The sequence below is a fragment of the Allohahella marinimesophila genome (assembly GCF_039538005.1).
GTDB lineage: Bacteria > Pseudomonadota > Gammaproteobacteria > Pseudomonadales > Oleiphilaceae > Allohahella > Allohahella marinimesophila.
In genome coordinates this window covers 399,667-457,337 of record NZ_BAABBO010000009.1, presented here as the reverse complement: position 1 = coordinate 457,337, position 57,671 = coordinate 399,667, and the positions used below count along the sequence as shown (strand labels likewise).

44 protein-coding genes (2 of these 44 only partly in view) are annotated in these 57,671 nt (G+C 56.7%); 20 read left to right on the top strand and 24 right to left on the bottom strand.

Annotated features, from left to right (window positions below; all coding sequences use genetic code 11):
• Window positions 1-195, top strand: the 3' portion of a protein-coding gene (locus ABD735_RS10760; protein WP_344806180.1) for a DUF2909 domain-containing protein. It extends 6 nt beyond the left edge of the window; 195 of the gene's 201 nt are visible here — the last part of the coding sequence; its start codon lies beyond the left edge, outside the window; the stop codon is at window positions 193-195.
• Between the two features lie 41 nt (window positions 196-236).
• Here the strand turns inward: ABD735_RS10760 and ABD735_RS10755 are convergent, their stop codons facing one another.
• From ABD735_RS10755 to coxB, 4 genes are all read right to left on the bottom strand, one after another.
• Window positions 237-1,127 carry a cytochrome c oxidase subunit 3 gene (locus ABD735_RS10755; RefSeq protein WP_344806178.1) on the bottom strand — a complete coding sequence of 297 codons (891 nt, stop codon included), beginning with the start codon at window positions 1,125-1,127 and terminating at the stop codon, window positions 237-239.
• 80 nt (window positions 1,128-1,207) lie between these two features.
• Entirely contained in the window at window positions 1,208-1,789 is a 582-nt protein-coding gene (locus tag ABD735_RS10750) for a cytochrome c oxidase assembly protein (RefSeq protein WP_344806176.1), read from the bottom strand.
• A gap of 10 nt (window positions 1,790-1,799) precedes the next feature.
• On the bottom strand, window positions 1,800-3,386 hold the full coding sequence (gene ctaD, locus ABD735_RS10745; protein WP_344806174.1) for a cytochrome c oxidase subunit I: 1,587 nt from the start codon (window positions 3,384-3,386) through the stop codon (window positions 1,800-1,802).
• A gap of 38 nt (window positions 3,387-3,424) precedes the next feature.
• Complete coding sequence (gene coxB, locus ABD735_RS10740; protein ID WP_344806172.1) at window positions 3,425-4,564, bottom strand: cytochrome c oxidase subunit II; 1,140 nt, start codon at window positions 4,562-4,564, stop codon at window positions 3,425-3,427.
• 466 nt (window positions 4,565-5,030) lie between these two features.
• On the opposite strand from coxB, the gene ABD735_RS10735 reads away from it, so the two are divergent.
• Complete coding sequence (locus tag ABD735_RS10735) at window positions 5,031-5,768, top strand: hypothetical protein (protein WP_344806170.1); 738 nt, start codon at window positions 5,031-5,033, stop codon at window positions 5,766-5,768.
• On the opposite strand, the gene ABD735_RS10730 is transcribed toward ABD735_RS10735, so the two are convergent.
• The gene (locus ABD735_RS10730) at window positions 5,729-5,998 is read right to left on the bottom strand and encodes a YheV family putative zinc ribbon protein (RefSeq protein WP_344806168.1); all 270 of its coding nucleotides are present in this window, start codon (window positions 5,996-5,998) and stop codon (window positions 5,729-5,731) included. The two genes, ABD735_RS10735 and ABD735_RS10730, sit on opposite strands and share 40 nt — an antisense overlap.
• A gap of 3 nt (window positions 5,999-6,001) precedes the next feature.
• On the bottom strand, window positions 6,002-8,056 hold the full coding sequence (locus ABD735_RS10725; RefSeq protein ID WP_344806166.1) for a M3 family metallopeptidase: 2,055 nt from the start codon (window positions 8,054-8,056) through the stop codon (window positions 6,002-6,004).
• A gap of 31 nt (window positions 8,057-8,087) precedes the next feature.
• On the opposite strand from ABD735_RS10725, the gene ABD735_RS10720 reads away from it, so the two are divergent.
• The 4 genes from ABD735_RS10720 to ABD735_RS10705 all read left to right on the top strand — a co-directional run bounded on the left by ABD735_RS10720 (window position 8,088) and on the right by ABD735_RS10705 (window position 14,988).
• Window positions 8,088-8,633, top strand: a complete 546-nt coding sequence (locus tag ABD735_RS10720; RefSeq protein WP_344806164.1) for a gamma carbonic anhydrase family protein — start codon at window positions 8,088-8,090, stop codon at window positions 8,631-8,633.
• Window positions 8,626-10,626: a glycosyltransferase family 39 protein gene (locus tag ABD735_RS10715; RefSeq protein WP_344806162.1), complete on the top strand. Its 2,001-nt coding sequence runs from the start codon at window positions 8,626-8,628 to the stop codon at window positions 10,624-10,626. The genes ABD735_RS10720 and ABD735_RS10715 overlap by 8 nt, the downstream gene beginning before the upstream one ends.
• Before the next feature lie 136 nt (window positions 10,627-10,762).
• Window positions 10,763-11,875 (top strand): efflux RND transporter periplasmic adaptor subunit, encoded by a 1,113-nt coding sequence (locus ABD735_RS10710; RefSeq protein ID WP_344806160.1) that lies wholly within the window; start codon window positions 10,763-10,765, stop codon window positions 11,873-11,875.
• Window positions 11,876-11,877: 2 nt separating this feature from the next.
• Window positions 11,878-14,988 (top strand): efflux RND transporter permease subunit, encoded by a 3,111-nt coding sequence (locus ABD735_RS10705; RefSeq protein ID WP_344806158.1) that lies wholly within the window; start codon window positions 11,878-11,880, stop codon window positions 14,986-14,988.
• A gap of 94 nt (window positions 14,989-15,082) precedes the next feature.
• Here the strand turns inward: ABD735_RS10705 and ABD735_RS10700 are convergent, their stop codons facing one another.
• Genes ABD735_RS10700 through ABD735_RS10685 form a run of 4 tightly spaced genes read right to left on the bottom strand, consistent with a single transcriptional unit; the run spans window position 15,083 to window position 20,498 of the window.
• Entirely contained in the window at window positions 15,083-16,315 is a 1,233-nt protein-coding gene (locus ABD735_RS10700; RefSeq protein ID WP_344806156.1) for a DUF1513 domain-containing protein, read from the bottom strand.
• A 1-nt stretch (window position 16,316) separates the two neighbouring features.
• A complete protein-coding gene (locus tag ABD735_RS10695) occupies window positions 16,317-17,453 on the bottom strand; it encodes an imelysin family protein (RefSeq protein WP_344806154.1) in 1,137 nt (378 codons plus the stop codon).
• A gap of 38 nt (window positions 17,454-17,491) precedes the next feature.
• Window positions 17,492-19,096 (bottom strand): di-heme oxidoreductase family protein, encoded by a 1,605-nt coding sequence (locus ABD735_RS10690; protein WP_344806152.1) that lies wholly within the window; start codon window positions 19,094-19,096, stop codon window positions 17,492-17,494.
• Window positions 19,089-20,498 (bottom strand): imelysin family protein, encoded by a 1,410-nt coding sequence (locus tag ABD735_RS10685; RefSeq protein WP_344806150.1) that lies wholly within the window; start codon window positions 20,496-20,498, stop codon window positions 19,089-19,091. The genes ABD735_RS10690 and ABD735_RS10685 overlap by 8 nt, the downstream gene beginning before the upstream one ends.
• 150 nt (window positions 20,499-20,648) lie before the next feature.
• Here ABD735_RS10685 and acs point away from each other — a divergent pair, with 150 nt between their 5' ends.
• The 3 genes from acs (at window position 20,649) to ABD735_RS10670 (ending at window position 24,360) form a co-directional block, all read left to right on the top strand.
• Window positions 20,649-22,616 (top strand): acetate--CoA ligase, encoded by a 1,968-nt coding sequence (gene acs, locus ABD735_RS10680; RefSeq protein ID WP_344806148.1) that lies wholly within the window; start codon window positions 20,649-20,651, stop codon window positions 22,614-22,616.
• Window positions 22,617-22,624: 8 nt separating this feature from the next.
• The gene (locus ABD735_RS10675; protein ID WP_344806146.1) at window positions 22,625-23,281 is read left to right on the top strand and encodes a LuxR C-terminal-related transcriptional regulator; all 657 of its coding nucleotides are present in this window, start codon (window positions 22,625-22,627) and stop codon (window positions 23,279-23,281) included.
• Between the two features lie 125 nt (window positions 23,282-23,406).
• Window positions 23,407-24,360 carry a fasciclin domain-containing protein gene (locus ABD735_RS10670; protein WP_344806144.1) on the top strand — a complete coding sequence of 318 codons (954 nt, stop codon included), beginning with the start codon at window positions 23,407-23,409 and terminating at the stop codon, window positions 24,358-24,360.
• Between the two features lie 88 nt (window positions 24,361-24,448).
• Here the strand turns inward: ABD735_RS10670 and ABD735_RS10665 are convergent, their stop codons facing one another.
• Window positions 24,449-27,943: a PAS domain-containing hybrid sensor histidine kinase/response regulator gene (locus ABD735_RS10665; protein ID WP_344806142.1), complete on the bottom strand. Its 3,495-nt coding sequence runs from the start codon at window positions 27,941-27,943 to the stop codon at window positions 24,449-24,451.
• Between the two features lie 124 nt (window positions 27,944-28,067).
• Between ABD735_RS10665 and ABD735_RS10660 the strand changes: the two genes are divergently transcribed.
• From ABD735_RS10660 to ABD735_RS10650, 3 genes are all read left to right on the top strand, one after another.
• Entirely contained in the window at window positions 28,068-28,349 is a 282-nt protein-coding gene (locus tag ABD735_RS10660) for a DUF4212 domain-containing protein (protein WP_344806140.1), read from the top strand.
• 3 nt (window positions 28,350-28,352) lie between these two features.
• On the top strand, window positions 28,353-30,089 hold the full coding sequence (locus tag ABD735_RS10655) for a sodium:solute symporter family protein (RefSeq protein ID WP_344806138.1): 1,737 nt from the start codon (window positions 28,353-28,355) through the stop codon (window positions 30,087-30,089).
• A 102-nt stretch (window positions 30,090-30,191) separates the two neighbouring features.
• Entirely contained in the window at window positions 30,192-30,701 is a 510-nt protein-coding gene (locus ABD735_RS10650) for a hypothetical protein (protein WP_344806136.1), read from the top strand.
• A gap of 3 nt (window positions 30,702-30,704) precedes the next feature.
• Here the strand turns inward: ABD735_RS10650 and ABD735_RS10645 are convergent, their stop codons facing one another.
• The 9 genes from ABD735_RS10645 to ABD735_RS10605 form a co-directional block, all read right to left on the bottom strand.
• Entirely contained in the window at window positions 30,705-31,049 is a 345-nt protein-coding gene (locus ABD735_RS10645; RefSeq protein ID WP_344806134.1) for a YdbL family probable chaperone protein, read from the bottom strand.
• A 48-nt stretch (window positions 31,050-31,097) separates the two neighbouring features.
• On the bottom strand, window positions 31,098-31,304 hold the full coding sequence (locus ABD735_RS10640; RefSeq protein ID WP_344806132.1) for a YnbE family lipoprotein: 207 nt from the start codon (window positions 31,302-31,304) through the stop codon (window positions 31,098-31,100).
• 21 nt (window positions 31,305-31,325) lie between these two features.
• Entirely contained in the window at window positions 31,326-34,337 is a 3,012-nt protein-coding gene (locus ABD735_RS10635; protein WP_344806130.1) for an intermembrane phospholipid transport protein YdbH family protein, read from the bottom strand.
• A gap of 60 nt (window positions 34,338-34,397) precedes the next feature.
• Window positions 34,398-34,694 carry a PA4642 family protein gene (locus ABD735_RS10630; RefSeq protein ID WP_344806128.1) on the bottom strand — a complete coding sequence of 99 codons (297 nt, stop codon included), beginning with the start codon at window positions 34,692-34,694 and terminating at the stop codon, window positions 34,398-34,400.
• Window positions 34,695-34,755: 61 nt separating this feature from the next.
• Complete coding sequence (locus tag ABD735_RS10625; protein ID WP_344806126.1) at window positions 34,756-35,670, bottom strand: shikimate dehydrogenase; 915 nt, start codon at window positions 35,668-35,670, stop codon at window positions 34,756-34,758.
• 13 nt (window positions 35,671-35,683) lie between these two features.
• The gene (hemF, locus tag ABD735_RS10620; RefSeq protein ID WP_344806124.1) at window positions 35,684-36,589 is read right to left on the bottom strand and encodes an oxygen-dependent coproporphyrinogen oxidase; all 906 of its coding nucleotides are present in this window, start codon (window positions 36,587-36,589) and stop codon (window positions 35,684-35,686) included.
• Window positions 36,590-36,637: 48 nt separating this feature from the next.
• Entirely contained in the window at window positions 36,638-37,222 is a 585-nt protein-coding gene (gene tsaC / locus ABD735_RS10615; RefSeq protein ID WP_344806122.1) for an L-threonylcarbamoyladenylate synthase type 1 TsaC, read from the bottom strand.
• Between the two features lie 29 nt (window positions 37,223-37,251).
• Window positions 37,252-38,520: a DNA-processing protein DprA gene (gene dprA, locus ABD735_RS10610; protein ID WP_344806120.1), complete on the bottom strand. Its 1,269-nt coding sequence runs from the start codon at window positions 38,518-38,520 to the stop codon at window positions 37,252-37,254.
• Between the two features lie 109 nt (window positions 38,521-38,629).
• Entirely contained in the window at window positions 38,630-39,697 is a 1,068-nt protein-coding gene (locus tag ABD735_RS10605) for a LysM peptidoglycan-binding domain-containing protein (RefSeq protein ID WP_344806118.1), read from the bottom strand.
• Window positions 39,698-39,926: 229 nt separating this feature from the next.
• On the opposite strand from ABD735_RS10605, the gene def reads away from it, so the two are divergent.
• The 6 genes from def to ABD735_RS10575 all read left to right on the top strand — a co-directional run bounded on the left by def (window position 39,927) and on the right by ABD735_RS10575 (window position 47,687).
• Complete coding sequence (gene def / locus ABD735_RS10600) at window positions 39,927-40,433, top strand: peptide deformylase (RefSeq protein WP_344806116.1); 507 nt, start codon at window positions 39,927-39,929, stop codon at window positions 40,431-40,433.
• Window positions 40,430-41,428, top strand: coding sequence for a methionyl-tRNA formyltransferase (gene fmt, locus ABD735_RS10595; protein ID WP_344806114.1), 999 nt, complete (start codon window positions 40,430-40,432; stop codon window positions 41,426-41,428). The genes def and fmt overlap by 4 nt, the downstream gene beginning before the upstream one ends.
• On the top strand, window positions 41,428-42,879 hold the full coding sequence (rsmB, locus tag ABD735_RS10590) for a 16S rRNA (cytosine(967)-C(5))-methyltransferase RsmB (RefSeq protein WP_344806112.1): 1,452 nt from the start codon (window positions 41,428-41,430) through the stop codon (window positions 42,877-42,879). The genes fmt and rsmB overlap by 1 nt, the downstream gene beginning before the upstream one ends.
• A gap of 56 nt (window positions 42,880-42,935) precedes the next feature.
• The gene (gene trkA, locus ABD735_RS10585) at window positions 42,936-44,309 is read left to right on the top strand and encodes a Trk system potassium transporter TrkA (RefSeq protein WP_344806110.1); all 1,374 of its coding nucleotides are present in this window, start codon (window positions 42,936-42,938) and stop codon (window positions 44,307-44,309) included.
• A gap of 41 nt (window positions 44,310-44,350) precedes the next feature.
• On the top strand, window positions 44,351-45,799 hold the full coding sequence (locus ABD735_RS10580) for a TrkH family potassium uptake protein (RefSeq protein WP_344806108.1): 1,449 nt from the start codon (window positions 44,351-44,353) through the stop codon (window positions 45,797-45,799).
• Between the two features lie 145 nt (window positions 45,800-45,944).
• On the top strand, window positions 45,945-47,687 hold the full coding sequence (locus ABD735_RS10575; protein WP_344806106.1) for a hypothetical protein: 1,743 nt from the start codon (window positions 45,945-45,947) through the stop codon (window positions 47,685-47,687).
• A gap of 29 nt (window positions 47,688-47,716) precedes the next feature.
• Here ABD735_RS10575 and ABD735_RS10570 read toward each other — a convergent pair whose 3' ends face one another.
• A complete protein-coding gene (locus ABD735_RS10570) occupies window positions 47,717-48,610 on the bottom strand; it encodes a lysophospholipid acyltransferase family protein (protein ID WP_344806104.1) in 894 nt (297 codons plus the stop codon).
• Between the two features lie 181 nt (window positions 48,611-48,791).
• Between ABD735_RS10570 and glyQ the strand changes: the two genes are divergently transcribed.
• Both glyQ and glyS read left to right on the top strand, forming a co-directional pair.
• Window positions 48,792-49,766 (top strand): glycine--tRNA ligase subunit alpha, encoded by a 975-nt coding sequence (gene glyQ, locus ABD735_RS10565; RefSeq protein ID WP_344806102.1) that lies wholly within the window; start codon window positions 48,792-48,794, stop codon window positions 49,764-49,766.
• Between the two features lie 45 nt (window positions 49,767-49,811).
• A complete protein-coding gene (gene glyS, locus ABD735_RS10560) occupies window positions 49,812-51,914 on the top strand; it encodes a glycine--tRNA ligase subunit beta (protein WP_344806100.1) in 2,103 nt (700 codons plus the stop codon).
• 75 nt (window positions 51,915-51,989) lie between these two features.
• On the opposite strand, the gene ABD735_RS10555 is transcribed toward glyS, so the two are convergent.
• The 3 genes from ABD735_RS10555 to recF form a co-directional block, all read right to left on the bottom strand.
• Window positions 51,990-53,336 carry an OmpP1/FadL family transporter gene (locus ABD735_RS10555; protein ID WP_344806098.1) on the bottom strand — a complete coding sequence of 449 codons (1,347 nt, stop codon included), beginning with the start codon at window positions 53,334-53,336 and terminating at the stop codon, window positions 51,990-51,992.
• A 227-nt stretch (window positions 53,337-53,563) separates the two neighbouring features.
• Entirely contained in the window at window positions 53,564-55,981 is a 2,418-nt protein-coding gene (gene gyrB / locus ABD735_RS10550; protein WP_344806096.1) for a DNA topoisomerase (ATP-hydrolyzing) subunit B, read from the bottom strand.
• A 613-nt stretch (window positions 55,982-56,594) separates the two neighbouring features.
• A protein-coding gene (recF, locus tag ABD735_RS10545) for a DNA replication/repair protein RecF (protein ID WP_344806094.1) crosses the window boundary here: on the bottom strand, window positions 56,595-57,671 show its 3' portion. 159 nt of this gene lie beyond the right edge of the window; only the last 1,077 of its 1,236 coding nucleotides appear in the window; its start codon lies beyond the right edge, outside the window; the stop codon is at window positions 56,595-56,597.

Sequence of the window (57,671 nt, the reverse complement as noted above, 5' to 3'; positions counted from 1 at the left end):
TTCATACTAGGTGCGTTAGTGATCGCGGCGATCGTCAGTCTGTTCAGTGGACTGGTCTTCCTCATCAAGGATGCTGGCGAGGGCGATCGTCTTATCAAGGCGCTGTGGTATCGCCTTGGCTTTTCAATTGCGGTATTGGTGCTTATCGTTGTGCTGGTGTACACAGGTCACCTGACTCTGAACCCACAGCCCTGAAACGTCTGTCGCCCGGATGCGGGCGACGGGTGAGCATGGCCTCAGATGACGTAGACGAAGACGAACAAGGCCAGCCACACAACGTCGACGAAGTGCCAGTACCATGATGCCGCTTCAAATCCGAAGTGGCTCTTCGCCGAAAAGTGGCCAAACATGTAGCGAATCAGAATGACCAGCAGAATGATCGCGCCCAGCGTAACGTGCACACCATGGAACCCGGTAAGCAGGTAGAAGGTAGTGCCATAAATGCCGGAATCCATGGTCAGATTCAGCTCGGTATAGGCAAGATAATATTCGTAGACCTGATAGCCAATAAAGACTGCGCCGAGCAGCACGGTCAGCGCCGTCCAGATAATAACCTGTGCGCGCTTGTCCTTCTTGATGGCATGGTGGGCGATTGTCAGTGTGACACTCGAGGCCAGCAGCAGAACAGTGTTGAGCAAGGGGATATGCCAGGGGTCGACCGTCTTGGTCGGACCGGGAAACAGTTCCGGATTCGGGTTGGTCATGAGCGGCCAGGCAGCCTGGAACTCCGGCCAGAGCAACGTATTCATAGCACCATCGCCTGCACCGCCCAGCCACGGCACTGCCAGAAAGCGTGCGTAAAACAAGGCTCCGAAGAAAGCGGAAAAGAACATGACTTCGCTAAAGATGAACCAGGCCATGCCCCAACGGAAGCTACGATCCATCTGAGAACTATACATGCCTGACATGCTCTCTTTTGCCACGGCTCCGAACCAGCCGAAGAACATGAAAACCATGATCGCGGCACCGACACTGAAAACGATCCACGAGGTTTGCGTGTCAGCGCCGCCGGTTTGATCAACGAGCACAGAGCCAAGACCGTACATCAGCAGAAACAAACCGACAGTGGCGATGATCGGCCACTTGCTCTGCTCCGGTACATAATAGGATTCGTAATTGGCGCTCATGCGTGAGTAACTCCCTGATCTCGTTGACAGACGATTGCTGTGATTATTATTGCGTCCACTGTTTCGCTTCCGGTGTTCACCTAGAGGCCCGCATGATCCTGGACCTCAAACATTGTGTATGACAGCGTCAGGGTCTTGATGTCTTCAGGCAGGTCCCTGTCAATGAAGAAACGCAGACCCATCAGGGTGTCGGCGCCGGCTTCGAGTTCCTGTCGCTGGAAACAGAAGCACTCTGTCTTGTGAAAATAGTCGGCACCTTTGGAAGGCGCCACACTCGGAATGGCCTGAGCGACTATAAAGCGATCAGTAGGGTTGCGGGCGAAGAAATCCACCTGCACCGGCTCGCCGACGACCACGTCCATCTGCTTGTTTTCCGGCGGATTGAAGATCCATGGCATGTTGGCGTTGTTACTCGTCGTGAACTGCACCCTGACCACGCGGCGTGACTCACCTTCGCCCGGCACCGCAGTGGAAATTTCACCCTCATAACGGCCGTTGGTTTTGCCATTGATACCGGTGATATCGCAGAACAGATCGTAGAGTGGCACCAGCGCGAAACCAAAACCGAACATGGCGACGACGACGAACAGCAATTTGCGCACCGTGCCTGCGTGGGAGCGCGGTGGGGTGCTGTTGCCTGGCTGTTCGTTATTCTCGCTCACGTTCTTGACCTCAGTTGACCTTCGGTGGCGTTGCAAATGTGTGATAAGGCGCTGGTGACGGAATTGTCCACTCCAGACCTTCTGCGCCCTCCCAGACGGACGCCGTAGCACGCTTGCCACCCTTGACGCACTTCAGCACGATAAAGAGGAACAGCAGCTGCGTGGTACCAAACAGGAAGGCACCGATACTGGCGACCATATTGAAGTCTGCAAACTGCAGCGCGTAATCCGGAATACGACGTGGCATTCCCGCCAGTCCCACGAAGTGCATGGGGAAGAAGGTCAGGTTGACGCCGATAAAGGATAGCCAGAAGTGCAGCTTGCCCAGCGTTTCGTCGTACATGTAGCCAGTCCACTTGGGCAGCCAGTAATAGGCCGCCGCAAATATACTGAAGATCGCACCTGGCACCAGCACGTAATGGAAGTGAGCCACCACGAAGTAGGTATCGTGATACTGGAAGTCAGCCGGCGCCATAGCGAGCATCAGCCCCGAAAAGCCACCGATGGTAAACAGGATCACGAAGGCGACCGAGAACAGCATCGGCGTCTCGAAAGTCAGTGAACCCTTGAACATGGTGCTGACCCAATTGAAGACCTTCACACCAGTCGGCACGGCAATCAGCATCGTTGCGTACATGAAGAACAGCTCGCCTGCCAGCGGCATGCCGACAGTGAACATGTGGTGAGCCCAGACCAGGAAGCTCAGTACCGCGATGGATGCTGTCGCATACACCATCGAGGCGTAGCCGAACAAGGGCTTGCGGCTGAAGGTCGGGATGATCTGCGAGACGATACCGAAGGCAGGCAGAATCATGATGTACACTTCAGGATGACCGAAGAACCAGAACACGTGCTGGAACAGCACCGGATCACCACCACCCTCAGGCTTGAAGAAACTGGTACCGAAGTGGATATCGGTCAACATCATGGTGACGACACCAGCCAGAACCGGCATGACCGCAATCAGCAGGAATGCGGTGATCAACCATGACCAGACGAACATCGGCATCTTCATCATCGTCATGCCAGGCGCACGCATGTTCAGGATGGTTGCGATAACGTTGATGGCACCCATGATCGAAGAGATACCCATCATGTGCACGGCAAAGATGAAGAAAGTCACGCTCGGCGGCGCGTAGGTGGTCGACAACGGTGCGTAGAAGGTCCAGCCGAAGTTGGGGCCACCGCCTTCCATGAACAGGGTCGAGACCATCAGACTGAAAGCGAACGGCAGGATCCAGAAGCTCCAGTTGTTCATTCGTGGCAGCGCCATGTCAGGCGCACCTACCATCATCGGAATCAGCCAGTTGGCCAAACCGACGAAGGCTGGCATGACCGCACCAAACACCATGATGAGACCATGCATGGTCGTCATCTGGTTAAAGAAATTCGGTGCTACGATCTGCAGACCAGGCTCGAAAAGCTCCGCCCTGATAACCAGCGCCATACACCCGCCAAGCAGGAACATGGTGAAGCTGAACCACAGGTACATCGAACCGATATCCTTGTGGTTGGTCGTATACAGCCAGCGCGTGAACCCCTTGGCAGGGCCGTGATGATGATCATCGTGGTGATGGGAATCTATTACCGCACTCATGTCCTGTCTCCTGAGCCTGTTGCAGACCAACCGGCCGCTTATTTAAGTCCGCTGACGTCTTTTGGTTCGAGCATGTCGCCGAGGTCATTGCCCCAGGCATTCCGTTCGTAGGTGACTACTGCGGCAATGTCTACATCGCTGAGCTGGCCACCGAAGGCAGGCATGGATGTACCCGGGCTACCCTTGATCACGATTTCGGCATGCGCTTCGATGGCGCCTACTGCCAGGCCCTGGCCAACAAGCGACGGGAAGGTCGGCGGCAAGCCCTGACCATTGGCCTGATGACAGCCTGCACAATTTTTCGCATACACCGCTTCGCCACGCTCGGTCAGTTCAGCGAGTGTCCACTCCTTGCTCTGCAATTCGAATTCTTCCTTGGCTTTTTCCTGCTTGGCCAGCACCCACTCGTCATATTCTGCCTGCTCGACAGCTTTGACGACCACCGGCATGAAGCCATGGTCCTTGCCACATAATTCAGTGCACTGGCCACGGTAGGTGCCGGGTGTATCGATACGGGTCCAGGATTCGTTGATATAGCCTGGGATGGCGTCACGCTTGACGGCGATATCAGGCACCCACCAGGAGTGGATGACGTCCGCTGCGGTCACGAGGAAGCGAATTTTCTTTCCGACGGGAACGACGACTGGCTCATCGACATCCAGAAGATAGTGCTCGCCTTTCTCGGCGCGATTATAGAGTTCGTCCTGATGCGTCTCCATCACACTGAAGTAGCCGAAATCTTCCTTCAGGTAATCGTAACGCCATTTCCACTGATAGCCGGTGATCTTGATATCGATCTCGGAATCATTTGTATCGTACATTTCGATGAGGGTACCGGTGGCTGGTATGGCCATGCCGATGAGGATAACGAAGGGAATGGCTGTCCAGATAATTTCTACGGTGGTGCTTTCGTGGAACTTGCTGGCCTTGGCGCCCCTGCTCTTGCGGTAGGCGAACATTGACCAGAACATGACGCCGAAGACGACGACACCGATGGCTATACAAACCCAGAGAATAAGCATGTGAAGGTCGAAGACCTTATGGCTGATCTCAGTGACACCCTCCCGCATATTAAGCGTCCATTCGGCGCTGGCAACCAGGGGAACCATACCCAGCACTGCCGCAGCGATGGCAAGCGAGAGCCGACGGGGCCGTCGGAGGTGTGAGAGGACAGTCATGCAAGCTCCACAGTCTATAGCTGAATCCTGGAAACCCGGGCGCAACTAGCTGGCATCGATGATCGACTGCGGATGAGAGAACAAAAATGAAGGGCATGCACCGTCCTCGCGAGCCTGCGCCAGTTTGATGGCGAGAATCACGGGAGCAGACATCGCTGCGCGATCTGTTATTGTTCTTCCAACTCCGCATAGCCGAGAGTATCGACAGCGACAACTTTCGCAAGGCTGCCCTCTATCGACGTCTCTTTGCAAGACAATCAGTTAGGGGGCATCAATACAACTACTGGCACTGACCAATTAGCTACGGGGTTATTTGCGGCCAGTATAAGCATATTCTGAAGCAGGCAGCAATTACCTTTTTATCGGGCTTGAGTCTACACTCAGGAGTGCACATGCTTGAGTCTCAGAAACAGTTCAAATCCTGTTCGGACCCTGTCATGGCTCACCATGAGGTAAGGAACACGGGATGACGCTCGATGTTGTAGACGAGATCATCAATTCCGGTGTACGGAGAGATTTCGAAGCCAGCGGCCTGCAGCTCTGGATCGGTCGAAGACTGGGCCAGTTGCCAGGCAGGATCTCCATCGCCGACAAGGATGCGGGCGCTGCGCTTGGCGCATTCGTGCGCCTGTATATTTCAGTGGTGCCTGCGCTACTCCAGTGCCTTGCTCGCGACGCTGAACCAGACGGACTCCTCAGCGCCATTTGCGCGCAGTGCGTTCGATACTTCACCGAACTTCCCGAAGCCGTCACCGGACAATCCGGTGTGAGTGGTCTGCTGATCAAGGCGTACCGCTGCCACCGCCTGGTCGAGGAGTTCCGCGACACCTATCCTGACCTCGGTCGTAGCGAAGCCTTCCATTTCGTCAATGACGAAGCCAATCTGCTGGTTCATCAGCTGGTCGGAGAACCCTTCGCCAATGAAGTCGATATGGCTTGCGAGAACGATCTCGATCAGTTGATCAACCAGGTGAGTGGGCCCAGTGGCTTCGACAGTCGGGCCTTTGCACAGTCTCTCGCAATCGCGGCGGGCGCATCGCGGAAAGGGTCCGGTGATGACTGCGACTGCCTGTGCAAACGCCGCCATGCCGGAGGCTGCTTTCGCCTGAGGGAAAACGATCTGGTGAACCTGCTCACCGCACACAAGATTGCCCTCAGCCTGGGTTATGAGTCGGGCTTCGGATCCCGCTTCGGCAACTTGTAGAATTTGATCGGCTGTTCTTTCACTGCAGCCTTCGCTGCCTGATCCTGCTGCTTGCGGACCTCCATGCGATTGGCTGGCAACTCCGGTGCCGGTGGATCGTTCAAGGCCTCATTGAAGCCGCAGGCAACACAATCCCGAACCTGCTTGCCCTGCTCGTTGGTCCAGGCGCGGATCTTGTCCATCGCCGCACAACGCGGGCAGACGGCTCCGGCAATGAATCGCTTGACCATGTGCTACTGCAGCCCCGACTGCTTCAAGAGCGCTTCCACACTTGGCTCACGGCCACGGAAACGCTTGAAGAGGATGAGGGCTTCTTCACTACCGCCTTTCGACAGAATGTTTTCGAGGAAGCGCTGCCCTGTCTCCGCATCGAAAATGCCTTTCTCGCTGAACAGGTCGAAGGCGTCTGCGGCCAGAACCTCGGCCCACTTGTAGCTGTAATAGCCTGCTGCATAGCCGCCGGCGAACACGTGCGAAAAGCTGTGCTGGAAGCGGTTGTAATCAGGCACTTTCACCACCGCGACCTTCGACCGTACCTCGTCGAGCAGTTTCTGGACATCAAAGCCCGTTTCGTACTCCTGATGCAAACGGAAATCGAACAACGAGAACTCGATCTGCCTCACCATCATCATGCCGCTGTTGAAGTGCTTGGCGGCCAGCATCTTGTCCAGCAGGTCTACCGGTAGCGGCTCACCGGTTTCGTAGTGCCCGGAAATCAGTTCCAGCGCTTCTGGCTCCCAGCACCAGTTCTCCATGAACTGGCTCGGCAACTCCACTGCATCCCAGGCAACGCCATTGATCCCTGACACATCGTAGCAGTCGATCTGCGTGAGCATGTGGTGCAGGGCATGACCGAACTCGTGAAAGAGTGTAGTGACTTCATCGTGGGTGAGCAGCGAAGGTTGGTTGTCAGTGGCTGGCGTGAAGTTACTGGTCATGAAGGCCACTGGAAGCTGCAGCCGCACCCCATCCTGGTCGTGGCGCTCGTAGCGGACAGCATAATCGGCCATCCAGGCACCGCCCCGCTTCTGCTGGCGCGCGAACAGATCCATGTAGACAGCGGCAATGACTTCGCCGTCGCGCTTCACCTGGTAGAAGGTCACATCCTCGTGATAGCAATCCCCGGCTTCGGCCTGCTCGAACTGTACGCCGAACAGCTTGCTCACCACGCTGAACATGCCCTTGATGACGCGCTCGGCTGGAAAGTAGGGGCGCAGGGCCTCCTGGCTCAGATCATAGCGTGACTTTCGCAGTTTCTCGGAATAGTAGCCGACGTCCCAGGCCTGCAGACCCTGCGCCTGGGTAATTCGCTCGCCATCGCTCTCACGGGCAAATGCCTGCAGCTCGTCAAATTCGCGGCGGGCGAAGGGCCTGCCTTTTTCCGCAAGCTCTTCGAGAAAGCTGGTAACAGCCCGGGGGTCTTCCGCCATCTTCGTGGCGAGACTGTATTCGGCGTAGGTATCGAAACCGAGCAGTCGGGCCATTTCCTGCCTGAGACCCAGTATCTCGTGCATGGTTTCGGTGTTGTCGAACTGCCCGGCATGCGGGCCCTGGTCAGATGCGCGTGTACTGAACGCGATATACATTTCCTCGCGCAATTCACGTGTATCGCAATAGGTCATGATCGCGTGATAGCAGGGGAACTCGAGTGACAGCAGATATTCTGCTTCACAGTCGTCGGCCTTGCTGGCAGCGGACCGGAGCATGTCGAGCGCAGAATCGGGCAGGCCGGCCAGTACGGCCTTGTCGTTCACAGGCTTCTTCCAGGCCTGTGTCGCATCGAGCACGTTGTCGCTGAACTTCGATGTCAACTGGGCGAGTCGCCTTGAAATGTCACCGTAGCGCTTCTGCGCATCGGCTTCGAGCGACACGCCACTCAGTCTGAAGCTCCGCAGGGCGTCCTCGAGGGCCTTGCGCTTGGCCTGTGGCAGCTTTTCGAATTCCGCAGAGTCCTCCAGCGCCTGGTAGGCCTGGTATAGCCCCTTGTTCTGACCGAGCTCGGTGTAATACTCGCTTAACAGTTCCACCGCAGCATTGTAGGCCTCGCGCAGACTCTCACTGTTACGCACGGCGTTGAGATGGCTGACGGGCGCCCAGAACTGGTTCAGCCTGTTGGCCAACTCGTCCATCGGCTGGACGATGTCATCCCAGCTGCTGCGACCGGAGTCGATAACGCGCGCAATTTCAGCCCGGCACTCGTCCAGCAGCGCTCTGAGCTCCTCGACGAGGGTGCTGGCGTCCACTTTCGAGAAGCTTGGTAGATCAAGAATTGGCTGATAGGCTGTCATTATTTCTCCAGACGGATATTGGACGGTCAGTATGAATCTACGTGAATTTCAGGGCAAGCACCCACAAATCGGGGCTGAGACCTTCATCGATCCCAGCGCTGTCGTCATTGGTGACGTTGAACTGGGCCGGGATTGCTCAGTATGGCCCGGCACGATCATACGTGGGGACATGCACCGTATCCGCATTGGTGACCGCTGCAGTATCCAGGACGGCAGCGTGCTGCACATCACCCATGCCGGCCCCTTTACCCGGGACGGGCATCCACTGATCATTGGCAACGATGTCACAGTAGGTCATCGGGCAGTGCTGCATGGCTGCACGCTGGGCGACGAGATACTGGTCGGCATGGGCGCCATCATCATGGATGGTGCCGTGGTCCCGTCACGCGTCGTCATCGGAGCCAACTCACTGGTACCACCTGGCAAGGAGCTGGACAGCGACAGCCTGTACGTTGGCTCGCCTGCGCAGCGCGTGCGAGCGCTCTCGGCAAGCGAAACCGAATACTTCAAGTACACAGCGGCCAACTACGTGCGCCTGAAAGACCAGTATCTTGCGGAGACACCCAGCTTTGGTTGATTCACATTCACAGCAGTCTCCTGCCACGCCTGCCTGGCTAATCCCGCTCGCCTGGCTGATTCTTGGCTTCGCCCTACTGGCAGGTATCTGGAGCCGTTTCGTCGGTCTCGGCGTCTGGAACCTGAGCCTGGATGAATACTACTTCATGAGCTCGGTGCAGTTCATCCTCGACAAGGGTATCCCCGAGTTTCCCTGTGGCGGCTATTATGTACGCGGTTTGCTGCAGCAGTACATTACGGCGCCCCTGCTGTATCTGACCGGAGATCCTGAACTGGCAGGTCGCCTACCCACGGCCGTCGCCAACCTGCTTACGGCGCCGGTTATCTACTTCATTGCACGCCATGTGGTCTCGAAGCCGGTCGCGCTGCTGACTACCGCGCTCTTCCTGATTTCACTCTGGGAAATCGAGTTTGCGCGCTTTGCCCGCATGTACGCCTTCTTCCAGCTGATTTTCGCGCTACAGGTGCTGTGGCTGCTGCAGTGGCGAGCGGGTCGCCCGGAAGCATTCTGGCGCCTGCCGCTGACGGCCCTTGTCGCTGTGCTGGTGCATGAAGGCGCGGTATTCGTGCTGATGCTGTGCTTCATTCCCTTGATCCTGGCTCCGCTGGAAGCGCGAACGCTGCCGCGCACACCCCGATGGTACTGGCCATTTGTTGGCCTGGCGACGGTCGTCACGCTCGCCTTCCAGCTGGTGGATATGCGCAGTTTCGGCGCCCCCTCCCGCACGCCTGAAGATTTCAAGCGCCCACCTTCCGATAGTCGAATCGACCTGCCAGACCTGCAGACTGGCACATTGATGAATAATCTTGATTCACCACTCGCCCTGCTGGGGCTGGCATTGGTCGCAGCAGGAGGCGCCTGGCTGATTTGGAGGCTGATCAGGGACTACCGTGAACGGCTGATCGACTGGCGGGCCGCGGCCGTGATATCAGCGGCGATCCTGCTGTGCCTGCTGCACCTGTTCATGCTGGCGACAGTTACCGTATTTCTCTTCATGCTGCTCGGTTATTTCACCGCCATCAGGCGGGCTTCATTTATAGCCTACGTCGCCGGTGTGGCCGCAATGGCTGTCGGCTGGCTACTGATACTGCAAAGCCCGGTCCCGCTCGTGAACTATCCTTCGTTCTTCTGGGGCTTCGTGAATACTTATCTTACGGCCATTCCGATCGAGACAATCTGGATCGTCGCGGGTATCGGCATAGTGTCGCTGATCGGGCTCATCCACCAACTGAGCATGCCAATGAGGCACTCAGCTGAAGCCGACAGTCACAAAGGGCAAGCGCTGAAAATACTGCTATTCGTATTTCTGGGTTGTCTGACTGTTTTCTGTCTGCTCAACACGCGCTTCACCTTCACCCGCTACAGTTTTCATCTATATCCCCTCATGCTGCTGTTCATCGTGATATCGATCCACTGGCTTGCCCTTCAGATTGGGAAGTTGGCCAGCGATCGAACCGGCACGATCTACGCCTTTGCGTTGTTGACCGGGCTTGGCGGCTACGTCCTCAGCTCTGAGCATTACGGCTGGCGCCACCTCGTATTCGTAGACCATGCCGAGTACAGCCTTCGTTCGGCCTACCCGCTGTTTACGGAATTTCACTACTATCAGCGGGACGACTTCGAGACTGTCGGCCAGAAAGTGGCCGAGTTGGCAGCACCCGAGGATGTCGTGATCTCCAGTTCACCGGCTGCCGATTTCTACATACCGAACATCAGCTATATCTTCCACACCAGGGACGACATTCGTTACCTCGAAACGATCAGCTGCCGTGGTACCGAGCATCTCTGGACCGGCATTCCGATGCTGTCACGCTATGAAGAGGTCGAGGCGCTGGTGGAGAGTGGAACGCGGGTCTGGTTCGTCACCGGCGAAAATTCCAATGGGCGAAAGGACCTGGTAGATGCGGTGGTGAGTGCCTGGCCCGAGTCTCGACTGGTCTATGAGAGCATTGATGGCTCAGACCGGCTTTACGAGATTCGGAGCGCTCGCTGAGGCGTTTCAGTTTCCGGCCGATCTGCGGCCGGTAAACTTTTGTGAAATGTGCCTGCAAACGCTGGCGACAGCGGCACTATACGCTGTACACTCTCGCCCCAATTCAATTCTGATTACTTAGAAGGACGTCTGCAGCATGGGTACTTTTTCTCGGTTTGTTGTGGCGCTGGTGCTGCTGGTCGTCATTCTCGGTGGCATTTTCGGATACAAGTTCTACCAGATCGGGCAGATGCAGGCGCAGTTTTCGCAGCCGCAACCTGCCACTGTCGTGGACGCGGTCGAAGTTGGTACCGTGACCTGGCAGCCGTCCATCAAGTCGGTCGGCAGTACCCGGGCCATCAACGGAATAGAGGTCGCCAACGAACTGCCCGGTGTCGTTGAAAAACTCATGTTCGAATCTGGTCAGCGGGTCGAGGCTGGAGACGAGCTGGTGCGACTGGACAGCGCCATCGATGAAGCCGCGCTGACCACCCGTCGAGCCGAGGCCATGCTGGCCAGCAAGGAATACCAACGAAATGCGGATCTGATTTCCAGGCGCGCCGTGTCACAGTCTGCTGTCGACGAAACCCAGGCCGCCATGGAAACCGCCAAGGCTCGAGTTCAGGAAGCCGAAGCCCAGCTCGGCAAGAAGGTGCTCAAGGCGCCGTTCGATGGTGTCCTTGGCCTTCGGCTCGTCGACCTCGGCGAATATCTTCCGGCTGGAACACCGATCGTCGAGATCAACATGCTGGACCCCATTCTCGTACAGTACACGCTGTCTGAGCGCGAGCTGAGCAATGTCGAAATTGGCGATACGGTGGAAGTAAGTGTCGCTGCGCTGCCAAACGAAAGCTTCAAAGGCAAAGTCAGCGCGATCAACAGTTCAGTCACGGCAGAGAGTCGCACTGTCCAGCTGCGCGCCGAGCTCGCCAATGCTGACCAGCGTCTGAAGCCGGGCATGTTCGCGACGATCGAGACGCTGGCTGAAGACGAGCGATCTATCGTCGCCATCCCCAACACGGCCATCGCCTTCAACACCTATGGCAACTTCGCCTACGTGCTCATCGAAAATGATGAGGGGCAGCTTGTCACCGAGCGCCGCACCATCGAAACCGGCAGCATGCGTGACGGCATGACTGAAGTGACCAAGGGGCTCGAGGTCGGCGAACGCATTGTCTCTACAGGCCTGCTGCGCTTGCGTGCCGGCCAGCCCGTGCAGATCAAGCAGGCCCAGGCTGAAGCGGCGCCAGCCAGCGCTGGAGCACAATAATCATGCGCTTTACCGACATTTTCATACACCGGCCGGTTCTGTCGACGGTCGTCAGCCTGCTGATTCTCCTCATTGGCGCCCGCGCCATGATGGAAATGGAGATCCGGGAGTATCCTGAGCTCGAAAGTACCAAGGTCACTGTGACCACGGCTTACCCCGGGGCGAGTAGTGAACTGATACAGGGCTTCATCACCCAGCCCTTGCAACAGGCCATTGCCGAAGCCAAGGGCATCGATTTCCTGAGTTCTTCGAGCACCCAGGGTATGTCGACCATCGAAGCGCAGATGGAGCTGAACTACGACGCCAATGCCGCCCTGGCCGAGATCCAGTCGAAGGTGGCCAGTCAGCGCAACGTGTTGCCTGCCGAGGCGCAGGATCCAGTCATCAGCTCCACGACCGGTGACGGCAATGCCCTGATGTACATCGCTTTCTTCAGCGACGTGATGGAAGTGCCGCAGATTACGGACTACCTGGCCCGTGAGGTACAACCGCGCCTGCAGGCACTCGCCGGCGTGGGCAAGGCCGAGCTGCTGGGGCGTCGCTTCGCCTTGCGTGTGTGGCTCGATCCGCAGAAGCTGGCAGCTGTCGATCTCACATCGACCGAAGTCTCGCAGGCACTACTTCGAAACAACTACGTATCAGCCGTTGGCCAGACGAAGGCCGAGTTCATCAAGGTCAACCTGACCAGCAACACGGATGTGGCCGACACCTCGCAGTTCGAAAACCTGGTGATCAAGAGTACCGACGATGCCATCGTTCGTCTCAAGGACATTGCCAGAGTCGAGCTCGGCTCCCAGACCTACGAAAACATCGCCCTGTACAAGGGCAAGCCTTCGACTTATGTCGCCATAAACCTGGCGCCAGGCGCCAACCCGCTGGACGTAGCCGCACTGGTCAAGGACCTGCTACCCGATATCGAATCGCAGCTGCCCCAGGGCCTGCTGGTGGAATTGCCCTACGATGCTTCCGCCTTTATCGACGATTCCATCAATGAGGTCATCAAGACCCTGCTCGAAGCCGTGGGCATCGTACTGGTCATCGTTTTCCTCTGTCTCGGATCGCTGCGTGCGGCGATCGTGCCTTCCGTCGCAGTACCGCTGTCATTGATCGGTGGCGCCTTCATCATGCTGGTGCTCGGCTTCTCGCTGAATCTGTTGACACTGCTTTCACTGGTGCTGGCCATCGGACTGGTCGTGGATGACGCCATCATCATTGTCGAAAACGTGCATCGCCACATCGTCGAAGGCAAGTCACGGAAGGAGGCTGCCCTGGCCGGTGCGCGTGAAATGGCCAATCCGGTCATTGCCATGACCATTACGCTGGTCGCCGTTTATGCGCCGATCGGCTTCCTCGGTGGGCTGGTCGGCTCATTGTTTACAGAATTCGCCTTCACCCTGGCAGGTGCTGTCGTCATATCCGGTATTATCGCCCTCACGCTGTCTCCAATGCTCGCCAGCAAGGTGCTCAAGCCTCATGGCGAGTCCTCCCGGTTCGAGAATGCAGTGGAACATGCCTTCGAGAAACTGGCTGCCGGCTACAAGCGTTCACTATCGGCGGTGGTCAAGGTGCTATCGCCTGTGATCATGTTCGCCGTGGTGATCCTGGTCTCCATCTACTTCATGGTGATGTTCAGCCAGAACGAGCTGGCGCCCGCCGAAGACCGTGGCATCGTCCTGTTTCAGGGCAAGGGTCCGCAAACGGCCACACTCGAGTACCTGCAGAAGTACGGCGCAGAAATGCAGACCGCCTTCGAGCAGGTCCCTGGCTACGACGAGACTTTCATGCTCGTGGGTGTGACCAGCCCAGACGCCGTTTTCGGTGGTTTCAAGATGAAACCCTGGAGCGAGCGGGACGTCTCACAGTTCGAAATCATGCCTGAGCTTCAAGCCTCTGTGGCGCAGATTACCGGCCTGAGTTCAGCCGTCTTCCCGATTCCATCATTGCCCGGTGCCAGTGGCGGCCTGCCATTCCAGTTCGTGATCACGACTGGCAGTGATTTCCAGCAGCTCGACCAGGTAGCTGACGAGATGGTGGGTGCGGCCATGCAGAGCGGCAACTTCATGTTCGTACAAAAGTCGATCAACATCGACAAGCCGGTCGTCAAGGTGAAGGTCGATCGGGACCGGGTAGCGGATCTCGGCCTGTCCATGCAGGACATCGGTCAGGCCATGGGCAGCATGCTTGGCGGCGGTTATATCAACCGCTTCAATATGGAAGGCCGCTCCTACGAGGTGATTCCGCAGGTGGAGCGCTACGCGCGCATGACGGAAGAGGCGCTGAACGAGTTCTACATTCGCGCTGACTCCGGCGAGCTCGTGCCGCTCGGTGCTGTGGTCAGCTTCGAGCATGGTGTCGAACCTTCGGCCCGCACACAGTTCAACCAGCTGAATTCGATCACCATCGAGGGTATACCCGCGCCACCGGTACCCATGGGTGACGCTGTAAACTTCATGAAGACGAAGGCTGCCGAGATTTTCCCGCAAGGCTTCAGCTATGACTTCAAGGGCGAGTCCAGACAGTTCGAAAGTTCTGGCAGCGCCCTGATGGTGACCTTCTTCCTGTCCTTGCTGGTCATCTACCTGGTACTGGCTGCGCAGTTCGAAAGCTGGCGTGATCCGCTGATCATCCTGGTGTCGGTACCGATGTCGATCGCCGGGGCGATGGCCTTCATCATGCTGGGCTTTGCATCAATGAATATCTACACCCAGGTGGGGCTGATCACGCTCATCGGCGTAGTGGCGAAAAACGGTATCCTTATCGTGGAGTTTGCCAATACGCTGCAAAAGCGGGGTATGGACAAGCGTGAGGCGGTTATCGAAGCCGCAGCGATTCGTCTGCGACCGATCATCATGACTTCACTGGCGCTGATCTTCGCCATGGTCCCGCTGTTGATCGCTGCCGGTCCGGGTGCGGCATCGCGCTTCGCCATCGGTCTGACGATTGCAACGGGTCTGGGTATTGGCACCTTCTTCACGATCTTCATTCTGCCAGCATTCTATATCTTGCTGGCCAAGAAGCTCGAGCCCACCGAGGTGGTTGAAGAGACGCTGGTGATAGGCAACGGTGACAGGGATGATCTGACAGCCGGGGGGCAGCCTGTTCGGGATCACTGATCAATTGACGCCGGTTCGCGTGTCGCGGACTGGCTGAATCAGGCTCACTCAAACCCGGTGCTCTGGAAGCCAGACACCGGGTTTTTGTTGTCGATCAGATCATGGTCATATGGTTGTCGTAATGCCGTCTGGCGGCGCTTACGATCAACTCGGGGCGAGAACCATTGGCGGGCAGAAGCCAGAGTTCGCCAAAGCCAGTGCTCACGAGAAAGTGTCCTGGCTGGGCTGCGGGGACACAGGCGCCGCAAGCATCGTTGATGCTGTGTAGTATGGGCGCTTCGTGGGGCTTGTCGATGCGCCACATGGCAACCGTGTTGCCTCGAGGTGCAGACGTCAATACGGTTTTCGACTGCACATCATAAGCGACCGAGCCGATATAGCCCGACGCGTCTGGTACCGGGGCAAGCATTTGCATGGCAGCGGCCTGATCCGGTCTGAAGGTCGCCACCCCCACCAGACGATCGGAAAACTCGCTGGTCGATGATTGATCCTGATCCTGACATCCGAAACATACTGTGGCGCTATCGACGGCAGCGAGATGCCGAATGGACAGACTGCTACCTGACTCCGGCAGGCGGTGTCGTCCGAGCACCCGACTGTCGAGGCTTGCGCTTGTATACCCATTCCGGCCGGTGATTTCGATGAAAGCCAGCGAACTCTCGACTTGCCCCTCATTCAGAATCATTCGGGGGAAGTCGGGATCGGTCTCGAGCCCCCCATTGGCCACGCAAACGATGTCGCTGTTCGCGGGCCTTGTCGACGCCGATGCTGGCAGCAGCACAATTTCGTGTGGACCGACACCACCGCTGTCGATTTCACCCACTCTACGGAAGCTCACACTGTCATAAACACCAATGACGCCTCTGGACTGGCCGAAATCATTCTCGGTCGTATAAAGGCGAGCGCCGTCAGCCGAGAACACGCCATGCCCCATGCCATGACGGTCTTCAGGCGTGTTCAGTTCATGGCTCAGGACGTAGTCGCCGGCGTGATTTCTGCGATAAACCTGCATCCAGCGCTCTGGTCTGCGGGCAAAGCTCACTATCATGGACCGGTCGGCATTGATGGCGATCCCGTGCGCACGCCCGGGTAAGGCTTCGCTGGGACGCCCCCCCAGGGTTAGACGGTAGCGCGGCGGATTGCTATCTGCTTCCATGAATGCGGATGCGAGATCAGCGGACGACTCGGTCGCCGACCGCTCTACGTCAACAGGCGCGGCGACCGCACTACGATGCAGCAGGAAGGCGGGAATACAGGCGCTGGCGACAGAAGAGGCCGCGACACTGCCAAGGAAGCGGCGACGGGAGTGCCTTGCAGGAATAGTCATATCAGTCTCCATCCATTGAATTGAAGCCGCGGGCCAGCCCGAGGGCTGGATAGAGTTGCGTCATGAGATCGCGACTAGCCTGGGCCAGCATGCCACTGGCATAGTCGACGGTGTCGATGGCCTCTTCCAGCTCCCCTGCCGTCACAGCACGTCCCTCGAGACCTGCCAGTGTCTTGACGGCCTGCTCGGCCTGAGTCAGCTGGAAGCGTATGGACGCAACATAACCGGCTTCGTTGTCCTGCAGCAAGCCCTTGATTGGTGCACTCTCCAACAGTGTGTCGATACCGTGGATTTCAGCACCCACACTCGCGAGCGCCAGATGTGCCCGGCTGAAGGGCACCTTGCGTGTGAGCTCAAGCCGCTCAGGCGTCGTCGAGCCGCCCAACTGCTCGAGCTGTGTACGCATCGACTGTTCGATAGCCCCGAGCTTCATCTCCCCGGAAATCTGCAAACCGCCGCGAATGACTTCCATCCATTGCGAGAAGGTCAATGCCTTCAAGGCCTCGCTGCCCTCAGACATGTGCTCCGAGAGCTGGGCGGTCGTGGCCACCATGCCATCGGCCAGTGAGCCGAGGTAGTTGCAGTAGAAGGCGGCTTTGCCAGCATCGGGGGACATCGCAGCGGGGCGATTCAACTGCTCCAGAACCGCCTCGAAAGCCGGCAAGCCCTGCAGGGCCACGCTCTGCTGCTGCAAGGAGTCGGCTTGCAGGAGCGTTTCGGGCTGGCTCATGAGGGCCTGTTGGATCTGCCGTTCGCCACTTCCTCGCTTGTCAGGCCAGAACTGAATTCGTTGCCCGACATGGTCTTCGCGATAGGGACCTATCCGGATGAAAGACACCCGCGACCAGTTCATGGCCAGGCTTTCGAATGAACGCTGCAAGGTCTGCTGCGCTGCAGTGGCAGCCTGGCCCGTGCCAGATGCGGCTGAACAGTGCTTCGCGGTGCTCTGCTCGAGCGCTCTGGCCGACTCTTGCACTTGGCCATAGGCCTCGTTGAGATAGCGCTGAATAGACTCAGGCGTAGCCTGCTGGGTAGCAACCTGCGCTGCAGCCACCTTCAGCGAGAGTGGACATAGCAGGATCAAGCTGGCCAAGCGGACCTGACGGCGCCTGAAAGCCGAATGATGAGATGAAGTCATGTAAAGCGACCTATGAATGAGCGATGAAAAGAGCGCCCTTACAGGCTCTCTACGAATCTGACCAGGGCACTGCGCTGCGCCGGCTCCATGGCTGCGACCCTGTCCCTCGCTGCAGCCGCTTCTCCGCCGTGCCAGAGGATGGCCTCGAGCAGATTACGCGCACGTCCATCGTGCAGGTAGCGGGTGTGGCCATTGACCATTTCGGTCAAGCCGATCCCCCAGAGTGGTGCCGTACGCCATTCGCTGCCAGAAGCCGCCCCCACGGGTATGTTGTCCGCCAACTCGGGACCCATGTCATGAAGTAGCAGGTCGGTATAAGGCCAGATCAGCTGAAACTGATAGTCGCCCTGACTGGCATGGCGGCTGGTGACGAATTTCGGCGTATGGCAGCTGGCACAGCCAGCCGCGTGAAACAGCTGCTTGCCTTCCAGCACCACCGGCTCGTCCACATCACGCCGCTGAGGCACTGCCAAATTGGCCGAATAAAACTCGACGAGGTCAAGTGCTTCGTCCGATACCTCATGCAGCTCCTGAATATCGCCATACGAACCGACGCCATGAGGTGCACTCCGGCAGATCACCTGGCCGACCGTACAATCGCCCCAGGGCCCGGGCCGAAGACTGGTCGACAGCCCCATGTCATTGAAAAAGGCGTCAGCGGATTGCTGGCGGATATTGGCGGTAGTAGCCTTCCAGCCGAAGCGTCCCACCAGGGGCCCCGGCGCTTGCTGGTTTTCGACCGTCGGCTGTGGCAGATGGTGAATCCGCCCCGAGATGCCATCACCGTCGGCGTCCTCTTCATCGGCCAGCACTTCCAGATCGCCGACATGAATGGCCTGCAACAAGCCAAGACCGATCATCTGCGGCGCTACGCGGGGGCCAAGTATGCGATCAGGATTCTCCAGTCCGGCCGCCTCATCGTTCTCATGCAGGGCCCGAAGCTGGTAGCTCGGCTTCAGCAGCTCGACCTGTTTGGTCTTGCCGCTCCCGGCGTTGACGGTGACGAAGGTACTGGTATACCTGATGTCGGTCTCTGCCTCTGCAGGAACACCAGCGACAGAAAAATTCTGAATCTGTTCACCAAGATCAGGGTCTGGCCGCACACCGGCGCCATCGCTGATCACGGCCTTCATCAGCATCGACAACATCGGCTCATCGGCCAGCGGTGGCCGACCACGACCATCCTTGACGTGACACTGCTGGCAGGCTCTGGCATTAAAAAGGGGTCCAAGACCATCCGAGGCCTGCGTCGAGGCCGGCGAGGATACCCAGATTTTTCTGAACAGGCCGTTGCCTATCTTGAAACGCTGCTCATCTTCGAATGACAGTGAGGGTGGAAAGTGAGAGAAAGCATTGGTATCGAGGGTGCCGGTAAAGGTGGCCTTGCCGGCAGGCATATTTTCAAAGGGCTCCACCGCGGCGGGATCGCTCTTCAGAATTTTCGCGACACGCTCGCGGTCGCCGGGACTGAGATCATCCCGCCATAACAAAGGCGCCTCATGGCTAGCAGGCGCCTTTGTTGCTTGTCCAGCGGCCGCATAGCCGCTAGCCATCAGGACAGCGGCCACCAGCCAAGTAGCAACCAGCGTAGTTCGGGTCAGCATGCTGACTCGAATATTCGCTGCGGAAATGCTCTTATTCAAACACTGCCTCAGGCTGATCCAGGCTGTCCGACCCTTCGAAGGTCAGCGTACCAAGATCGAGCGCTGCAACAGCCTGTTCGATATATTTCGTCTGATTGACGAGCGTATCCACAGCCTTCTGCACCACGGCGTTGCCTTCAGCATTACCAGCTCCGATCATCTGATCATAGGCTTCGGTCTTCTCAGCGCGCTGCACCAACTGACTCATGGCATCCATGGTCTGGCTAATCGCGTTGTCCAGACCGAGCGCCACCTTGGGCGCGTCTTTCTTCAACAAGGCCTCAAGTGAAGGACCCGAGACCACGGAGCCATCGATCCGGCGATAGCGGCCTTCGAAGATATTCTGAATGCCTGCTGCGTCGTAGTAATGGGAGAAGTGCGTGTTATCAGAGAAGCAGTCATGCTCTTCTTCAGGATCATGCAGCATCAGACCAAGCTGCATACGCTCCCCAGCCAGTTCACCATAAGACAGCGAACCCATGCCAGTCAGCATTGCCGACAGAGTGGCCTTGGTACCCTGAGCCTCGAGCGCCTGACGAATGTCTCCATTCTCGTCCCAGCCGGATACCATCTCCCGCAAGTCGCTGATCAGCAGTTCGCTGGCAGCAATCAGGTATTCACCCCGACGGTCGCAGTTGCCGTTGGTGCACTCGCTGGTGGAGAAGTCTGTGTAGCTTCGATCGCCTGCGCCAGGCCCAGTGCCGTTGAGATCCTGCCCCCAGAGAAGAAACTCAACAGCGTGGTAGCCAGTAGCTACGTTAGCCTCGTTACCTGCTATTTCCTGAAGCTCGTTCTGAAGCAGATTGGGCGTAATGCTCGACGCATCGACCTTTCCAGTACCAATTTGCAGTGACTCATTCGCGATCACATTGGCAGTATAGAAAGGGTTGTCTTCCGAGGCGGTGCCATAGCTGCTGGCGACATAGTCGATCAGGCCTTCGTCCAGCGGCCAGGCGTTCACTCGACCTTCCCACTCATCGACCTGCGGATTGCCAAAGCGGAAGACTTCGCTTTGCTGGTAGGGCACACGGGCGGCCAGCCAGGCTTCACGAGCCGCTTTCAGGGTATTCTCACTCGGATCGGCAATCAGAGCCTGGTTCGCGGACAGCAAGGCTTCGGCTTTTGTCAGTGAATCCGCATAAATGGCCAGCGCGAGATCGGGATAGTGTGCCGCAACGGTGTCTGCAGTCACTTCACGAGTCGCTGAATCTGCGCTGGTAGCCGCCTTTGATTCGGCAGTGCCCGACGAGGACGACTGCTCGAAGGTCTCCGAGGCTTCGCCTGGCACAACCAGCGTCTCTTCAGGCTGGCTCTGGCAAGCCGCCATACTGATACCAATGACGATGGCAAGTAGCGCGTGTTTGCTGCGTCCCTGCCTCTGCTGTGAGCGACTGAAGTACATCTGCATTCTCCCTGACCGGCTGTGGATAATAATAGAGGTGAGAATTATTATCATTTACAGCCACGAAAGCAAGTGCTGTGAGTCGACCAAGGTCTAATTGTTGACGCCATGCTACAGTGGAAAATAGAGTGCCATACAAAGGAGCCGATCATGTCCGATTCAAGAGAACAAGCAGGGAACAGTACAGCGGTCGATGGCCGAAAGGTGAACAAGCGACTCGATGCCGCAGCCTATCAGAAGCTGTACAAGGCCTCGGTCTCGGATAATGAAGGATTCTGGGGCGAACAGGCTGACAGAATCGACTGGATAAAGCCTTTCACGACGGTGAAGGATGTCTCGTTCGCCCGCAAGGATCTGCATATCCGCTGGTACGAAGACGGTGAGCTCAACGTCTGCGTCAACTGCGTCGACCGTCACCTGAAAACCCGATCCGGTCAGGCCGCCATCATCTGGGAAGGCGACAACCCGGACCAGCAGCGCACCATCAGTTACAGTGAGCTGTATGAGGAAGTCTGCCGCTTGGCGAACGCGATGGAGGCTCGTGGCATCACCAAGGGCGACCGCGTCATCCTCTACATGCCAATGGTGCCTCAGGCTGCCTTCGCCATGCTGGCCTGCGCCCGTATCGGTGCCGTTCATAGTGTGGTATTCGGTGGTTTCTCGGCCAACGCCCTTGCCGATAGAATTGTCGACTGCCAGGCGCGAATGGTGATCACGGCCGATGGCTCCCATCGTGGCGGCAAGACCATCCCGCTCAAGCCTAACGTGGATGAAGCACTGAAGATTGCTGAGCAGCAGCCCGAGGGGCATCAGGTCCGGACGGTACTGGTATCAAAAGTCAGCGGTGATAGCGTCGATTGGCTGGATCATGATCTCTGGTACGACGAATTCGTGCCGACCCACGAGGCCGTGCATGAGGCGGTCCCGGTCAATGCCGAAGATCCGCTCTTCATCCTTTACACTTCTGGATCCACTGGCAAGCCGAAGGGTCTGCAGCACAGCTCCGGCGGATACCTCGTCTACACCGCCACCACCTTCAGCTACACCTTCAACTATCAGCCCGGCGAAGTATTCTGGTGCGCGGCGGACGTAGGCTGGGTCACAGGTCACAGCTATATCGTGTACGGTCCGCTCGCGAATGGCGCGACCACGCTGATGTATGAGGGCGTGCCGACTTATCCGAATCTCGGCCGCTGCGGTGAGGTGATCGACAAGCATAAGGTCAATATCTTCTATATTGCGCCAACTGCCATCAGAACCCTGATGACCGATCAGAAAAGGGCTATTGGCAGCAGCCAGCGGGATTCGCTCAGAATTCTTGGCTCGGTGGGGGAGCCCATCAACCCCGGCGTGTGGCAGTGGTTTCACGACGAGTTCGGCAAGGGACAGTGTCAGGTGGTCGATACCTGGTGGCAGACTGAAACCGGCGGCATCATGATGACGCCGTTGCCCTATGTGGTAGAGCCCAAGCCGGGCGCAGCGATGACGCCTTTTTTTGGCATTCAGCCACAGCTGGTCGACAAGCGTAGCGATATCCTCGAAGGCAAGGCTGATGGTCATCTGGTCATTCTGGATTCGTGGCCTGGTCAGGCGCGAACCATCTGGAACAATCACGAGCGTTTTATCGACACCTATTTCAGCACCCACGACGGCATGTACTTTACTGGCGATGGCGCGAAGCGCGACGAAGACGGGCATTTCTGGATCACAGGGCGCGTCGATGATGTACTCAATGTGTCTGGTCATCGTCTCGGAACGGCTGAGGTCGAAAGTGCCGTGGTTTCCCATCCGAAGGTAGCCGAAGCTGCTGTGGTTGGCTTCCCGCACGAGCTCAAGGGTGAGGCCATCTATGTTTACGTTATTCCCAACGACGGCGTGGTGCCCGACGAGCAGCTCACCAAGGAGTTGAGAGACTGGGTGCGCAAGGGACTCGGCCCGGTAGCCTCCCCGGACATGATTCAGTGGACACACGGGCTACCAAAAACCCGCAGTGGCAAGATCATGCGGCGCATACTGCGCAAGATCGCTGCGAATGAGCACGAGACCCTGGGCGATACCTCGACACTGGCCGATCCGCAGGTGGTTGACGAGCTCATCGACAACCGTCTGAACCGCTGAAGAGCCTGATGTACCACTTCCACCTCGCAGACGACCATCCGCTGTTCCGCAACGCACTGGTCAGTATCGTCGAGCAGCATTTCCCGGAAGCGGTCATCACAGAATCGGTCGACCTGGAGTCCACGCTTACAGCCCTGAACGGCAGCGATGATATCGACCTGCTGCTGCTCGACCTCACCATGCCGGGCAGTCAGGATCTGTTTGGACTGGTGACGGTGCGCGAACGATTCGCCACCACGCCGGTCGCGATCGTCTCCGCCCGGGAGGACATCGATACCATCAGCCGTGCCATTGGACATGGTGCGGCCGGGTATATTCCAAAGTCAGCCAGCCCTGCAGTCATACTCGAAGCGATTCAGACCATCACCAATGGCGAATCCTGGATACCGGCTTTCGCCCGAAACCGCCTGAAGCCATTGAACAGTGAAGAAGCGTCGCTGGCTGCCAGGATAGCCAACCTTACACCGCAGCAATATCGTGTGCTCTGCCTGCTGCGTGAGGGCGGTCTCAATAAGCAGATTGCGTATCAACTCGGTGTTACCGAAGCCACAGTAAAAGCTCATATCACATCGATATTCCGCAAGCTGCAGGTGAATAACCGCACCCAGGCGGTCGTCATGCTGTCGAAAATGTCACTCGACCATCTTGATGCAGGCGTAGCCTGACCCCCTCCTCAAGGTCGGAATGGCAGGCCTCTTCACATCTGCTTCACAAGCGCTTCACGAGCACTTCACGGCCGCTCCAGTAGCCTCCATATCTCCAACCAGAACTGTACAGCAGGAGATAGGACATGAAACATTTGATGAGACCATTGAAGCTTGTGGTCGTGCTCACCAGCGCCATGCTGCTCGCCGCCTGTAGCGATGATGATGACGATGACAGGGTACCGCTGGGCTCGATCGTGGACGTCGCGGTTGCCAACGGAAATTTCACCACACTGGTCGCCACGCTCGAAGCTACTGGGCTTGATGCAACGCTCGATGACCCCGACGCGTCGTTCACCGTATTCGCCCCTAGTGACGCCGCGTTCGATAAACTCGGCGAGAGCACGATCAATGCCCTGCTGGCAGACACTGAAATGTTATCCGAGATACTGCAGTATCACGTGGTCAGCGGCCGGGTAGACTCAGCAGCAGCTATTGCGGCAGCCGGCACGACTGTGGATGTCGTGAACGGTGACAAGGTCGCGCTGTCGCTGGATGGGGAGACGCTACTGGTCAATGCAGCGACAGTGACCATCACGGATGTCCAGGCTGACAACGGTATTATTCACGCTATCGATGCCGTGCTGATGCCACCTGCCGTCAAAGGCACGCCTACGGCCAATATTGTCGAGACTGCGGTGGCAGCAGGCGACTTTGGCACACTGGTGACTGCATTGCAGGCCGCCGGTCTGGATAGCGTACTGGCAGATCCGAATCGAACATTTACCGTGTTCGCACCAAGCGATGCAGCCTTCGCCAAGCTTGGCACCGATGCAATCAACGCCCTGCTGGCAGACAGCGCTGCGCTGATGGATGTACTGCTACAACATGTCATTGGCGATGCCGAAGTCAATTCAGTCCAGGCCTTCAGCCTGAACGGTCAACGCGTAGACACCGAAAGCGGCAAGACGGTAGCTGTCGACATCGACCCGGAGACTGACACGCTGAGTGTTGGTGGCGCTACACTCACCACGACGGATATCTATACCACCAATGGCGTCATTCACGTGATCGATACCGTGATCACTAACGGAGAGTAAGGCGCCCCATCAAGAGGCTTGCCTCTTGTAACGGCCCGCTGTCCTTTCGAAGACAGCGGGCTGTTTGCTGTTCCGAGCCAGCGTATGTTCAGCGCTGCACTCGCTCCGCACGTCGGTGATATTGATCCAGTAGGGACCGAAGGCGCGCCGGCTTCACCGGTTTCTTGAGAAAATCGAAGCCACGGACGGACGCCATTTTAGCCAGGTTGTCGTCTGCCGCTCCAGTGATGAGACAGACCATGACCGGCGCATCGCTGCCCGGGCCGTCATGCCACAGCGATAGCAAGGATTCGGCCAGAACAAGACCGTTGTTCTGTTCGGGCAGCTGATCAAAATCCTGCAGTTGATAATCGATGAGCAGCACGTCCGGTCGGCTCTGCGCCGCGATCGCTCGTGCCTCGCTGGCCGTGGTTGCCATAGTCACTTCGCAGTTCCAGCGCTTGAGCAGGCTGCTGAGCGCATCAAGATTCTGCTGCTCATCATCAACACACAGCACACGTAGGCCGAGTGTTCGCTGGCTGCCCTGATTGGCTAGCTCCGGGCCGACGAGGCTCGCCTGAGCCGCAGCGGTGACTTCAGTAGACCCTACCCTTGGCAGCTCGATAGCAAAGAGGCTGCCCCTGCCGGTTTCCGACCGCAGTCGTAGTGGATGATTCAGCAGCTGACTGAAGCGCGTCGCCACCGGCAGGCCAAGGCCAATGCCTTCCAGGTTTCGATGCATGGGTTGGCGATAAAATTCATCGAAGATTTTCGCCTGATCAGCCAGGCCGATACCACTGCCAGAGTCGATGACCTGAACTTCCAGTCGATCCTCGCCACGACGCCTGCAGCCGAGAATGACTCGACCCACGGCGGTATATTTTACCGCATTGGAGACCAGGTTCTGGATGATCCTGCGAAGATAGATGGGGTCCGAACGCACCAGTGCCCGACAAGGATGATAGCGCAGGGTACAGCCTGGCTTGAGCTGTACCGAAAACTCATCGACGATGGCGTGGAGCAGATCATCGATGGCGAAATCGGTAATCTCGGGCTTGAGCGAGCCAGTATCGAGCCGAGCCACCTCGAGCAAAGAATTGATGATGCCCTCAGCGCTTTGCAGCGCACCGTGAATCTTCCTGATTTCGGACAGGTCACGTCGATTTTCACCCGTACTGGTATCCAGCAGACTGCCAGCATAAAGACTGGCCGCGTTGATGGGCTGCAGCAGGTCGTGCGTCGCCAGGGCGAGAAATTTCGATTTGCTCCGGTTGGCCAGCTCGGCCTCGCCCTTGGCCTTCACGAGCTCATCGTTGATATGCTGAATGGTGGCCGTACGCTCGGCCACACGACGCTCGAGTTCGACGTTGGCCTTTTCGAGCGCGGTCTGAACCTGTACGAGGGCGGTCACGTCGTCATACGAAGTGACATACCCACCATTCGGCAGCGGACGCCCTTCGATTTCCAGCACTGTTCCCAGCGGGTAATGCCGCACAAACTTGTAGGGCCGGTTTTCCTGCAGCAGCTTGAGACGCTTGTGAACCAGCTGATCCACAGGCCCTTCCCCCAGCAGATCCTGTTCGGCGTTATGTCTGAACAGTTCCGCGACGGGCACGCCGACCCGAAGCATGCCTTTTGGATAGGGAAACATCTCCTCATAGCGCCGGTTCCAGGCAACGACCTGCAGCTCAGCGTTGACCACGCTGATGGCTGAAGACATGTTATCGAAGGATGCGGACAGGATCTCCTGGTTGAACTGCAGCGCCTTGCTGGTCTGCTCGAAGATGGACACCACATCCTCGATACCGATCGCCGTCTCGCTACGCAGATCTTCGACCAGGCGCTGAGCAGAGGCGACACCGACGACGCCAGACAGCGCATGCTTGGCGTGATCGATGATATCGGAACTCAGACGCGCCTCGGCACCGCCGGTCTGACCCGCAAAGATTCGCCTGAAAGTACCGGCGTCGAGGAACTGCCGAAGCAGCCCGGAGAGATCGCCGTGGAGTATATCAGAGGCCCCCGCCTGGGCCAGTTCACGTCCGCCATCGGCATCGGACGAAGTGAAGCTCCTGGCTTGCACCCTGTCGGTCAGGTTCGGCCGGAACAGCATAGAGCCTACGATCAGACCGGTGACATTGGCGGACAGGGCCAGCAGCGTACTGAGGCTGAAGGCTTCTCCCGCCGTGCCACCTGAGGGTCCGGTACCGGCACCTATGGCCAGTGGCGCCAGCGTATAGCCAAGAATGCATAATCCCGCTGCCAGGCCGGCATAGACTCCATAGGCATTCGCACCTGGCCACAGTAGCCCGCCAATGATCGCCGGCGCCAGTTGTACCACCACTGCAAAGGCCAGCAGGCCCAGACTCGTCAGACCAGCCGTGTCAGGAAAGCTCAGGTGGAAGGCCCAGGCCAGCAACAATACGCTGACTATGGTCGCCCGGCGCATGGTCACGAGTCTCGACAGGACCTTCGACCCCTGGCTGAGACGCTTTCTGTCGCCGACGCCGCGCAGGTATAGCGGCAGAATAACGTCGTTGCTCAGCATCTGGCTCAGCGTGATCGTCGACACGATGATCATGGCTGTAGCTGCAGAAAATCCGCCCAGAAACACGAACAGCGCAAGTCCCGGCCGCTCGTATTGCAAGGGCAGCGCGATCACGAACAGGTCTGCCCCCACGTTCACATCACGGAGCAGCCAGTCGCCTGCCATCGCGATGACCAGCACCGCAAGCCCTATCAGCAGCAGGAACAGGGGAAAGATGATCCGCGCGATACGCAGATGGTTCTCGGAAAGGCACTCGACGAAAGTGACGTGAAACATTCGCGGCAGGCAGAAGACCGCGCAGGCCGACAACAGCGTCTGTGTCAGAAAATTCAACCAGTTGATGCCTTCATCACGTCCAGGCATCGCAAACAGGCTGGCCTGCAATGCAGGGCTTTCGGCCGCCACCTCGGCCAGCTCGGCATTGAGCAGCGCCACCGCGAAGATGGCCACGCTCATAAGTGCGACCAGCTTAACCACCGACTCGAAGGCGATCGTGCCCATGAGCCCGCCGTGATAGCTCGCAACATCGAGACGTCTGGTGCCGAACATCAGGGTAAAAGCCATCATGCTGAGCATGATCAGGAAAGTGCCGTTTTTCAGCAACAATGAATGTTCCGGCAACAGGAAAGCCAGTGTCGCCGACACGGCCTTCAGCTGCAGAGCGATATACGGCACGGTGGCCAGCAACAGGATCAGCGTCGTCAGCATGGCGATACCCTGGCGCTTGCCATAGCGGGAGGCGAGGAAGTCTGCGAGCGAGCGAATGTTTTCTCGCTTGGTAATGCGCAGTGTCCGTCTCAGCAGGCGAAACCCGAAGACGAACAGCAGCACTGGGCCCAGCAGAATGGGGAGGAAGCTGAAGCCTTCCGTGGCCGCCGTACCCACCAGGCCATAGAAAGTCCAGGACGTGCAGTAGACGCCCAGCGCAAGGCTGAACACGAGTGGGTGACTGAAGACCGTGCTGTTGTCGAAATGGGTGTCGTCGCCACGTCGGGCAATGCTGAAGAGCAGCCACAGATAGCCCGCGACCATGAGCATGAGCAGAACAGCAAACATCGTTCAGTGCCTCAGGAGCGCTTCGCCAGCGCAGGAGTTAGACCAAAGTCGTGCAGCGGCTTTACACGGCGCCTGTTATCTTCCGATGCAGAACAATAGCAAAAAAGCATCTCGGAGAAACTCTATGGATCCTAATCATCCCGACAGCCGCATGGCTTACTGGAAGAAGAATACCAGTCTCGTCATCAAGCTACTCATCGTCTGGTTCGTGGTCTCGTTCGGCTGCGGCATCATTCTGGTCGAGCCCCTCAACACGATTCAGATAGGCGGTTACAAACTCGGCTTCTGGTTTGCCCAGCAGGGGTCAATCTACACCTTCGTGGCTCTCATCTTCTATTACGCTCATCGAATGAAGAAAATCGACCGCGAAGCCGGTCTTCATGAACGCGACGAGAACGGGGAGTAGACCATGACAGAGCTGCAGTTACTCAGTTACCTCGTTGTTGGCGCCACATTTGCGCTCTATATCGGCATTGCCTTCTGGGCACGGGCTTCGACGACCTCGGATTTCTACATCGCCGGTGGTGGTGTTCATCCCGTAGCCAACGGTATGGCGACCGCCGCTGACTGGATGTCAGCCGCTTCATTCATCTCCATGGCCGGCCTGATTTCATTCTACGGCTATGGCGGCGCCGTTTTCCTCATGGGCTGGACTGGCGGATTTGTATTATTGGCGATGTGTCTTGCACCCTATCTCAGGAAATTCGGCAAATTCACGGTGCCTGAGTTCATCGGCGAGCGCTACTACTCCAGGACTGCACGAATCGTGGCCGTCATCTGTCTCATTCTGGCCTCAGTGACTTACGTCATCGGTCAGATGAAAGGCGTTGGTGTGGCGTTCTCGCGCTTCCTGGAAGTACGGTACGACATAGGCCTCTACATCGGTATGGGCATCGTGTTCATCTACGCCGTCATGGGCGGGATGAAGGGCATCACCTACACCCAGATTGCCCAGTACGTGGTCTTGATCCTCGCCTATACCATTCCTGCAGTGTTCATATCGCTCAACCTGACCGGCAACCCGATTCCACAACTGGGTCTCGGTTCGACCATCACGGGCACCGACATCTATCTGCTGGATCGTCTCGATCAGGTAGTCACCGAGCTTGGCTTCGCGGAATATTCAACGGATGCACGGCTGAGCCTGACCAACATGTTCTTCTACACCATGTCCCTGATGATCGGAACCGCGGGTCTGCCACACGTCATCATCCGTTTCTTCACCGTACCGAAGGTCAGCGATGCCCGCAGCACCGCCGGCTGGGCACTGGTCTTCATCGCCATTCTCTACACCACGGCTCCTGCCGTAGCGGCGATGGCTCGTCTGAACCTCATCAATACCATCGACCAGCCGCAGCAGGCAGAAAACCTGGAGTATGCAGAACGACCGAACTGGTTCAAGAAGTGGGAAGCCACCGGCCTGCTCGCTCATGAGGACAAGAACAACGACGGCAGAATCCAGTACGTCGCTGATCCGGAAGTCAACGAAATGACGACGATCGACCCGGACATCATGGTGCTGGCCAACCCTGAAATTGCACGCTTGCCGAACTGGGTTATCGCGCTGATAGCAGCAGGTGGTCTCGCAGCAGCCCTGTCGACGGCAGCCGGTCTGCTACTGGCTATCTCCTCCTCGATATCGCACGATCTGCTCAAGGGTGTCTTCATGCCCAATATATCGGAACGGGCGGAATTGATGGCGAGTCGGGTGGCCATGGCCGGGGCCATACTCGTAGCGGGGTATCTGGGTTTGAACCCACCGGACTTCGCGGCGGGGACCGTGGCCCTCGCCTTTGGTCTGGCGGCCTCCTCGATCTTCCCGGCACTCATGATGGGTATCTTCATGAAGCGCATGAACAAGGAAGGTGCCATCGCAGGGATGATCGCTGGTATCGGTATCACGCTGCTCTATGTATTCCAGCATACCGGCGTCATGTTCATAGCCAGTACGTCCTATCTGGGTGACATGCAGCCGAACTGGTTCTTCGGTATCGAACCGAATGCCTTTGGCAGTATTGGCGCCATCGTGAACCTGGTCGTCGCAGTGACTGTGAGCAAGTTCACGGCTGAGCCTCCAGCTGAGGTCGTCGCACTGGTAGAACACATCCGTGTTCCCCAGGGTGCTGCCGCGGCCGTAGCCCACTAGCCCCTCCCCACCCCCGGTCCGTGCGGTTTCCCTTCCGCCGCGCGGATCGATACACTCTGCCCTCCAGCAATATCCACGCGCTATTCGATTCAAGACCAGCCCATGAATGCAGCCTTCAGCTTACTCACCAATAAACATGTCGTGATTGCCATGATCGTGGCTCCCATACTCGCCATACTGGCGTATCTGGGCACTGATGCCATGGTCTCCGAAAAACCCGCGCTGCCTGAGGTGGACGAGAGTTACCCACTCGTGGCGCATTCCAACTGTCGATATGAAAGTGGTCTGTGTGAACTGGAGAATGGCGATCTGCTCATTACGCTTCGTTTCGACGCTGAAAGGCCCGCCCTTTCGCTGACCTCGAGCCATGCGATCGACGCAGCCTTTGTTCAGATCGGGACGGAAGTCCAGGAACCACCCACCATCATGCGCCCGGCACAGGGAGAGACCGCCGAATCCGGCAAGCTGTGGCAACTGGAACTGGCTTCGATGCCGAGCGAGGAGGAATTGCTCAGACTGGTAGTGGTCAGGAAAGGCAGCCGATTCTTTGTTGAAACCGGTACCGCCTTTTCAGTCTACGACAATGGTTTTGGCGTGAGCAAACAGCGCTGACTATCAGAGTTTCTGCCATTGACCGTTTGGCAGGCGAACGAAATGACCAGGCTCTGATTTCTCGATCAACTTCTTGCCTGCAAGCGCGCCCACCTTGCTGACCTCTATCTTGTTTTTCTCTGCAACGCGAACGTAAGCGTCTTCACGTTTGGCGTTGATCTCCTGCACAAGTGCTTCTGCCTCGGGGCTGGTAACCACGGCAGCGAGATAACCATTCGGCTGCTCCCCAACCAGACCCTGAGCCTTCGCAGATTCAAGATCAAGCGCCCAGGCCTGAAGACTCAACATGGCGATAAACGGCAGGACGGCAAGAGATCTGAACCGGTTAAGCAATCGTGCGACAATCATAAGACTCTCCAAAAATGGCTGAAAGACTGGCATATGGCCGCCCAACAATCAGAAAATATCATCTTCTTCATCAAACAGATTTTCCAGATCCTTTTCGACGCGAACCCTGACTTCGTGCTCAATCTTGACGTTCAGATTGATGGTGATCGGTTCGGACGCTGCAAGCTCGACCCTTGGCGTGCAGGCACTGAGCCCAAGCAGCCAAAGGCCCGCTATCAAGATCGAAACAGACACTGAGCGTTGGCCTGCTGACATGAAACCACTCCTGTTAAAACGCTATTCGTAGGCTTTGAGCAGACGCTGTTCCAGGGTCTCACTCAGATTTTTGGTCATTTCGAGACTCTGCAATAGCGAGAGAATATTGGTCTCGACGTTCAGGTTGTAGTGAATCGGCCTGGCTTCCATGACCTCTGGATTCCGACCCCGCAATTCCAGGTCGAGCTTCAGCCACTCGTCGTCGTCGAAGATAACACTCGTCTTCAACGAATCGTATTGGAAATTGCCGAGGGCACCGACTGCGAACAGCAACTGCGGATTGCCACCGGCCATGCTCTGCCACTGACCCGCTTCTTTCAGCTGAATTCGGCCACCGCCATCAGCGGTGAGCTGGCCCGGTGCCGAAGCCGGAATCTGAACACTGCTTCCAGTATAGACCAGGCCAAGCCGGCCGCTGATCGTTCCCGAGGCGTCGATATGCTCGTTCTCGAGTGCGACCAGAGCACCGAGGTCGATACCGCGCAAGTGCAGGGGGACGTGCAGCGGGTCGGCTTCACTCACCCGGGACAGTGGCAAGGGCAAGGTCACGCTATCAGCGAGGCTCGCTTCGCCAAGAAAAGCACCGATCCTCGCCTTGGTGAGGGTGACCGAGCCGACAATGCCAGCGTCGCTGCCCGGCGGGCGTCCCGGACCGTAGAGCAGGTCGGTGGTCAGCTTGACGAAGGCTGCCGGAAACGGCAGGCCGAGCAGTGTGAGATCGGCACTGACGGTCGACAACGCCTCGCCCTCGCTGAACACCTGTACACGCTGCTCGCTGGCCGCCAGGCTGGCGCTCACAGTGAGGCGCCTCGCTTCGGCCTTCTCAGTGATAACCTGCCACTGCTGCAGACCGAGCAAGCCCTCGGCAGACCAGCGTGGCTGGGGCCTGGAGAGATCAAGTCCGACCGCGCCTTTGAAGAGCAGCGTGCCCGGTGTCACGTCCAGGCCAGGCACAAGCTCGCCCACCGCATCGACCAGCGCTGCATTCAGCAATGTGCGGTCTGGCTGCCCACTCAGACGCAGCGTGCCTTCCGCGCTGCGGTCTTCAGGCACGGCTCGCAACCTGGCAGTCAGCTTCAGCCCTGCGAGCTCCAGCGCTTTCACATCCAGCAGAATGTCCGGACTACCCGCCCGCGTCGGTTTGAGGGTTTCGAGAGCAAAACTCGCTGTTATGGGCACAGGCTCTGATACTGGCAGGTGCTCACTGCGCACCTGCATATCCAGTTCCGCAACGCCACTACCGGCTATTGATTCAGCTTTAAGGACAAATGTGCCGTCCGCTGCTCGCTGTTGCGGAAGCCTGAGATGCAGTTGTGGAATCTTCAGATTGAGTCTGTCGATGCTCCCCTCAGGTCGCTCGAGATTGCTGAAGCTGAGCGCCAGGTCGTTCAGGTCAATCTGCCAGACATCAGTTGCTGACGTCGTCAGCGGTCGCAGCACCTCGACGCCGCCGTTCAGCGACCAGCGCTTGGGAAGTAGCTCATGAAGCTGCTGACCTGAGGATGCCAGGCTGAGTATCAGGCTGGACGGCAGCGCGAAACTGTCGGCTGACGAAGCGTTGCCTTTCGGGCCAGCGCCTGGTGTCAGTTGAAGCGCCAGGCTGTTTTGTGAAGCCTCGACTGAGAGCCCAAGGGGCCAGTTGCAGTCTGGCAGACTGCTGCCCGCCAATTGCCAGCGCTCGACACTACAGTTCACTGCGCCTTGTTCCACTCGCCAGGGCTGTAGCACCGTCGATTGAAGCCCGGTCGACTGGAACCAGGCATTGTTCTGCCACCAGGCGGCTATTGGTTCCAGACGATAGACGCCGGGGCTGGTATCGAGCTTGAGCCCGTCAGCTTCCCGGTCAAGCTGAAGTGTCTGGGCAAAGCGCAGACGGCCTGGCGGCCCACTCACATCCAGCGTCACGTCGGCAGAGAGATGAGCGCGTTCGGGCTGTATGGGGTGAGGCAGTAGACTATCATCAAGCCACATGTCGGCGTCCAGCTCCATAGCCGCCTCGTTAATTCGCAATGGCAGCGGCTGCATGAAAACCGGGCCGATGGCGGGTAGCAAAAACTCTGGGGCCAGGCCTGCCGTGGACAGCGCCAGATTCCCCCTTAATCGCCAGGCAGCGTTATCCGCAGCATCAGGCCCAAGAGACAGCGCCGCCTGCAGTGGACTTGAATGTATGTCCAGGCGCATCGCTTCCTGGTCTATAGATGCTTCCATACGAAGGGGGAACTGCGGGTCCAGCGAGAAGGAGAGCGCGCCATCCTGGGCGGTGTCATGGCCCTTGCCATACTCCCGCCATACAGACGGCAGAGACAATACACCGGCGGTAGCTAGCGCCAGAAACATCGGGCGATGGCCCAGCCCTCCGACATGAGCCGAGAACGCTTTGCTGACAAAGCCCAGTTGCTCAGACACATCAGAGTCGCGAGCCGCTTCACCAGTGTTTGCCGAGACCTGAAGATGATCGAATTTCACTGTGGCATCGATCTGTAGTCCGAAGGGGAGATCAATCTCAGGGATAAACCCGGGAGGCTGCGCATAGACGGTATGCTCGGGCCCCAAAGCTTCAAAAAGCTTCGCCAGCTTGCGACCTGAACGCTCGGGCACCGGTGCCTGCCGGTCTTCTGAGCTGGCTGGTGTGGAATCCTGCGGTACCAACATCATAGGCAGACGACGCCCTGACTGCAGATCGACACGTGTGGCCTGAACCGCTATCAATAACAGATCGCTTTCGGGGTCCCGTGCCATGGACGGCAGCGTCAGCATACGCTGGAGCAAGGTGTAGGGGGGCCGACTGTTCGGACTGTTCGGATGAGTCCAGCTGACAGAGAGATCGTCTACTGTCAGCACAAGGGACTCGTTCACCAGCATCAACTGGCCGACGCGAAGACCATCAAGCGTCGGTCGCGATACCTGTTTCAGCTTGAGTGAGAAACCATTAGCGTGGCCGACTCGCTCGACCAGCGCAGGCACCCAGTAAGGGCTGGTGAACCAGAGGGCAATGCTCAGCCAGATGAGACCGAGCAGCAGTGATAGCAGCAACGCCAGTACAAAACCGGCGCTTCGCTTCAGGCGCAGAAAAACCTCTCTCTGCCCTGATTGTCAGGCGCTATTCGTCGCCTCACGCAGGATGTCGCGATAATCGCTGGCCGCTTCATGCGACTCGATTCTCTGCAGCAGCGTTTCGCCATTCAAATTCTTCGCATGCAGGTTGCGACCCGCTGTCTGGAAGAATTTTACAAAACGTCTGAAGTCGTCTGCTCTCATGTACTCATACGCATTTTGAAGTGCATGATAATCTTCATCGGTTTCATCGTAGGGCTTCAGATTCAGAAAGCTTCTGACACGCTCATCGTCCCAGACTTCGTCAGTGACTTTTGGCTGTGAAGGTCCACTCACGGTTGATCTCCTTTTTGTTTAGTTGTATCAAAATGAAGACAGGACAATTCGGCCCTGACTATTACAGACCTTTACGAAGCGCTTCGAGAACGGGCGCAGTATCAGGCACCACCCCGCGCCATAGACGAAACGCAGCGGCTGCCTGTTCGACCAGCATGCCAATGCCATCTGCACAGTGAGTCGCACCGTGTCGCTTGCACCAGGTAATGAAGGCAGTGTCGTCATGGCTATACATCATATCGTAGATCAATTGATCGGCGCGCACGAGTTCCACCGGCAGATCAGGGACGTCTGCCTGCAGACTCGCCGAAGTGGCGTTGATGATGAGGTCGTAGGGGCGCATCGTCAAATGCGCCGTGTCCGCCAGTGCACACGCATCCAGTACGCTGTCATCCGCACGTCGGCTCTTGCGATTCTCGGCGGCCATCGACACCAGCGCAAAGGCTTTTGACGGCGACCTGTTGGTGACAGTGAGACGTGAAACGCCCGCCTCCAGCAGTGGATGCAGGCAACCTTTCGCAGCGCCGCCGGCACCCACCAGCAGTACGGACTGGCCGGCGAGGCGAAAACCGATATTTGTCTGCAGATCGGCCACGAGCCCCTCACCATCGGTATTATGACCGTAGGTGAAACGTGGCTCGGACTCGCGACGTCCGTCAGCCGAGCGACCCGGCGTTGGCAAACTCGCAGACCCGGCGGGCCGCCCGATCATGAGCGTATTCACTGCTCCGGAATATTCCGCTTCGAGTGAGCATTCAGTGGCGAAGGCGCGGGCCTGCTCCTTGAATGGCACGGTAACGTTTACGCCCTTTCCACCTTTGGCAAAAAAGTCGCTGACGGTCTGCCTGAAGCCATCGAGCGGTGCCTGTAGCGCCAGATATTCCATATCCTGACGAGTCTGCTGCGCAAACATGGCGTGTATCTTAGGCGACTTACTGTGCGCGATCGGGTGGCCGATGACGGCGTACATGTCCATGAATCATAATCCTTCAGTCAGCTAACCAGTCTCTGTCGGTCAAATAGTAATCGGTGAGCTTCGCTTCCGGCGAACCCGGCTCTGGCGCCCAGTCGTAGGCCCAGCGCACTAATGGCGGTAGCGACATCAGTATCGACTCCGTGCGGCCACCACTCTGAAGCCCGAACAGGGTGCCGCGGTCGTAGACCAGATTGAATTCGACATAGCGTCCGCGACGGTACAGCTGGAAGTCCCGCTCTCTCTCCCCGAAATCAGTTGACCGCCGCCGTTCGACGATAGGCACATAGGCATCGAGGTAACTCGAGCCAATGCTCTGCATGAACTCGAAGCTACGCTCGAAGCCCCATTCGTTCTGGTCGTCGTAAAACAGGCCACCAATACCTCTTGGTTCGTTGCGATGCCGGATATGAAAATAGCGGTCGCACCAGGCCTTGTAACCGGAATAGACCTCTGGCCCGAAAGGATCGCAGGCCGCCTTTGCCGTGGCATGCCAGTGACGGCAGTCTTCATCGAAACCATAATAGGGTGTGAGGTCATAGCCGCCTCCAAACCACCATACCGGGGCTTCACCCTCACGCTCAGCAATGAAAAACCTGACATTGGCATGCGATGTAGGTACGTAAGGGTTGCGCGGATGCATCACCAGCGAGACGCCCATGGCTTCAAAGCCTCGACCTGCAAGCTCGGGACGATTGGCGGTCGCGGAAGGGGGTAGCTGGGCACCAGTCACATGAGAAAAATTGATGCCGCCTTTTTCGAAGACTGCCCCCTCGGTCATGACTCTTGAGCGTCCCCCACCGCCCTCGGGTCTGCTCCATTGATCTTCCTCGAAGCAGGCACGCCCGTCGATGGCTTCAAGGCCACGGCTGATGGTGTCCTGCAGACTCAGCAGATAGGCTTTTACTTGATCTTTCTGCACCGCTTCGAACACTCCTTCAAAAGATGGCTACCATTTTCCGATGAGCGGTCAGCGCAATTGACGCCCGGTCAGGGCATCAAAAATGGCGGATGGGCGGTCGAAGCCAAGCGTGTCACCAGGCAGGCAGTATACCTGATCACCAAAACATTTCAGAACCTGCAGCCGCCCTTTCAACGCGGGCTGCCCAGCCCTGTTGGCAGATGTCGAAATGATTGGACTGTCGAGGTACCGTGTGAGTTCAACCACGAGCGGATGTGTCGTGACTCTGGCTGCGATGGCGGAATGCTGACCATACACCAGTGGTGAATAGGCCGTGGTTTTTGGCAAGGGAATGAGCCAGGTGGTTGGGCCAGGCCAGGTCGATGCAATTTTTGTCCTGGCTTCAGCCGTGAGTCTGGCGCCACCCTTCGTCTGCTCGGCATTGAGCAGATCATCAAAATGAGCGGCCTGACCGGATATGAGAATCAAGCCCTTGCGCCAGTCCCGCTGCTTCAGCGCCAGCAAGTTCTCCAGTGCCTGTTGATTCATCGGGTCGCAACCCAGGCCCCACACACTTTCGGTAGGATATGCGACGATACCGCCTTTTTTCACGTGGTCGACAGCTTTCAGTAGTAGAGGAAGCGCAAATCGCATGGTAGTTCGGGCCGCTGGAACAGGATTGGCTACTTTAGCTGAAACTCGGTCCGTTGATAACGCCCTCCGTCCTGAATCACGACATCGTCGAGCTCGAGCGACAACAGTGTCTGCATCAGCTCACTGACGTCTAGCCCTGTATCGGCCACCAGTTCGTCGAGATCCTTTGGCGCAGACAGTGCATTGAGGACCTGTTGGTCCATCCCCTCATGGGTGAGACTGTTCGAACCGGCTGACGCCGTTTCAACCCAATCGGGCTGATGCTCAAGGCCGTGCAATACACGATATGTTTCGAATGCCCCTGCTAGTCTCTGAACGATGTCCCTGGCCGTCTCGACCAGGGCCGCGCCCTGTTTGATGAGCGAATGACACCCGCGCGACTCGGTACTGTAGATCGACCCCGGAATGGCCATGACCTCGCGCCCAAGATCGAGCGCAGCCAGGGCGGTATGCAACGACCCGCTGCGAACGCCCGCTTCCACGACCAGCGTACCCAGGCAGAGTCCGGCAATGATGCGATTGCGCTTCGGGAAGTGATGTGGCGCCGGTTGCGTGCCTGGGAGAAATTCACTGACCAGTAGCCCATTGTGCGCAATGGCCATTTGTAGCGGTTTGTTCGCCGGCGGATAGAAGACATCGGTGCCACACCCCAACACCGCAATGGTGCGTGTGTCGGCACTCCCTTGATGCGCCGCTGTATCAATGCCCAGGGCGAGTCCGCTGGTGACGATAAAGCCATGCGCGCTCAACTCCTTCGCAAAGGCCTTGGCGACGTGCAGGCCCTGCCGACTGGCTCGGCGTGAACCGACGATAGCGATTTGCGGAAAGGCGAGCAGATCCCGCTCACCCTTGAGATAGAGAACCGGCGGCGGATTTTTCAACTGCTTCAGGAGTGGCGGGTAGTCGTGATCCAGAAGCGTCATGAGGCTGTGATCTGCGGCCGAATCAAGCCAGCTCGACACCACCTCAATCGTTTCAGCTGTCAGCGTATCCGCCACTTCGCTCCCGGTCATGCAGCGCCGCACCCGGGCACACTCAGCGGGAGAAAGCGCGGTCGCCTGCCCGCAGCTCTGAAAGGCGTTTCCAGGTAACACTAAGCCCTTCTGGATCATCTCGGCTGCCAGCGCGAGCTTGACGGGGCCGAAGCCTCTCGAGTTGACGAGCAGCAGCCAGCGGCGATGGGTGTCGCTCAAACGCGATCTCGATTCGGAGGGGTCTTGGGTTCTATTCTGATCATGCAGCGCACAAGGCGCCGTGCTGTCTGCCTGGACGGCAGACATACGGAAGAGGTCATTCATTTCGTTCATCCTTGAACGTCAATCGAAGTGGTCAAGTTTACAGCAATGTGCTGCCCCAGCCTAGCCGGGTGAGATCTGGAGTGCCCGGCCCGCGGCCGGACAAGGGCGCTTACTCGGGATTACGCACCTTGTCCAGTGTCGACAACGGCTGCTCGGCGCTCAGTATCAGGCCGTAACTCATCTTGTCGAATACCCGGAATACCATCAGCATACCTGCTCTGGCAGGTGGCAACTGAATGACTTCCTTGGTGTACGGATCACGAACCTGCTCACCACGCTTATACACTGCCAGTACGTTGCCGTTCTTGATACCCTCGCGCTCACCACGGTTGAGGACCACTACGTCATACTGGCCGATCTGCGTAACGCCATCGAGTACAGCTACGATGGTCCCGTCGACGCCGCCATCTGGATTGCTCGGATAATAGGTTGCCGTGATATCGCGTGCATCTTCCTGCAACAGACGGTCACCCTGTCGGATTTCCTCGGACGAACGCTGGATATTGACGGTCGAGACATCGCCCTGTTTTTCGCTGATACGGCCAGCAGCGATCGAGCGCGCCTCTATGCCCAGCATTTCCTTCGTTTCAGGATCAATGTAGACCTGGCCGCGCCTGAACACGCCATAGCTCTCGTCGAGTGCGGTATCGCCTCGTGCGTAAACACTGTCACCAGAACCAACGATGAGATTGCCGCGCTTGCCAAGCAGTACATAGGGTGCGGCTTCGAGTTCTTCTTCGGTGGTAATTCTGTTCGAACTCAGGAAGGGCGCAATGGCTTCCAGCGGAATGGCTGGAATGGCACTGGCCATAGGCGTGGCACGAATCTTTGGCGACAGCTTCAGGGTATTGCCAGCTTCTCCACGACGTGCCACGGTTACGCGCGGCTGACCTTCCACATACACCAGCGACAGTTCATCGCCAGGGTAGATAAGGTGAGGATCGTTGATCTGAGGATTGACGTACCAGATCTCGGGCCAGTACCAGGGATTCTGCAGGAAACGTGAGGAAATGCCCCACAGCGTGTCACCTTTGACTACGGTGTACTGTTCAGGATGGTTATCGCGCAACCGTGGCTCGGCAGACACTGCCTGCCATAACAGTGGTGCAACTACCATGGCACTGACGAGAAGGCGCTTGAACATCTGCTTACCAGGTCGCCATACGGATCGCATCATCGGTCTACCTTTTGCCGTGAGAGCCGGCAAACTGCAGCTTGCCGGGACTGTAATTTGTAGATGCCGCGGCGCTGAGCGATAATAGGCTATTGCCTGCACAGGGCGCACGGAGTCTTTTTAGAGCTCGTTTGCTAATACTAGCAGGCGTTCGTAATTATGTTAGTTTGCACCCTGTGGAAAAGCAGAATTTGTTAACTGTTCAACTATTGAGCTACGGAACACTTTCAGAATGAGCCAGTTAGAGATTTTGGAGTTCCCTGACCCGCGGCTGAGAACCATCGCCAAACCGGTCATCGAATTCGACGAAAAATTGCAAAAGCTCGTCGCGGACATGTTCGACACCATGTACGAAGCGCCGGGTATCGGGCTGGCTGCGACCCAGGTCAATGTCCATCAGCGAGTCGTCGTGATCGATGTGTCCGAAGATCACTCGCAACCCCTCGTGCTGATCAACCCGTCGTATACGGTGCTTGAGGGCGAGCCTGAAGAAATGCAGGAAGGCTGTCTGTCGGTACCTGGATTCTATGAGGGTGTGACGCGCATAGACCATGTTCTGCTCAAGGCCTGCGACGAATACGGCAAGCCATATGAACTCGAAGCCAGAGGCCTGCTCGCAGTCTGCATCCAGCATGAGCTGGATCATCTCGACGGCAAGCTCTTCGTCGACTATCTGAGTACCGTAAAGCGTTCCCGAATACGCAAGAAGCTGGAAAAACAGCATAAGTTGCAAGCTTGACTTCATCCCGAGCACCCGTCGTCTTTGCCGGTACACCCGAGTTTGCAGCAGCCAGCCTCAAGGCCCTGATCGATAACGGCTGCAATGTCGTGGCGGTTTACACACAACCTGACCGTCCTGCCAGACGCGGCCAGAAACTGCAGGCCAGTGCGGTGAAACAGCTCGCGCTGACCCATGATATCCCGGTGGAGCAGCCTGAGAATTTCCGCAGTCCAGAGAGTATCGAGACCCTTCGCGCCTACAAGCCCACGCTTATGGTCGTCGCGGCCTACGGCCTGTTGCTGCCACAGCTTGTTCTCGACATCCCTAAGCATGGCTGTGTCAACATTCATGCCTCGCTGCTGCCTCGCTGGCGCGGTGCGGCCCCCTTGCAGCGTGCCATAGAAGCTGGTGACCGGACCTCCGGAGTCACCCTCATGCAGATGGAAGCAGGTCTGGATACCGGTCCGATGCTGGCGACTATTCAATACGATCTTGCCAAGACTGAAACTGCAGACAGTCTGCATGACCGTCTGGCCACCTTGGGCGCCGAACTGCTGGTCGAGAACCTGCCGATGCTATTGACTGGCGAAGCCAGACCGGTCGTGCAGGAAAACGCCCAGGCGACTTATGCGCACAAGTTGACCAAGCAGGAAGCCAGAATCGACTGGACCAGAAGCGCCACTGTAATTGAACGAAAGATACGTGCGCTCCATCCCTCACCCATGGCCTGGTGTTGTGATGGTGATGAGCGCATTCGCGTATTGGGCGCTGAAATCATTGGCGAGGGTGGACTCGGTTCCCTGACCATCCCGGCTGGTGCCCAGCCAGGCACCGTCATTGGCTTTAACGGTCACGCCATCATTGTACTCTGCCGTGAGAAGAGCCTGCTCGGCCTGACAAAAATTCAGCTGGCAGGCGCCAAGCCGGTGAGTGCAAAGGACTTCATGAACTCCCAGAAGCCCTTCTTGCGCGAAGGTACTGTGCTCGAGACGCCAGCTGCAGACGCTGCCTGATGGCCACTGGCAAGCCCGCCTCATCCAACCCGCGGCTTGCGGCCCTGGGCATACTTCAAGCAGTGATCGTCGGGCAGGAATCACTGGCGTCCGCCATGCCTGCAGGCAACACCGATGAACACGGTCCCACTACCCATACCGCTTTGGTCAAGGCACTGGTCTACGGCACTCTACGCCATTACGAAAGCCTTCAATACCGTCTGAGCCAGTACCTGAGCAAGCCCTTCCGAAGTAAGGATCGCGATGTCGAAATCGTGCTGCTACTTGGCCTGTTCCAACTGATCCATCTCGACAAGCCCGCCAGGGCCTGTGTGAATGAGACCGTAGAACTGTGTCGCGCACTGCGCAAGGACTGGGCCGTGAAAGTGGTAAACGGCGTACTACGCAGCGCGCTTCGCGACGAAGCCGACAGCAAGTCTTCGGGTCAGGCCGTACATCAGCATCTGCCACCGACGGCCCGTTATGAGCTTCCGGACTGGCTACTGCGTCAGCTCAGACAGGACTGGCCCGGCGAATGGCAGCTCGCCGCTTCTGCTTCGAATGTTCAGGCACCGATGTCACTCCGCGTCAACGCGCTCCAGGGCACTGTCGAAGACTATATCGCCCGGCTCGCTGTTGCAGAGATGCCGGCGAAACGGCTGGCCTCTGTTCAATACGGTATTCAATTGGCCCAGGCCTGTGCTGTGGACAAGCTACCTGGCTTCGACGAGGGGCAGGTCAGTGTGCAGGACGAAGCGGCACAATTGTGTGCCGGACTGTTTGTCTCCGCCTTGATGCAGAAGCGCTCGAAAAAGAACCAGCCTTTGCGTCTGCTCGATGCCTGCTCGGCACCCGGAGGCAAGACCTGCGCTGTCATAGAGGCCCTGCTGAGCGAGGGCTATGCCGTTGAGATGATAGCACTGGACATCAGTCGACAACGCCTGGAACGGGTAGAGCGCACCTTCGAGAGGCTGGGACTCGCTCGCCTTGCAGCGGCCGAACCCGACAGGCTCAAGCTCCGCGTGCAGGCCGCCGATGCCGCAGAGCTTCCGGTATGGCGAAGCAGCGAAGCGTTTGACGGCATTCTTGTGGATGCGCCCTGTTCAGGCACTGGTGTTATCAGGCGTCATCCCGACATCAAGCAGCTCAGACGCCCTGACGATATCGCGATTCTGGTCGATCAACAGACTGCCTTGCTGCAGCAGCTGACAGCGTGTCTCGCTCCAGACGGTATTCTCGTTTACGCCACCTGTTCGATACTGATGGCCGAGAACGAGCAGGCGATTGCCCGCCTGCTCGCGACACAGACTGAGCTCACAAGCGTTTCTCCCTCGCGCCTCGGCACAGACTTTGCCCCGCATGCCGACTTCGCTACAGTGTCGGCATGCGCGATGACTGCCCACGGCTTGCAGCTATTTGCGGCAGAAAACGGTCACGATGGATTCTTCTATTCGGTGATACATCGTATATAGTTGTCCGTCTCGTATGTTAACAATCCATTAATGAATCAAGACGGCGCTTATAGCCCATGAAAATCATCATCCTCGGTGCTGGTCAGGTCGGCGGAAGTCTGGCGGACAATCTGGCGAGTGAAGCCAACGACATCACCGTAGTCGATCTCGACGAGAGCCGCCTCAGAACACTCCAGGACACGCTGGATATTCGCACAGTCAAAGGTTCTGGTTCGTATCCCAATGTGTTGAAGCAGGCCGGCGCTGACGATGCTGATATGCTCATTGCCGTCACCAATAGCGATGAGATCAACATGGTGGCCTGTCAGGTGGCGCACACACTGTTCAAGACTCCCACCAAGATCAGCAGGGTACGGGCAGCGTCCTACCTGTCCAGTAAGGAGCTGTTTGGCCTGGAAGCCTTCCCGATCGACGTACTCATCAGTCCGGAGCTCGTCGTCACCCAGCATATCAGTCGCCTTATCGATAACCCCGGCGCACTGCAGGTGCTCGACTTTTCGAACGGCAAGATTCGCCTGGTCGGCATCAAGGCCGTTCCCGGAGCACCGCTTGTCGGTCATGAAATTTCCTATCTACGGAAACATCTTCCGCACATCGATACCCGGGTAGCGGCCATCTATCGCAAGGGGCGGGGCCTCATTCCCGTCGGGGACACCATCGTGGAGCCGGGAGATGAGGTGTTCTACATCGCCGCACGTGACCACATTCAAATGGTCATGAAAGAGCTGCAGCCAACCGACCGCAGTTACAAGCGAATCATGATCGCCGGTGGCGGCAACATCGGTGCCCGACTGGCGCAGATGCTGGAGGGCCGTTATAACGTCAAGCTGATCGAACAGAATCACAAGCGCTGCCTGTTCCTTTCAGAGGAGCTCGACAACACGATCGTGCTGCACGGTAACGCGGCAAACAAGGATCTGCTGCTGGAAGAGAATATCGAGGATACCGATGTCTTCTGTGCGCTGACCAACGACGATGAGGCCAACATCATGGCCAGCATGCTGGCCAAGCGACTCGGTGTCCGCAAAGTCATGACGCTGATCAATAATCCGGATTACGTCGACCTCATACAGGGTGGCGAAATCGACATTGCCATTTCGCCGCAGCAGACCACGATTGGCAGTCTGCTGTCTCATGTTCGCCGAGGTGATATCGTGGCTGCGCACTCACTTCGTCGTGGCGCGGCCGAGGCCATCGAAGTCATCGCGCATGGTGACCACCGGTCGTCGAAAGTCGTCGGCAAACGTATCGATGAGCTGAATCTGCCGGAGGGCGCCACTATCAGTGCGATCATGCGGCGCAGTGAAGTACTGATTGCGCATGACCACATTCGCATTGAACCCGATGATCATGCCATCGTCTTCCTGCTGGACAAACGCAAGATCCGTGAGGTCGAACGACTGTTCCAGGTAGGGCTCACCTTCTTCTAGATTTTCTGCTCGTACGACTGACAATAAGGACCGGGATCGCTTTGCATTACCAGGCAATAGCTAGAATATTGGGCGTACTGCTGATGCTATTCAGCCTTACGCTGCTGCCGTCCATCATCGTGTCGGTTATCTATGCGGATGGGCAGGTCGTACCGTTTCGCAATGCGATGGCACTGCTGTTCGCGCTTGGCTTACTGATATGGTTTCCCACCAGGAATTATCGCTCCGAACTCAGGGTCCGCGATGGCTTCCTGATCACCGTACTGTTCTGGGTTCTGCTCGGAATTTCCGGTTCCGCGCCCTTCTACTTCAACGCGGCCATCGACATGAGCTTTACCGATTCTGTGTTTGAATCGGTCTCTGGCCTGACCACCACCGGGGCCACGGTACTGACCAATATCGATGAACTGCCTGAATCCGTGCGATGGTACCGACAGCAGCTTCAGTGGTTCGGTGGGATGGGCATCATCGTGCTGGCGGTAGCGATACTGCCAATGCTTGGTGTTGGTGGCATGCAGCTCTATCGTGCGGAAACCCCCGGCCCGGTCAAGGATAACAAACTCACCCCGCGTATTACCGAAACCGCCAAGGCCTTGTGGTACATCTACCTCGCGATGACTGTCGTCTGCGCTGTCGCCTACTACTTTGCGGGCATGAACGTATTTGATGCCATCGGCCACAGTTTTGCGACCATTGCGATCGGTGGATTCTCAACCCATGATGCTTCGATAGGCTACTTCGATAATCCCGTCATCGAACTCATCTGCATTTTCTTCATGTTCGCCAGTTCGATCAATTTTGCGCTGCACTTCTTTGCCTGGCGCGAACGTTCGATTCGCATCTACCTGCGCGATGCCGAATTCAAGTTCTATTTCAAGCTGCTGCTAGCGGTATCCCTGATTACTATCGCCGTGCTGATCTGGACCGACACCTATTCCTTCGGCAAGGGTGTCATTCACGGTCTGTTCCAGGTAGTCAGTATCGCGACCACGACTGGCTTCGGCGTCGCCGACTTCGCTCACTGGCCCCTGATTCTGCCCTTCCTCCTGTTTGTCGTCGCCTTCGTTGGAGGCTGCGCCGGGTCGACAGCCGGGGGCATGAAGGTCATGCGGGTATTGTTGGTGTACAAGCAGGGGGCCCGTGAGATCAAGAGGCTGGTACATCCCTCCGCCGTATTCCGGGTAAAGCTTGGCAAGCGTCCAGTGTCTGACCGAATTCTTGAAGCAGTCTGGGGCTTCATTGCTGTCTACATGCTCTCCTTCATCGTCATGCAGATGATTTTACTAGCGACTGGGTTGGATCTGGTAACAGCCTGGTCGGCCGTCGGCGCCGCCATCAACAATCTCGGTCCGGGGCTGGGCGATGTGGCCTTCCACTATGGCGATATCAATGCCGTGGCGAAATGGACGCTATGCTTCGGCATGCTGCTTGGACGACTCGAAGTCTTCACACTTCTGATATTATTCACCCCCGCCTTCTGGCGACGTTAACGCGTTCAGTCCACAAAAAGTCATCGCTGGCGCACGATCCACGTCAGCAGCTTCCCGGCTTTGGCACTGGTTCGCGTAATCATGTTACGAAATGTTTTAATCTTTGCGGGTGAATCACTCGTTCAAATTCGGAAGCAAGACGTTTATGCAATTGGCCTACGATCCGGCTCTACCAAAAACTTTCTTCACCAGGTTCAAGCCTGTCATGGTGACCATCGGACTGCTTGCCGGCTTTCTGTTGTTGCAGGGCTGCGAGGAACTTGGTCTGGAAGACGAAAAGAAGCGGCGTCCGCCGCCGCCGGAACCTGAGCCGCAGCCACCCGTAGTCATCGTGACACCGCAGGCGAACTATCCGATTATCAACCGGCTCTTCTTCGAGGCCACTCGCCTGCCAAACGAACCTGATCCGCTAACGCAAACCTACAGTGTGGATGTGCGTCAGTTGAGTGTACTTCGTCAGAGTGCTGGTCAGCCCGCTGAAGCCTTTGCTCCGCTGATTCCGCTGGGCAATGGCAGGTTTACCCAGAGCTATGTGCTCATTGAAGAAAACAACCGTTTCTTCCTGGGCGACCCGACCACCACCGAATTGAAACAGCTGACAAGTTTCAGCGAACCTGCCTGCGGCACGAACGGGGCAGTGATGGATCGCCGACTCCTCACCGATGGTCTCGGCTTCGCCGACAGCACCCTGATCGTCCGCTACGGTACGCCAGAAGAATGTGCTGCGGGTACGGCAGCCTTCGTCAGACTCCCCCTCACAGCGGGCCCCCTGAACCTGCCTGAGGCCGCTACGGCCATGGAGTTTTTCGGCAAGCCGCTGACGGCACTCGATGGCAGCATTCTGGGCTACTTCATGAAAATCGAAGGCACGCTCGAACTTCGTGACAAGGCTGGCGCTGTGGTCAGGTCCGTCGCAGTTGATCCTGCACTCGAGCTCGGTTCGCTCGTCGGTAGTGAGATCGCTTACGGCGAAGACATACTTCTGTCTTTTGCCGGAACGCTGTATCAGCTCCCGCCGGCCGCCTATGTCGACCCTGCTGTCGCGCCTGTCGTGCTCACGACACTGACCGTGCCCTCACTGGACAATCGCGTTCAGCTTCTTCGGGGGACTAATCTGTTCTTCCTGGACGGCGCGGTGCTCAAAGTCGTCAGACTTGCTGAACAACAGGTCGAAGTGGTGGCTGATCTCAGTAGCTATGGGGTCATTCGGCCGTCCCTGCAGGCCAGCAGAGACTTTCTGTGGACAGTCACCCAGGCCGGTGAGCTGCTAAGAGTCACGCCGGAAACGATGGACGTGACCCCGATCACGTCCGGCCTAGCCGCTGAAAATGCCTTTCTCGCTGGTACTGATGTCGTGTTCGCCAGCTTCGAGTCGCCCCCAATTGCTGTGGTGATCCCACAGGATTCACTCACGGTGCCACTGTGCACCCCACCAACACCTGAAGCGGGCTGTTTCGAAAACGCGAACTGGCTGTTCTTCGATCATTATCGAGAGGATGGCCTGACATATCTGCCGGTGTTGCTTCAGGGTTTCAGTACTACGACCGAGACACTGGTTGATGGTGAAACTGTTGTCACGACCGAGCCAGCCTATATCGACACCGCCACCGAGGGCCGATTTTTCAACGCCTCGCAGCTCACCCAGTTCGATCTCACAAGCGGCGCGCCGATCGTTGAGTTCTCGTCAGGCCTTCCCGGCGAAACGCAGGTGCGAGCCATCAGTGTCATCGAACAGGATTTCGCCCTGATTCAGTATGTGGGTCAGCCAGACAATCCGGAGAGCCTGCCTGATCTGGTGAGAATCAACATCGGCAGCCGCTCGGGCCTGTCCACGGTAGGCACTACGGGCAACCTGGCTGAACGCTTGCTGACCCGAAGCGAAAATTGAGCTTCGGCGCACACTAGTGTCCCGTACGGCTAGACTCGATACATGTGCCGGGCCTTGTCCGGCAGATGTTTGAAACGCTTGTACTCCCATTGATATTGCTCAGGCGCCAGTGTGATGAGTGCCTCCATACTGGCGTTCATCGCTGCCGCTGACTCATGCAGATCGCTGGAATAGATGGCGTCCAGCGGCTTCTGCACATGAACGTCGAAGCCTCCATTGCGATTCCTCAGGCTGGTCATCATCAATACCCGGGCACCCGTCTTGTCGATCAGACGAGGCACCAGCTTCATCGTATGAGTGTGCTGGCCAAAAAAGGGCACGAAGATACCGCCACTGCGCTCAGGGGACTGGTCGGGAAGAATGCCGGTGACGCCGCCTTCACGCAGACTGGTGAACAGACTCATGACCCCTCGCTTGCCAGCGGGCACCAGCGTCGAGCCATTACGCTCGCGAACGCTACGCATATATTCATCCATTCCTGGCAATTTCGGCTGCAGATACAGCGAGCGGATCGTGAAATGATGCGCGAGAAACAAGCCACTCAGCTCCCAGTTGCCAAGGTGCGGAACCAGAACAATCAAGCCACGCCCGGACTGCTTCGCCTCTTCGATGTGATTGAGCCCCTCCACATGCTGAATCAGCTGCAGCACCCGCTCCGTTGGCCACTCCCAGATCGCTGCCATCTCGGCCGCCACCATCCCGGTATTCTGCATGCTCTGCATCACTAGCTGTTCGCGCTGGGGTCGACTGAGACGAGGATAGCAGGCGTCTATATTGATACGCGTTATCCTGAGCGCTTCTGTCTGCCAGACCACGGCGAACCGCCCCGCCAGCCTCCCGATTCTCTGCAAGGCTGGCAAAGACAATCGTGACATCAGACCAAGCAGCCTTCTCAGGGCGGCCGAGAGCAGTCGTGCTTTCAAATCATGTGGTCCTATGTGCTAAGTTGGCGCTCCATACAGGTGGCGTATGCGCGTTGAGTACTTGCTGGTAGATTACAGTGAGGCAAAGGGTATAATTACGCGCTTGTTTTGTCATGGGTTGCATTCCGATTGAGCGCCCGCCGCATCTTTACAGTATTGCCAGGACGGAGTTTGGAAAATCATGACGGTATCGAATAAGACCGCCCCATCACGAGAGCTTTCACAAGGCCACGATGCCACGACCTTTCAGGGCCTCATCGCCATCTTGCAGAATTACTGGTCTGAACAGGGCTGCGTGATCCTGCAGCCGCTCGACATGGAAGTGGGCGCCGGCACCTTCCATCCGGCTACTTTCCTGCGTGCCATCGGGCCTGAGCGCTGGAACACTGCCTATGTTCAGCCTTGCCGTCGCCCAACTGACGGCCGCTATGGTGAGAATCCAAATCGACTTCAGCATTATTACCAGTATCAGGTCATTCTCAAGCCATCACCACCTAATATACAGGAACTCTATCTTGGCTCGCTCGAAGCATTGGGCATAGATCCTCTGGTGCACGATATCCGCTTTGTCGAAGACAACTGGGAAAGTCCGACACTGGGCGCATGGGGTCTGGGCTGGGAAATCTGGCTGAATGGCATGGAGGTGACACAATTCACCTATTTCCAGCAGGTTGGTGGGCTCGAATGCTTCCCGGTCACCGGTGAGATCACTTACGGGCTGGAGCGAATTGCCATGTATCTCCAGGGTGTCGACAGCATTTTCGACCTCGTGTGGACGCATGGCCCGCACGGCAAAGTGACCTATGGCGACGTCTTTCACCAGAACGAAGTCGAGATGTCGACCTTCAACTTTGAGCATGCCAATGTCGAGTCGCTCTTTGCTCAATTTGATGCCTGCGAACAGGACAGTCAGCGATTGATCGAAAAGGGCTTGCCACTGCCGGCCTATGAAATGGTGCTGAAGGCCTCGCATGCCTTCAACCTGCTCGATGCACGTCATGCCATCTCGGTCACCGAACGACAGCGATTCATTCTTCGTGTTCGTGCCCTGGCCAGAGCAGTGGCTCAGGCCTATTTCGATCGTCGTGAAGCTCTGGGCTTCCCCTTGGCTGATCCCGAACATACGGCAGCGCTCATCGCTAACAAGAGCGCCTAATTTGCGACACCGTCGCCTCATACTTCAAATCATCTGGATATAACGATGCAAGCCAAGGATTTCCTGCTGGAGCTCGGCCTCGAAGAGCTGCCCCCCAAAGCCATGCCTGTGCTGATGCAAAGTTTGAAACAACACATGGAGAGCGGGTTGCACGCTGCCGAGCTCTCATATCGAGAGATCGAGGTACTCGGAGCCCCGCGCCGCCTTGTGCTCATCATTCACGAATTGGCTACAAAACAGAATGATCGACAGGTCGAGCGCCGTGGTCCAGCGAAACAGGCTGCCTATGATGCTGAAGGACAGCCTACGAAAGCGCTACTCGGTTTCGCGAGATCCTGTCAGGTGGACGTGGAAGCGCTTGAGCTTCTGGAGACTGATAAAGGCGCCTGGATGATGTTCCGTGCCAATGAACCAGGGCGGGCTGCCGAGGCGATTCTACCTGAACTGATTCAGCAGTCGCTGCAGCAGCTACCCATTGCCAAGCGTATGAGATGGGGCGCTTCACGAAATGAATTCATTCGGCCTCTGCATTGGCTGCTTGCACTCTACGGCAATGAGATTCTGCCGCTGGAGATTTTCGGCATCAGCAGTGGTCGCGACACTCGAGGCCACCGCGCGCACTCGCCGGGAGTACTCACAATCGAATCAATCGAGCGCTATAGGGACCAACTGCGGGATGCGAAGGTCATTGTCGACTTCGAAGAGCGTAGGACATCCATACGACGGCAGATCGCAGACGTCGTGAGCGAAGTGTTCCCAGCTGCGAAAGAGAATGGCATTCAGGCCGTGATCGATGAAGATCTCCTGACAGAAGTCACGGCACTCACCGATTGGCCGGTGGCCATGGTGGGCCGCTTCGAGGAGCGATTTCTCGAAGTGCCAGCCGAATGTCTCATCAGCACAATGAAGGAAAATCAAAAGTATTTTCATATCGTCGGTGCTGACGGCGCCATGCTGGCAGCGTTTGTGTTTATTGCCAATCTTCAGAGCAAGGACCCTGAAAAGGTCGTGGCAGGCAACGAGCGGGTGGTTCGACCACGCCTCAGCGACGCGGCATTCTTCTATGAAACTGATCGCAAGCAGACGCTCGAGTCGCGTTTGCCGAAGCTTGAAAGCATTCTGTTCCAGAAATCTCTGGGGACGGTGCTGGAAAAATCCAAGCGGCTCGAGACCCTTGCAGCCACAGTGGCTACGCTGATCAAGGCTGACGGAGCGCAGGCTAGCCGTGCGGGGCTGTTGAGCAAGGCCGATCTGGTCAGCGATATGGTGCTTGAATTTCCCGAGCTTCAGGGCACCATGGGCAGGTACTATGCGATTCATGACGGCGAGCCTGCCGAACTGGCCGCTGCCATTGAAGAACATTACTGGCCACGCTTCGCAGGCGACAGGGTACCTCAAAGTAAAATTGCCGCATCCGTTGCACTGGCAGACCGACTGGATACATTGACCGGTATCTTCGGCATCGGTCAGGCACCTACGGGCACCAAGGATCCATTTGCCCTGCGTAGGGCCGCCCTCGGTGTCCTCAGAATTTGTATTGAACACAGCCTGGACCTGGATCTGTATGAAGTGATTGGTGCAGCGATAAGCGGATACACCGAAACACGCTCATTCGATCCTGAGCTGCAGACCATCGTATTCGATTATGTGTTCGACCGTTTCAGAAACCTGTATGAAGAGCAGGGCATTTCGAGTGCAGCTTTTCTCGCCGTGAGAAAGCGTCCGGTTCGCAGTCCATTCGAGTTTCATCAGCGAATCCTGGCTGTCGAAGCCTTCAGGAGTATGCCTGAAGCCGAGGCTCTCATCGCTGCCAACAAACGGGTCAGTAACATTCTCGCCAAGTCGGATTTGCAGGATTCGGCGGAGCCAGGATCGGTGGATGACCGCCTATTTCAGAATAATGAAGAACGTGCGCTTTACGATGGTGTGGTGGCCTGCGAAGACACCACAAGGCCTCTGTTAATCTCTGGACATTTTGCCGAGGCGCTCAAGGAACTTGCTCAACTGAAAACAGTGACCGACAAGTTCTTTGATGAGGTTATGGTGATGGCTGAAGATCCTGCTCTGCGGGATAATCGCTTGATGCTATTGCGACGGCTGCGCGCGCTGTTCCTGAACATTGCAGATATCGCCGAGCTCTCCTCATAAAGCTCGCTATAAACCGCAAACAAAAAAAAGCTGCCGTCGAGTCATCTCGCGGCAGCTCCTTTACAGACCTTTCTTCTAGAATGCCGCGTTGACCTGAACGCTGGCAATTGTGGCACTGCCTTCGACTTCAGCCACAACGGTATTACCCAAGGCCGATACTTCGGTCACTTCTACCGAATCACCCTCAAGGCGCGAAATACCGAAGTCTAACGACAGGTTGTCGCTGGCCAGGTAACTCGCACCGGCCGAAAACCACATCCGATCACTGTCCGGAATCGAGAGGGTCCTGTTTTCTCGGGGCACCGGTGACTTATCGAGCGCGAAGCCACCTCTCAGGATAATCCGTTCATTGAGGTTATGGGTGACACCTATGGCATAGCGCAGGTTGGCATCCCAATTCTCTTCCTTCAGCGTTACCGGGCCAGTTGGAACGGCATCGATATCCGCGATCAATGAATCAAATCGCTCCCAGTTTGTATAGTTCACGCTTCCGTGAACTGCCCAGTCGCTATTGATCTCATGATAGGCGGCTATCTCTGCGATGTCGGGCAGGTTCAGTTCTAGCGAACCGTCAGAACTGAATGGCGCAGGAAACTCGGATTCGGCGTCACCTTCGATATCGATATCGAGACTCGAGCGATACTGCATTCCGATACGCGTTGCCTGCGTCAGTTCGAACAGCGCACTGAGATGATATCCGAATGCATCGCCGTCACCTTCAAGGTCGAGGATCTTCGGTGTTCCGGGTACACCAGGCACGAAAGCTGGAACACTCGTATTGAGCTGTGCATCCGCTAATACGTAATCAATACCAAAGCCAAGGCTTACCTGATCAGTCAGTTTGTAGGCGATGGAGGGCGTAATATTCACTGTTTCAACTGAGGCTTCGTCGGCCACATCAAGGCCACCAAATCTGCTGTCGTAATCAGTTTTGAGGCCAAAATTACTAAATACTGCAAATCCTACAAAAAGTTTTTCATCCAGCTGATAGCTTGAATAGAAGCCTGGAACGAAGGCATTCGGACCTGCATTGTCATCGTTGGCGGGCAATGTAATTCCGCTCGCCGTAGTGGTTGTACCATTTGCCTCGACTTCGAGATCAATGAATGAGAGTACACCCGACACATTTATGCCCTCGAGGCGTGTCATGGCTGCTGTATTGCGCGCGAGCACCGCAGCGGTATCGCCGATAGCCGCCTCACCGGCATTAGCTCTACCTAGGCCTCGGGCGCCATGCTCGCTGAGCTGAAAGCCAGCGGCCGATACCTGGCCACTGATCGCACTACCACCAAGCAAGGCCAACAAGGAAGTGGCATAGGCCAACGGCCGAAGACTGAACGGTGTTTGCGATAGGTGAGCCTGCGTGGGAGCACGAAGTCCGTCTGACTGGAGCCTGTCTGAGCGCGTGTCTTCATGTTTCATAAGGATCCTTATTTTTTTCTGTATTGATGATAAATAGACCGGAATTCATGCAGATAATTCCGTAAGTTAAAGACAACTTGCAGGATCTGGACCAACAACAAGGTGCATGTTGAAGTATAGGCTACACCCAGTGGCTGGACTTTATACATGAGCCTTTAAAACGAAAAAACCCGGCAGGCTGCCGGGTCTTCATCCTCACTATCCTAGCGCTAACTTTGGTACAGAAGCTAGATATCCAGATTGGTCACCGTCAGAGCGTTCGTCTGAATGAATGCACGACGCGGTTCCACATCGTCGCCCATTAAGGTAGTGAAGATTTGGTCTGCCGCGATAGCATCCTCAACGCTTACCTTCATCATTCGCCTACTTTCCGGATCCATCGTCGTTTCCCAGAGTTGGTCTGGGTTCATTTCACCGAGCCCCTTATAACGCTGGATGCTCTGCCCCTTCATCGCTTCCTGCATCAGCCACTGAATGGCAGCTTCGAAACTACTGATGGCTTGCTTCTTTTCGCCCTTTTGAATAAAGGCGTCATCTTCAATAAGCCCTTCCAATTGACTGCCCAGATTCGCAATCGCTTCATACGAAGAGGACAGGAAGAAATCATCATTCAGGTCGTAGACTGTCTCAATGCCGTGCTGGGTTTGAATGACTCGCTGCATATACAGTTGCGTCTCTGGATTAAGTACAGAATCAACACTGTATAAGGTGCCGTTGGTCACCGTGCCCGTAGTCAGCAAAGCGCCAAAACGCTCAGACCAGCTCTGGGAGTGTGTCTGCTCAGAGAACTCTTGCTGCCCGATACGCGGAACTTCCAGCAACCGTTTGAGCACGTCCTTCGGATAGGTACGAGACATCCGCTCGATCAACGATTCAACCTTCTTGAACTCATTGACCAGTTTTTCGAGAGCCGGTCCCTGTATAGGCGGCGTGTCTGCCGAACCATATAACATGGTGCCATCAAGCGCCGATTGGAGCAGATACTGCTCCAGAGCCTTTTCATCCTTTAGATATTGCTCCTGCTTTCCTTTCTTGACCTTATAGAGTGGTGGCATCGCAATGAAGATATGGCCACCTTCGACAATATCCCGCATTTGCCTGAAGAAGAAGGTCAGCAATAGTGTTCGAATGTGAGAACCATCCACATCGGCATCAGTCATGATAATGATGCTGTGATATCGAAGTTTGTTGATATCAAATTCTTCGCGACCGATGCCACAACCAAGCGCGGTGATCAGCGTGCCTACTTCAGCTGAAGCAAGCATCTTGTCGAATCGAGCTTTCTCGACATTCAGAATTTTGCCTTTCAATGGCAGAATTGCCTGGGTCTTACGGTCACGCCCCTGCTTGGCCGAGCCGCCTGCAGAGTCACCCTCCACTATGAACAATTCGGATTTACTCGGGTCTTTTTCCTGGCAATCAGCCAGTTTGCCAGGCAGACCAGCAATATCCAGAGCGCCCTTCCGTCGAGTCATTTCGCGCGCCTTTCGCGCAGCTTCTCGGGCTCGAGCAGCATCAATCATCTTGTTGACGATGCTTTTGGCCTCATTCGGATTTTCAGCCAAGTAGTCGGCAAAGTAGTTATTCATCTCATGTTCAACTGCAGTCTTCACTTCCGATGACACGAGTTTGTCTTTGGTTTGCGAGCTGAACTTGGGGTCAGGCACTTTTACTGACACGATAGCCGTCAAGCCTTCGCGGGCATCGTCACCGGAGGTGGCCACCTTGCTTTTGCGCAAGAGAGATTCTTTCTCGATATATTGGTTGAGACTTCTGGTGAGAGCCCCACGAAAACCTGCCAGGTGTGTCCCGCCATCACGCTGCGGAATATTGTTGGTAAAGCAGTAGATATTTTCCTGAAATGTGTCATTCCACTGAAGTGCCACTTCAACGGTAACGCCGTCTTCGCGCTCTTTGATAAAATGGAAAACCCGATTCAGCGGAGTCTTATTCTGATTAAGATACTCCACGAACGCTCTCAGTCCGCCTTCATAGAAAAAATCTTCGCTCTTTCCAGATCGCTCGTCGGTCAGGGATATCCGGATACCTGAATTCAGAAAAGCCAGTTCCCTGATCCGCTTAGCAAGAATGTCGTAATGGAAGACAATATTAGTAAAGGTCTCTGCCGATGGCTTGAAATGGATTTGAGTACCAGAGCGGTCAGTATCGCCAATGATGGCAAGATCTGCCTGCGGCACACCATGCACATACATCTGCTGATGTACCTTGCCACTGCGGCGTACCGTCAGCTTCAATTGCTCTGACAGCGCATTGACAACGGATACACCGACTCCGTGAAGACCACCACTCACCTTATAGGCGTTGTCGTCGAACTTTCCGCCGGCGTGCAGAACAGTCAAGATGACTTCCGCAGCAGAGGTGCCCGTCTCTTCATGTATGTCGACCGGAATACCACGCCCATCATCCGTAACAGTAATCGACTCGTCGGCATGAATCTTTACCTGGATCTCAGAACAATGCCCGGCGAGCGCTTCATCGATAGAGTTGTCGACCACCTCGAATACCAAGTGATGCAGCCCCGACCCATCATCTGTGTCACCGATATACATACCGGGTCGCTTACGCACTGCATCCAGACCCTTGAGCACTTTTATACTTGATGAATTGTATTCGCCCTGAGACATGATATTCCTTACGCGGTTTTTAAGTGGCTTCATTATACTAGAAACCCAGACTTTTAGCCTCTCTATATGGCCACTAGACCGCCTGAGGAGGCCGGTAAATTTGCACCCCTGCGTCTGGTATTAGGCGACGCTCCACGTGGAACCACGCACTGTATATGAAGGTATTTTTGCTAATGAGCCATGAGCTTTCAGCGTTCTACCGCATTTCGCGCTTGAAGAGACTGGACGAGACGATTCGCCGAATTCGCGGCTGCCTAGAGTTTCACGTGGAACATCGGAGACAATGGCGCAATGCTGCCAAATGGATTAAATGCTATGTCTGGAATTTTTTTCGAACTTTTCCGAAAGTACCACTCCGCGAATAGCTGCCCCATATCATCCCATCCTCCCTGAATGCTGACTTATGGCTTTACACCTTTACCGGTAATAACTCCGTACAGGCGATTGAAAGGTCCAGCTGTATAGGAATGCTGAGCTGCTAAATTTGAAGCTACCCACCAATGAAATTGCGGCTCTTCATTGGATCGTAAAAACTTAGTGATGAGATGGAAGCAAGTTTTCTAGGGACTGAAGAGTGTTCCACGTGGAACATATACCGTCGAGGACCACGCTGCTATTTCGTAGATAAAATCCGCTGGGCCTGACCATGTTCCACGTGGAACATGGCGGATAGAGGTGCTTCGTTAAAATGTCGAAGGAAATCTGGTAGTTCTTCGGGTTGCCCCGCCAGTGCAGTAATGAATACCTGGGAGCAGGAATTCGATAATTCAGCCAGTAGCGTAGCCGATCTATCCTGATCGAGCTCCGCAGTCAGGTCATCCACTAATACAGCCGTACGGCTTCCTGCAGCACTATGGCGCAGGTGCTGCACCTGTCTTAGCAACAATAGGGCGGATGCCATTTTACATTGACCGCGCGATAGCACGTCTTTGGCGGCATATTCCTCTGTTGCAATAACGATATCAGCACGCTGTGGACCAGAATAGGTCCGACCCGTGACGATTTCATAGTCGCGTTTGGCTAAGAGCTCTTCACGAAAATCCGCCATGAGATCGCTGTCCGCCTGGGAGTTGTCGAAACCGAAACCATGTTTCAACTTGAGGCTAAGAGCCTCAATTCCGGCGACTGGAATGCCCACTGAGCTTTGCTCTACAGCGGCATCGCTTTGAGCACGAAGATACTGGGTGTATCCATCAAAATAGGCTTGGCGTACTCGAGCGAGTTGCACCGAGTGATCAATGAATGCCTCTGTCCAGGCTCGAAGCTCTTTTTCCTCGGCAGGCCCGGCGTGACGCTTCAATTCTTTCAGTGAGGCATTTCGCTGAGCAAGCGTTGACTGCCACTTTTTGAAAAGAGGACCATAACTACGTTCCACGTGGAACACTCCCCAGTCCAGAAAGCGACGCCGTATGCCAGGCTCTCCCACTATAAGCTGCAGGCTTTGGTGGTCGATGACTTGGACAGGCAGCAGACGAGCGAGGACCATAGAACTTTTAACCGCATTACCATCCATCGAGACGCGAAGCTGGGATTTCTTTATCTTTTGAATACCGAGCTGATGTCGAGAGATGTCTTGCTGATGGGAGAGGTGGATGACGCCTCTCGCTAACAGGGCGGTGTCATAAGGACCGATAAGTTGATCAAGGAAGCTGGTTTTGAAGGACCGCCCAGTCAACAACAGATGAAGGCC

Coding starts and splice junctions, on each gene's coding strand:
- ABD735_RS10660 (WP_344806140.1), top strand. CDS start 28,068: ATGGATCCTAATCATCCCGACAGCCGCATGGCTTACTGGAAGAAGAAT.
- ABD735_RS10725 (WP_344806166.1), bottom strand. CDS start 8,056: ATGACAGCCTATCAGCCAATTCTTGATCTACCAAGCTTCTCGAAAGTG.
- ABD735_RS10640 (WP_344806132.1), bottom strand. CDS start 31,304: ATGTCAGCAGGCCAACGCTCAGTGTCTGTTTCGATCTTGATAGCGGGC.
- ABD735_RS10555 (WP_344806098.1), bottom strand. CDS start 53,336: ATGAAACATGAAGACACGCGCTCAGACAGGCTCCAGTCAGACGGACTT.
- ABD735_RS10655 (WP_344806138.1), top strand. CDS start 28,353: ATGACAGAGCTGCAGTTACTCAGTTACCTCGTTGTTGGCGCCACATTT.
- acs (WP_344806148.1), top strand. CDS start 20,649: ATGTCCGATTCAAGAGAACAAGCAGGGAACAGTACAGCGGTCGATGGC.
- def (WP_344806116.1), top strand. CDS start 39,927: ATGAGCCAGTTAGAGATTTTGGAGTTCCCTGACCCGCGGCTGAGAACC.
- dprA (WP_344806120.1), bottom strand. CDS start 38,520: ATGAATGACCTCTTCCGTATGTCTGCCGTCCAGGCAGACAGCACGGCG.
- ABD735_RS10685 (WP_344806150.1), bottom strand. CDS start 20,498: ATGTACTTCAGTCGCTCACAGCAGAGGCAGGGACGCAGCAAACACGCG.
- ABD735_RS10575 (WP_344806106.1), top strand. CDS start 45,945: ATGCAATTGGCCTACGATCCGGCTCTACCAAAAACTTTCTTCACCAGG.
- tsaC (WP_344806122.1), bottom strand. CDS start 37,222: ATGCGATTTGCGCTTCCTCTACTACTGAAAGCTGTCGACCACGTGAAA.
- ctaD (WP_344806174.1), bottom strand. CDS start 3,386: ATGAGTGCGGTAATAGATTCCCATCACCACGATGATCATCATCACGGC.
- ABD735_RS10710 (WP_344806160.1), top strand. CDS start 10,763: ATGGGTACTTTTTCTCGGTTTGTTGTGGCGCTGGTGCTGCTGGTCGTC.
- ABD735_RS10670 (WP_344806144.1), top strand. CDS start 23,407: ATGAAACATTTGATGAGACCATTGAAGCTTGTGGTCGTGCTCACCAGC.
- coxB (WP_344806172.1), bottom strand. CDS start 4,564: ATGACTGTCCTCTCACACCTCCGACGGCCCCGTCGGCTCTCGCTTGCC.
- ABD735_RS10730 (WP_344806168.1), bottom strand. CDS start 5,998: ATGGTCAAGCGATTCATTGCCGGAGCCGTCTGCCCGCGTTGTGCGGCG.
- gyrB (WP_344806096.1), bottom strand. CDS start 55,981: ATGTCTCAGGGCGAATACAATTCATCAAGTATAAAAGTGCTCAAGGGT.
- ABD735_RS10705 (WP_344806158.1), top strand. CDS start 11,878: ATGCGCTTTACCGACATTTTCATACACCGGCCGGTTCTGTCGACGGTC.
- ABD735_RS10665 (WP_344806142.1), bottom strand. CDS start 27,943: ATGTTTGCTGTTCTGCTCATGCTCATGGTCGCGGGCTATCTGTGGCTG.
- trkA (WP_344806110.1), top strand. CDS start 42,936: ATGAAAATCATCATCCTCGGTGCTGGTCAGGTCGGCGGAAGTCTGGCG.
- ABD735_RS10625 (WP_344806126.1), bottom strand. CDS start 35,670: ATGGACATGTACGCCGTCATCGGCCACCCGATCGCGCACAGTAAGTCG.
- rsmB (WP_344806112.1), top strand. CDS start 41,428: ATGGCCACTGGCAAGCCCGCCTCATCCAACCCGCGGCTTGCGGCCCTG.
- ABD735_RS10645 (WP_344806134.1), bottom strand. CDS start 31,049: ATGATTGTCGCACGATTGCTTAACCGGTTCAGATCTCTTGCCGTCCTG.
- ABD735_RS10755 (WP_344806178.1), bottom strand. CDS start 1,127: ATGAGCGCCAATTACGAATCCTATTATGTACCGGAGCAGAGCAAGTGG.
- ABD735_RS10720 (WP_344806164.1), top strand. CDS start 8,088: ATGAATCTACGTGAATTTCAGGGCAAGCACCCACAAATCGGGGCTGAG.
- ABD735_RS10700 (WP_344806156.1), bottom strand. CDS start 16,315: ATGACTATTCCTGCAAGGCACTCCCGTCGCCGCTTCCTTGGCAGTGTC.
- ABD735_RS10605 (WP_344806118.1), bottom strand. CDS start 39,697: ATGATGCGATCCGTATGGCGACCTGGTAAGCAGATGTTCAAGCGCCTT.
- ABD735_RS10675 (WP_344806146.1), top strand. CDS start 22,625: ATGTACCACTTCCACCTCGCAGACGACCATCCGCTGTTCCGCAACGCA.
- ABD735_RS10735 (WP_344806170.1), top strand. CDS start 5,031: ATGACGCTCGATGTTGTAGACGAGATCATCAATTCCGGTGTACGGAGA.
- ABD735_RS10650 (WP_344806136.1), top strand. CDS start 30,192: ATGAATGCAGCCTTCAGCTTACTCACCAATAAACATGTCGTGATTGCC.
- glyQ (WP_344806102.1), top strand. CDS start 48,792: ATGACGGTATCGAATAAGACCGCCCCATCACGAGAGCTTTCACAAGGC.
- glyS (WP_344806100.1), top strand. CDS start 49,812: ATGCAAGCCAAGGATTTCCTGCTGGAGCTCGGCCTCGAAGAGCTGCCC.
- ABD735_RS10695 (WP_344806154.1), bottom strand. CDS start 17,453: ATGACTTCATCTCATCATTCGGCTTTCAGGCGCCGTCAGGTCCGCTTG.